The sequence below is a fragment of the Streptomyces sp. NPDC019224 genome, assembly GCF_040632605.1.
In the GTDB taxonomy this organism is placed as follows: Bacteria; Actinomycetota; Actinomycetes; order Streptomycetales; family Streptomycetaceae; genus Streptomyces.
The window spans coordinates 1-57,144 of sequence record NZ_JBEYCF010000042.1 but is presented as its reverse complement, the minus strand read 5'-3'; the positions used below and the strand labels follow the sequence as shown (position 1 = coordinate 57,144).

The following is a 57,144-nucleotide window of genomic DNA, read 5'->3' as shown; positions in this document are numbered from 1 at the left end:
GCTCGACGAGATCGACAAGGTCGGCTCCGACTTCCGGGGCGACCCGGCCGCAGCCCTCCTCGAAGTGCTCGACCCCGCGCAGAACCACACCTTCCGCGACCACTACCTGGAGGTCGAACTCGACCTCAGCGACGTGGTCTTCCTGGCCACCGCCAACGTCCTGGAGGCCATTCCGGAGGCGCTGCTCGACCGCATGGAGCTGGTCAGGCTCGACGGCTACACCGAGGACGAGAAGGTCGTCATCGCCCGCGACCACCTGCTCCCGCGCCAGCTGGAGCGGGCCGGCCTGGAGAAGGACGAGGTCACGCTCGACGAGCCGGCGCTGCGCAAGCTGGCCGGCGAGTACACCCGGGAGGCCGGTGTACGGAACCTGGAGCGGGCCGTCGCCCGGCTGCTGCGCAAGGTCGCGGCCCAGAGTGAACTGGGCGACCGCGAACTGCCGTTCACGGTGGGCGCGGACGACCTGCGCGGTCTCATCGGCCGCCCGCACCACGTGCCCGAGTCCGCCCAGGACCCGGCCGAGCGCCGTACCGCGGTGCCGGGAGTGGCCACCGGGCTCGCGGTGACGGGGGCCGGTGGGGACGTCCTCTTCGTGGAGGCGTCGCTGGCCGACCCGGAGACGGGGGCGTCCGGACTGACCCTCACCGGTCAGCTCGGTGACGTCATGAAGGAGTCGGCGCAGATCGCGCTGAGCTTCCTCAGGTCGCACGGCGCGGAACTGGAACTGCCGGTCGCGGACCTCAAGGACCGCGGCACGCACATCCACTTCCCGGCGGGCGCGGTCCCCAAGGACGGCCCGAGCGCGGGCATCACGATGACGACGGCGCTGGCCTCGCTGCTGTCCGGGCGGCTGGTCCGTACGGACGTGGCGATGACGGGTGAGGTCTCGCTGACCGGACGGGTGCTGCCGATCGGCGGGCTGAAGCAGAAGCTGCTGGCCGCCCACCGCGCGGGGATCACCACCGTGGTGATCCCCAAGCGGAACGAGGCCGACCTGGACGACGTGCCGGCCGAGGTGCTGGAGACCCTGGAGGTCCACCCGGTCACCGACGTCCGCCAGGTCCTGGAGATCGCCCTCGCCCCGGCCACGGCGGAGCACAGGATTCCGGCCGCGGCGTAGCGGCGTGGCGGAGGTCCCGTCCGCGGGCGGCCCGGCTCCCCCTCGGGGGGAGGCGGGCCGTTCCCCGTAACCCGGTCAGGGGCGGTAGACCGTGCCCGGCACCGGCTCGGCGGGCGCCATCAGCTGGGGGACCGTCACAAACGTGTAGCCCTGCTTCTTCAGCGCGTCGATGATGCCGGGCACCGCGGGCACCGTGCCCTTGTAGATGTCGTGCAGCAGGATGATGCCGTCCCTGCTCGCCTGGTCGAGTATCCGCTTCTCGATCAGCGCGGAGTCGGTCGTCGAGTAGTCCTTGGCGGTGGCGCTCCACAGGATCTGGGAGAGCCCGAGATCCTTGCTGATCTCCGAGACGGTGTCGTCGGTGCGGCCCTGGGGCGGGCGCATCAGCCGCGGCTTCCTGCCGGTGATCTCCGCGATCGCGTTCTGCGTCTTCTCCAGCTCGGCCCGTATCTCGGCGGGCTTCTTGTCCGTGAGGATCTCGTGCGACCAGGTGTGGTTGGCGATCTCGTGCCCCTCCGCCGCGAGGCGGCGGACGGTGTCGGGGTGCTTCCTGACGTGGTTCTTGCCGAGCAGGAAGAACGTCGCGTGGACCTTCTTCTCCTTGAGGATGTCCAGCAGGTGGGGCGTGTCATCGGCCGGGCCCGCGTCGAAGGTCAGGGCGATGCACTTGGCCTTGCGGCAGTCCACCGGGCCGAACGACCCCTTGGCGTCCGACGCGGCGTCGGCGCGGGCCGAGCCGGGCGCTGTGGTCTCCATCGAGCAGCCGCTCAGCGTCAGCGTGAGCGCTGTCACAAGGGTGACGGCCAACCCCGTGCCGATCGACTTCCTCTTACTGGGCACGGCGTGCCACTCCTTCAGGTGATGGGCCGCACTGGTGTTCGGCCTGGAGTGGCGACTGTACACGCGAGGTATACGCCCGTTGTATAGCGGGGTGGCGTTCCGGCCTGCGCGGGAAGTGCCTGGTCAGGGCCGTGGGCGCGAGGGAGCCCGGCGACGGGGTGCGTCACCGGGCTCCGCAGGGCGAAGGGCCGCCGCTATCCGTTGGCGAGTGCCTGTACGCGGTCGAGGGCGCCGTTGAAGTGGTTGTGGTCGCCCACCGTCGGGCCGGACGAGGTGTACTGCCAGATCGTGTAGAAGCCCCAGCCGGCCGGGAGCGTGCCGACCGTGCTGCTGTACCGGGCCACCCACAGGGGGTTGGTCGTGCCGAAGCTCGCGTTGTTGCCCGTGCAGGCCTGCCACCAGCTGGTCGCGGTGTAGATGACCGCGTCCCGTCCGGTGCGCGCCTTGTACGTGTTCACGAAGTCACGGATCCACGAGACCATCTGAGCCGCCGTCTTGCCGTAGCACTGCGCGCCGTACGGGTTCCACTCGATGTCGAGCACGCCCGGCAGGGTCTTGCCGTCCCTGGACCAGCCGCCCCCGTGGTCCACGAAGTAGTTGGCCTGGACGGCGCCGCTCGTGGTGTCGGGCGTGGCGAAGTGGTACGCGCCGCGGATCATCCCGACGTTGTACGAGCCGTTGTACTGCTGGGCGAAGTAGGGGTTCGTGTAGTACGTGCCCTCGGTGGCCTTGGTGTAGGCCCATTTGACGCCGCTGTTCCACAGCGTGGACCAGGCGACGTTGCCCTGGTGGCTGCTGACGTCCACGCCCTCGGTCTGGGCGGCGAGGGTGCCGGCCGGCGCCTCGCCCTTGCCGTTGCCGTCATGGGCGATGACGCCCATGCCCATGCTGGCGGTGCCGCGGGCGGGTGCGGTGGGTTTGCCGGCCGCCGCGTTCGACGTGCCGGGGAGGGCGATGAGGAGGGAGAGAGCTGCGAGCAGAGTGCCGGCCGCCGCGAAGCGCGAGCGGCGGGCCTTCTTGGAACCGGATCTGTGCACGGGCATTGCGTGCCTCCGAGGCCTCAGTGGGGGGATCTGCTGACCCGGGGGGCGCCCCGCGGCGACCCCGGCGGCACGCCATGGTATGAACATGCCACGCATGACGCTACGCACGTAGACCCGGGTGGCGGAAGAGGGCCTGGGCGGTGCCGTTGGTCTACGCCTACGAAATAATGACCGAGCTGCGGCGATGACCGGCGGCGAAGGAAACTTTCATCGGCGGGAAAGCTCATGAACGGTGTTGACGTGCACGGGAGCGAAAACGGGCGTGAACCCGGCGCAACCGGAGAAAGTGGTGTGGACCACGAATTTCTCGCCCTGGAGCTGGAGCTGGCCGTCTTCCTGCGCCGCGCGCGGGCCAACTCCGGTGAGATGGCGCGCGAGGTGCACCCCGAACTGGAAGCCGCCGCCTACGGCCTCTTCGTACGCCTGGAATCCGCCGGCCGGCAGCGGGCCACCGATCTCGCCGCGTACTTCGGGGTCGGCAAGGCCACCATGAGCCGTCAGCTCCGCGCCCTGGAAGCCCTCGGACTGGTGGCGCGCGAGCCCGACCCCGCCGACGGACGCGCCTTCCTCGTCCACCTCACCGAAGAGGGCCTCGCCCGCTTCCGGAGCGTCCGCGACGCCCGCCGCGACCGCTATGTCCGCAAGCTCGCCGACTGGGACCGCGCCGAGGTCGCCGAACTGGCCCGGCTGCTGCACCAGCTGAACGCCCGCGCCGAGGACTGAGAGCGGTGGCGGGCCACGTGGCGCCTCACAACCGGGCGTAGACCGCCGTCGCGTCGTCGTGGGTCTTGCCCCGCAGGCGCTCACGCTCCGTGTCCGCGTCCTCCAGGGCGCGGACCCGGTCGATCAGCCCCTGCGGGCCCTCCTTCTCCAGCACCCCGAGGCACGCCGCCCAGTCGCCCGCGCCGAACATCTCCGTCCAGCGGCTCGCCCCGTCCGTCAGCGCCGCCAGCGCCCGCACACCGGCGCGCGGCGTCCGCCCGGTGACCGCGCGCTCCGCCACGGCCGGATCGGCGGCGGCCGTGAAGAAGCCGCCCTCCTTGTTGCGCGCCCGGGCGTCGGCCACCGTGTCCGACACCAGCAGTTCCGGCGGCAGCCGGCCGAGCCGGTCGTCCAGCACCGCGCGGACCTCCCCGGCGGGCGACTCGAGCAGCAGTACCGAATCGGACAGCACCAGGTGCTCGACCTCGGCCTCGTCCCAACGCGCCACGACGACGGTCGCCTGCGGCGTACGTGCGTGAGAAAGGTCACACGTGGAGCGGTGGCTGTCCGCGGTGCGCCGGATGGACTCCGCGAGGATCTCCCGCAAGGTCAGATCGCGCCGCGAACCGGACAGTTCGACCAGCGCCCCGCCCAGCCTCGCCGTGAACCACGGAACCGAGTGCACACAACCGGCGTCGTCCCTCGGCGGGGTGACACCGTCGAGCAGCACCAGCCCTCCGCCCCGACCTGAAGCAGGGAGGACGGTGGCCGTCCAGTCCTCGTTCGGGCGCCCGGGGGCGCCGGCGGCGGTCGCGAGCTCGATACGCATGCGGCCAGTCTGCACGATGCCTTCACCGCGCCTGCACGGCACCGGGATTGGTGCGTACCGGCAGGTCAGGCCGTCCGCCGAGGCGGAAGGAGGCGCTCCGCCCGGGAGTGCGGGCGGGGATCCTGCCAAAGCCCGCCCGGAACTTCCAGCCGGTGTCCGCACCCGGCGCCGGAACCCGCTGGGGGAGACTTGTTCGCCAACTCGGGAGTGATGTTCACTCGTTCGAGTGGCGGAGCGGTTGATGCGCGTCTCCTTCCCAAAAGCACTGGAATGGTCGGAAGCCGTACCAGGGGGGCGGGACGCTCGTTCATGTGACCGTGCGTCACCTCTGCTTCAAGGGCGGACGAGTCAAGAATGCGAGCACCGGTGCAGAAGAAGCGGCCTCGGAGCAAGGGCGGCAGCAACAGCGGTTCCGGGGCGGCGCCGACGGCCCCGGCCGAGGGCGGTCGCACCGTACGCGTCCGCAGCCGGCTGGTCGCGGGTGTCGCCGTCGTCGGGATCACCGTCATAGCGGCGGGGACGCCGGCCATCCTCGCCGCCTCGTCCGACCTCACCGACTCGCAGAACCTGATCACCCTCGCCGAGCTGAACCAGCAGGCCATCTCCCTGGCCCACTCCCTCGCCGACGAACGCGACGAGGTCACCGCGTACATCGCGGGCGGCCGGGAGGGCGAGCCGGGCAGCCGGGAGACCCGCGTCGACCAGCAGGTGGACGAGATCCGGGAGGCGGCCCCGGCCGACCTGCTGCGCGACCTGTCCACCATCCCCTCCCTGCGCCGGGACGCCGTCAGCGGCAAGGGCACGGCGCTGGAGGCCCACCAGGCGTACTCCGAGGTCATCGCCAAACTCCACGGCCTCGCCGACGAGCTCGCCCGCGACACCCCGCCGCGCGCCGCCGAGGCGACCCGCACGCCGCAGGAGCTCGGCCGGGCCACCGAACAGGCCTCCGCCGCCCGCGGGCTGCTGCTCGCCGCGCTCGCCGTGCCCCGCCCGGAGCCGGCGCCCCCGCAGACCGACCCGTTCACGGGCCTCCCCCTCCAGCCCCGGGACGAGGGCGAGACCAAGGAGGACCGCACCCGCGACGCGCTGAGCGCCGCCGCCCAGCGGGCCCGGGTCGGTGAACTCTCCGCGCTCGCCGACTTCGACCAGTCCGCCGGCGCCACCGCCCGCGACAAGCTGGCCTCCACCGTCACCGGCCCCGAGGTCAACAGCGCCGAGAAGTACCTCGCCGAGCTGACCGACCGCCCCGAACTGTCCGACTCCGACCTGAAGATCAGCAGCAAGAAGGTCGCCGCGGCCCTCTCCGCCCGCGTCGACCGGATGCGCTCGGTGGAGTCCGCGCTCGGCACCACCCAGGTCCAGCGGCTGGAACAGCTGCGCGACGACGACGTCACCGCGCTCGAACTGCGGATCGCGCTCCTCGGCGGCTGCCTGCTCGTCGCCGTCGCGGTCTCCACCGCCGTCGCCCGCACCCTCACCCAGCCGCTCGCCGTGCTGCGGATCGGCGCCGCCCGGCTCGCCGCCGAACCCGCCACCGCCGAACCGGTCCGCTACACCGGCCGCAACGACGAGTTCGCCCAGGCCGTCCGCTCCGTCAACGCCCTGCACGGCCAGTTGCAGGGGCTGCTCCAGGAGTTCAACGGCCGCTTCGAGAGCCTGGAGACCGAGCGCGCCGAGCTGATCGCCGGCCGCGAGGCCCTCATGGTCCAGCGCGCCGAACTCCAGGTGCGGGCGGCCGACCTGACGGCCCAGCTGGAGAAGCTGAAGAACACCGTCCACCACACCTTCGTCAACCTCTCGCTGCGCACCCTCGGCCTGGTCGAACGGCAGCTCGGCGTCATCGAGTCCCTGGAGGAGCGCGAGCAGGACCCGGAACGGCTCGGCACCCTCTTCAAGCTCGACCACATGGCCACGGTCATGCGCCGCCACAGCGAGAACATGCTGGTCCTCGCCGGCGCGGAGCACGGCCACGGTCACCCCGGCCCGATCCCGCTGGTCGACGTCCTGCGCGCCGCCGTCAGCGAGATCGAGCGGTACGAGCGGGTCACCATCCAGTCCCTCCCGCCGCACGCCCAGGTCGCCGGATTCGCCGCCGACGACCTCAGCCACCTGGTCGCGGAACTCCTGGAGAACGCCACCTCGTTCTCCCCGCCCGACTCCCACGTCCAGCTCTCCGGCTGGCTCCTGGAGAGCGGCGAGGTGATGCTCTCCGTCCAGGACGAGGGCATCGGCATGTCCTCCGTACGGATGGGCGAGCTGAACACCCGCCTGGCCGACCCGACGCTCTTCGAGGCCGGCGAGCAGAACGCGGACGGGGCCGGGCTCGGCCTCCAGGTGACCTCGCTGCTCGCCGCCCGTCACGGCGTACGGGTGGAGCTGCGCGAGCAGAAGGGGAGCGGGGTGACCGCGGTCGTCGTGCTCCCCGAGGCCCTGCTGCCCAAGACGCTCCCGACCGCGACCCCGCCGCCGGTCACCGCACCCGGCGACGCGCCCACGCTCAATCTGCCGGGCTCGGTCGCCGAGGCCAACTCCAACACCCTGCCGGGACGCTCCGAGGCGACCTCCGAGGACCCGATGATCGCGGCGGCGGAACGGGCGCTCGCGGAGGCGGGGGCGGCGCAGCCGCCGGAGGAGGCGCGGGCGGCCGGAGCCGCGACGGAGGAGCAGGCCGGGGCACCTGCGGCCGACGAGCCCGCGAGGACGCTCGAAGCGAGTGCCGTGCCCGAGCCGGGGGCCGTACCCGAGGCGGACGCCGTGCCCGAGCCGGGGGCCGTACCCGAGCCGGGTGCTACCTCCGAGGCGGGTCCCACGCCCGAGCCCGGGGCGGCCCCCGAGCCCGGGGCGGCTGGAACCGGGGCGGCCGCCGGGACCGGAGCGGCCACCAGGCCGAAGCCCGCGCCGGAGACTGGCCCCGCCGACGAGACCGATCCCGAGGCCACCCTCCAGGTCCGCCTGCCCCGGCCGCCGAAGGCGGAGGACGCACCCGCGCCCGCCGTCGGCCCGTACGCCGTCGGCCCCGACCGCCATGAGCGCGCCGCCGACGAGGCGCCGCACGCGGACCCGGCCCCCGTGACACCCGAGGCCCCCGCGCCGGTGGAAGCCCCCGCCCCGGTGGAAGCCCCCGCCCCGGCGGACGCCCCCGCGCCGGCGTCCGCCCCCGCGCCGGTGGAAGCCGCGGGCGCCGTCCCCGGTCCCCGTAGGGCGGAGACCGGTTCCGTCACCGCCAAGGGGCTGCCCAAGCGGACCCCCAAGGTCGTCCGGCCCGCCGGGGCGCCCGCCGCCGAGCGCCGGGGGAGCGTCGACAGGGAGGCGCTGCGGCGCCGGCTCGGCGGCTTCCACCAGGGCGCCAAGGACGGCCGCCGGGACGTCGAGGCCGAGCTCGCCGAAGGCGCCGGGCCGGCCGGGAGCACCACACGTACCGAACACGCCGAGCCGGCAGGCCGTAGCGACGGCCGGACCGGAGAGACGGGGGACACAGTCGAGGAGGCACGCAGTTGACTGCGCCCAGCACATGCGGGCTGAGCACCGAGGCCCGGAACCTGCACTGGCTGCTGAGCAATCTGGTGGAGGAGGTGCCAGGGGTCCACTCGGTCACCGTCGTCTCGTCCGACGGGCTGATGCTGCTGTCCTCCGACCCCGGCCACCGCACCGCCGCCGAGCCGGGTCCGCAGAGCGGACCGCGCGGCTCCAGCGCCGACCTGGCGACCATCGTCTCCGGCATCGGCAGCCTCACCGCCGGCGCCGCGAAGCTGATGGAGGGCGGCGGCGTCAAGCAGACCATGGTCGCGATGGACGAGGGCAGCGTCTTCGTCATGTCGATCAGCGACGGATCACTGCTCGGGGTGCACGCCGCACCCGACTGCGACATGAGCGTCATCGCGTACCACATGGCGCTGTTCGTCGGCCGTGCCGGACACGTACTCACCCCCGAACTCCGCAGGGAACTGCGCACATCGATGGAGAGCACCCAGTGAGCGACACCGCTGCCGGACCCGCCCGCAGGCTTCCCGTACGAGGGGCCGGCAAACGGCCCGCGCGGGTCCGCCCGTACTCGCTCACCGGCGGCCGCACCCGCTTCGGGCACGTCCTGCTCGTCGAGACGTTCGTCGCCGCGCTGGAGGCTCCCGAGGAGCGCCGCGAACTCACCAACGGCAACCTGGCGTCCCGCCTGATGCCGGAGCTCAGGGCCATCGTCGAGCTCTGCCGCCGGATGCGCACGGTCGCGGAGATCTCGGCGCTGCTGAAGATGCCGCTCGGCGTGGTCCGGGTGCTGCTCAGCGACTTGGCCGACCAGGGAAAGATCCGCGTGTACGGGACCGGTCACGGCACCGGCCAGCCCGACCGCGCACTGCTCGAAAGGGTGCTCGATGGACTCCGTCGTCTCTGAGTCGCCGCTGTTCGCCCCGCGGCAGCCGGGCCCGGCGGACCGGCCCGAGGAGAAGCTCCAGCCCTGGGAACTGGACCGCACCCGGGCCCCCATCGCCACGAAGATCGTGGTTGCGGGCGGCTTCGGCGTCGGCAAGACCACGTTCGTGGGCTCGGTCTCCGAGATCACCCCGCTGCAGACCGAGGCCATGATGACCCGGGCGAGCGAGGACACCGACGACCTCGGCGCCACCCCGGACAAGGCCACCACGACCGTCGCCATGGACTTCGGCCGGCTCACGCTCGACGACGACCTCGTGCTGTACGTCTTCGGCACACCGGGCCAGCAGCGGTTCTGGTTCATGTGGGACGACCTGGTGCGCGGCGCGATCGGTGCCGTCGTCATGGCCGACACCCGCCGCCTCGCCGACTGCTTCCCCGCCCTCGACTACTTCGAGAGCTGCGGACTGCCGTACATCGTGGCCGTCAACCACTTCGAGGGAACGCCGGGCTTCGAGGCCGACGACGTCCGGGAGGCCCTGACCGTGCCCGCCCACGTCCCCGTCATGATCATGGACGCGCGCAACCGGATCACGGTCGTCGAGTCCCTGCTGGCCCTCGTCGGCCACGCCCTCGACGTCAGCCCCGCGTAGCCCCCCACCTCCCCCAGCACCACACAACGGAGAACCGCGATGCGGAAGATACTCATAGTCGGAGCCGGTCAGTCCGGGCTCCAGCTCGCCCTCGGACTGCAGTCCAAGGGGTACGAAGTCACCCTCATGTCCAACCGCACCGCCGACGAGATCCGCTCCGGCCGGGTCATGTCCACGCAGTGCATGTTCCACACCGCGCTCCAGCACGAGCGGGACCTCCGGCTCAACTTCTGGGAGTCGCAGGCCCCGCGCATCGAGGGGCTCGGCGTCTCGGTCGCCGCCCCCGACTCCTCGCGGGCCGTCGACTGGGTCGGCAGGCTCGACGGGTACGCCCAGTCCGTGGACCAGCGCGTCAAGATGGCCGGCTGGATGGAGACCTTCGCCCAGCGCGGCGGACAGCTCGTCATCCACGGCGCGGCCGTCTCGGACCTGGACTACTTCTCCCGCGCCTACGACCTGGTGCTGGTCGCGGCGGGCAAGGGCGAGCTGGTCTCGATGTTCGGCCGGGACGCGTCCCGTTCGCCGTACGACGCCCCGCAGCGCGCGCTGGCCGTCGCGTACGTCCACGGCATGGGCCCGCGCCCGGAGCACCCGGAGTTCGACGCGGTCCGCTGCAACCTGGTCCCGGGCGTCGGCGAGCTCTTCGTGATGCCGACCCTGACCACCTCGGGCCGCGCCGACATCCTGTTCTGGGAGGGCGTCCCGGGCGGGCCGCTCGACGCGTTCCAGGGCATCAAGGACCCCTCCGAGCACCTGGCGAAGACCCTGGAGCTGATGGAGCGGTTCACCCCCTGGGAATACGCCCGCGCCACCAAGGTCGAACTGACCGACGCCAACGGCACCCTCGCCGGCCGGTACGCCCCCACCGTCCGCAAGCCGGTCGGCCGGCTGCCCGGCGGCGGTCTGGTGCTCGGCGTGGCGGACGTGGTCGTCGCCAACGACCCGATCACCGGCCAGGGGTCCAACTCGGCCTCCAAGTGCGCCGCCGCCTATCTGGAGGCGATCGTCGAGCACGGCGACCGGGAGTTCGACGAGGCGTGGATGCAGGCCGCCTTCGACCGCTACTGGGACACCGCCCAGCACGTCACGAAGTGGACCAACGCGATGCTCGGCGTCCCGCCGGAGCACGTGCTGAACCTCATCGGGGCGGCCGGGCAGCTCCAGCCGGTCGCGGACCGCTTCGCCAACGGCTTCAACGACCCGGCGGACTTCGAGAACTTCTTCTTCGAGCCGGAGAAGGCGAACGCCTACCTCGCCTCGGTGGCGGGCCCGGCCGCCTGACGCCGCGGCCCCCTCCTCCGCCCCGGCCTCACGAGGCCGGGGCCGAGGAGGCCCCGTACCCCTCGTCGGAGCCGTCCGTCGCGCCGTCGGGCAGTTCGGGGCCCTTGTACGAGGCCAGCGGCGAGCCGTCCGGGTCGGGCCGCACCGCGCCGAGCACCGGGTTGGACGCCACCGGGGAGACCTTCACACTGGTGCCGGGCCGGGGCGCCTGCACCACCAGGCCGTTGCCGATGTACAGCGCCACATGGGTCGCCTTCGGGAAGTAGACCACCAGGTCGCCGGGGCGCAGCGCGTTCATCGGCACCCGGGTCAGCTGCCGCCACTGCTCCTGCGAGGTGCGCGGAATGGTGCGGCCGGCGTTCGCCCAGGCCTGCGAGGTGAGCCCGGAGCAGTCGAACGAACCCGGGCCCTCCGCCCCCCATACGTACGGCTTGCCGATCTGCCGGACCGCGTACCGGACGGCCTCCTCGCCCTGGGCGGACGGCCGCCGGGACGAGGAGAGCGCCCCGGAGGCGACCAGGGCGCTCTGGGCCTCGGCCGTGTTCTTCCGTGCGAGACCGGAGACTTCGGCGAGCTGGTCCGTGGAGAGCGTGGCGAGCATCGCCTCCACCTGCTTCAGCCGGGCCCGGACGGTGTCGCGTTCCTTCTTCTGCCGCGCGGCCAGGGTCCGCTGCTCGGCCAGCACCTTGCGGGACTCCCTGGCCAGCTCGTCGGCCCGCTTCTCGGCCGCGCCGAGCCGCCGCACGCTCGCCGCCCGCCCGGCGGCCAGCCGCTGGATGACCTGGCCCTGGACCAGGGCGGCCTCGGGGTCCCGCATCAGCAGCAGCCGCAGATACACGGAGAGGTCGGACCGGCCCTGGTACTGCTCGCGGGCCAGCCGCCCCGCGGCGTCGCGGCCGCGGGCCAGCGAGCGGCGGGCGGTGACGAGGGCCGCGTCGAGCTTCTTCGCCTTCGCGGCCCGCTTCTTCAGCTCCGCCGCCGTGCCGTTGTAGGTCTCGGTGGCCTCTTCGGCCTGCTGGTAGAGGTGCTGCAGCCGGCCCAGCAGCCCGGCGACACCGCCGGCCGGGGGGCCGGGGAGGGCGGGTGCGCCGGAGGACTCCCCGGGGCCGGGTGAGGGGGCCGCGACGGCGGTGGCCGGCGAGACCACGACGACGGCGGCCAGGGCCGCCGTACCGAAGGAACGCACCAGGGTGCCCGACGACACGACATCACCTCCAAAACCGGGGTGAATCGTGCGACTACCCCATGAGTGAGCGCAATTCGTCCATACGCTCACTCATGGCGGGGCGATGCAAGAACCCGCGGGCGTGGCGGCGGGCCACCGCCCCCGGATTCGCCCGGAAGGCGGTGGCCCGTCCGCCGGGCGGCCGCGGGTGCGGTCAGGCGACCGGGAACGCGTAGACGGTACGGCCGCGGCGGACGACCGCCGTCCTGTCGTAGGCAAGGACCTGGTAGCCGGCGGTGACCGTCTCACCCGCCGGTTCCTGGTTGCCGATGTCCTGGAACTTCCACAGCCGCTTGCCGTCGGCGGCGGAGAACGCGGTGACCTGGCCCGGGTCCGCGGCGAGCACCGTGTTGCCGGAGCCGCTGACGGAGACCACGGGAGCCTTCTCGCCCGCCGCCTCCGTGGACCGCCGCCACTTCGGCTTCCCGGTCTCCGGGTCGACCGCCCCCACTTCCTGGTTGCGGTTGGTGGTGTACAGAAGGTCGCCCGAGGGGAGGGAGGGCCCGAAGACGGAACCGCGGGTGCCCTTCAGTGTCCACTTCGCCTTGCCGGCGGGCGTCTCGAAGGCGCGCAGATTGGCGCCGTCCGCCGCGTAGATGGTGCCCTCCTCGTCACCGACGGCCGCTCCGTCGAGGGCGACGTTCCCGAACCTGCGGCTCCACTGCGCCTTGCCGGTCTCGCGGTCGAAGCTGCGGAAGACGCCCTTCTTCTTCGCGGCCTTCAGGGCGGCCGGGGCGAGCGTCCGGGAGTCCTGCCGCACCACGATGGCGTCCGGCCGGATCGCGATCAGGCGGAAGACGGGCGCGATCGGGCCTCGGCCGCTGGGTACCGGGGTCCGCCACAGCTCCTTGCGCTGCACGATGTCGTACCCGAACAGGTACGACTTGACGACCTGCCTGTCCTTGCCGGGCTTCTCGCCCTTCTTGGGCTTGGGGGCCTTCACGGTGGCCTTGTGCGACCCGGTGAACCAGATGGCCGATCCGGCCGAACCGACCAGCGTGCGCACCGACAGGTCCGGTGCGCCCTCGAAGCCGTCGGCGTACGCGACACGGTGAGTGACCTTGCCGTCCTTCGACGAGAACCACAGGAACTCCGACGGACCCGCGACGAAGCACAGGTCGTCGCCCGCGGCCAGGGCGGCCTGCCCCTTGGCGCCGTCCGCGTTCTCCCAGACCCGGCGGCCGGTGCGCAGGTCGACGGCGCTGACATGGCTGTCGTCGGTGAGGACCAGCAGCCGGTCCTTCACGAGTGCGGCGGTCAGGGGCACCGGTTCGGAGGCCGGGTGGTTGTAGATCCAGCGCGGCGTCGGGGCCACCCCGGCGACGCTGGGCCCGGCGGAGCTGGGAGGCGCGGGCTCGGGGGCGGGCCCGGGCTTGTCGTCGTCGCCGGAGGTGACCGCGTACAGCGTCCCGCCGCCGACCAGCAGCCCGGCCACGCCGCCCACCACCCCGAACAGCAGTCCGCGGCGGCTGACCCCGGTCCGCCGGGGTTCGGCGGGCGGGGCGGCGTTCGGGACGGGCGCCGGAGGCAGCGGCACGGGAAGGGGCTGCGGGGGCTGGACCGCCTGGTGCGGGTAAGAGGGCTGCGGTTGCGGCTGCGGGTACCCGTACGCGGACTGGTCCGGCCAAGGAGCCTGCGGGCTCTGCTGCGCCCGCTGCCCCTGGTGGCCGATGGCCCCGAGCTGTGTGGTGCGGGTGTCCGGGATCGGGGCGGACGCGTCCGGGACTGTGCCGCCGGCGACGGCCGGCTGCTGCCACTCCGGTACCGGAGCCGGTGCGTGATGCGGCGGCACCGCGTCCTGTATGCCGGGCTCGGGCGCCGGCGGCCGAGGTGCGGGCGCGACGGCGTCCCAGACGTCCCCGTACGACTTCGGGGCGTGCGCGCCCCGGGCGTCCGAGGGGTTCTCGTCGGACACCGGATACTGATCGGACACGGGGTTCTCCACAGACGCTTTCTCGACGGACAGGGATTTCTCGGGGGGAGCGGCACCGGCTGCCGCCTGCCCGGCCCGGACGCCCTGCGCGGCCACCGCCGCCGACAGCCGGTCCGGGAGCCAGCCGCCCGCGGCGAGGGCGGCCGCGCCCTCCAGGGCGAGTTCGGCGGCCACCGTCCCCGCGCTGGGGCGGTCGGCCGGGTCCTTCGCCAGGCAGCGGGCGACCAGGTCGCGCAACTCCGCGGGCACGCCGCCGAGTTCCGGGGCGGCCTGGGCGATGCGCTCGGCGGCCTCGGCCGGGGGGCCGTCCGCCAGCGGGGTGGTCCCGGTCGCCGCGTAGGCGAGCAGCAGCCCGAGGACGAAGAGGTCCGAGGCCGGGCCCGCCTTCTCGCCCGCGAGCTGTTCGGGGGTCAGATAGCCGAGCCGTACGGACAGCCCTCCACCCGGACCCCGTTCCGCCTCGGCCGCCGCACCCAGCGGGCCGAACGCGGTGAGCCGGGGGCCGTCCTCGGCGAGCAGGACCGTCCCGGGCGTGAGGCCGTGCAGCACGGCGCCGGTGGCGTGGACGCGGGAGAGGACCTCGGCGATGCCGGCGCCCAGTATCCGCACGGCACGCTCGGGCAGCGGCCCGACGGCCTCTATGGCCTCGGCCAGGGTCAGCGCGGGCACGTACGCCGACGCGGTCCACGGCACCTCGTCCGTGCCGGAGCCGTCCGTGCCGGAGCCGGTCAGCTCCTCGACCCAGCCCCCGGCCAGCCGGTCCGCGATGCGGGCCTCCGCCTCGAAGCGGTGCCGGAAGGCGGGCAGCGCGGCGAGCGCGGGCCTGGCGGCCGTGACCACGACGAGGTCCCGCCCGTCCGCCCCGTGCGCGAGGTACTGCACGGCGGCGGCCGTCTCACGCACCCGCGCCAGCACGGTGTACGGGCCGAAGCGGCGTGGCTCGTCCTGACGCGGCGCCTCCATGGCGCATCCCCCCTTGTGACCGTCCCCCAGGGACCAGACGGTCGATCCTAGTGCGGCGGTTCCTGGCCTCCGCCCCCCGGCTTCGACCATGGCCACCGGGGCCGTCGGCGTTCGCGGCCCCCGGGGGCGTACTCGTAGATCCATCCCCGCTGGATGCCGAGCCGCTTCGTGTGACCGGCGGGCACCCTGCGGTACGCGTACACGGTGGGCGGCCCGCCGGCGGCGTCCGGGACCGGCACCTCGTACCACTGGGGCGGATGGCCGGTCGCGCCGGTGAGGACGGGCAGTACCCGGCCGTCCAGCGGGCCGCCGACGAAGGCGGTGTTCTCGCTTCTCACCGGGCCAGTCTGACCGATCGGGCGGGCCGGACCGGCCGGTCAGTCCGGCGGCAGCAGATGCGCGGCGACGCCGACCAGCGGGGCCAGCCGGTCCGCCAGCCGGCCGGCCGGGCCCTCCGCGGTCTCCAGCGGAAGCAGCGCGGCCACGGCGGACGCGGTCCGCGGGTCCGAGGCAGAGGTGACGGCGAGGAGGCCGATGAACTGGTCGACCAGCCAGTCCCGCAGCTCGGAGGCGTCCGGCCGCTTGCCCTCGTCGAGCCAGATCAGCGAGGCCGCCTCGACCGCCGCGATCCAGGTGCGCACCATCATGCCCATCCGGGGCGCGGGTTCGCTGTTCCCGTCGTGGCCCAGGTGCAGCAGGATCTGCTCGGCCGCCGCCCGCCGCACCTCGTCGACGATGGTGTCCGTCCGGGACGTCTCGGCGACGCTGCCGCCCCGCAGCAGGGCGCTGAAGCCGGTGTCGTGCTCGTCGACGAACGCCAGGTAGCGGTCGAGGACGCGCGTCACGCGCTCGGTCGGCGGGCCCTCGGCGGGTTCGGCGAAGCACAGCTTCAGCTGCTCGGCGGCCGACCTCAGGGCCGCCTCGTACAACTGCTGCCGCCCGCCGGGGAAGTAGCGGTAGACCAGCGGGCGCGACACCCCGGCCACCGTCGCGACCTCGTCGAGCGAGACCTCGTCGGGGGGCCGGTGGGCGAAGAGCGTGAGCGCCGCCCCGATCAGCTGGGCACGCCGTTCCTCGACGCTGAGCCTTCGGTACGCGCGGCTGGGCGGCGCGGTCGCGGCAGGGGTCATACCGGCCAGCGTAAGCGCATCCACCCTCAGGCCAGCAGGCCCGAGCTCTTCCACAGCCTGCGTCCCACCCCGTTCAGGACACCGATGTCCTCGAAGAAGTCCGTCAGCCGCCCGGCCCCCGTCCGCATGACCTCGGTGCGGTGTCCGCTGGCCTTCACCTGGGCGACGGCCTCGTGGCGGTCGAGCCCCACGTTCTCGTACACCTGGGGATTGACGAAGCAGACGGAGAAGACGCGGGCCGCCTGTCCGCAGCTGAGCCGGGCCAGTTCGCGTTCCCAGCGGGGCGCGGTCACCATCTGGCGGCGCAGCTCCTCGCGGGCGTAACGGACGTGCCTGGCCTCCTCGATGACGTGGATGCGGGTGACGCCGCGAACCAGGGGCTGGACGCGCTCGTCGGGGAAGGTCAGCCGCTGCATCCAGTCGAGGATCTCCTCGCCCAGCAGCGTCCCGGCGAACGAACCGGGCGTCGTGGAGACGCTTTTGAGGACGCGCGCCATGTTGTGGTACCTGCGCGGTACGGCGTAGGCGGGGCCGTTGCCCCAGGTGATCATGCGGCCGAACATCATCGAGTGCCGGCACTCGTCGGCGATCTCGGTGAGCGCGTAGCGGACGTGGTTGCTGGTCGGGGGCTTGTCGTAGATGTGCCGCACCAGCAGCTGCATGAGGATGATCTCGAACCAGATGCCGAGCGAGGCGAGCGAGGCGGCCTCGTGCCGGGCCAGCTCCTGCCGCTGGTCGTGCGACATCCGCTTCCACAGCGGGGTGTCGTAGAGGGAGACCAGCTCGGGCGGCCAGAACCACTTGCCGTCCTCGGGCGGCGAGTCCCAGTCGAGTTCCCGGTCCGGGTCGAAGGAGTGCTTGGCCGAGGCCTCCAGCAGCCGCTCGGCGATCTGTTCGCGGCCGCGCAGCGGGCCGAGCGCGTCGCGGAGCGGCTGCGGGTCGCCTTCGGTGGCGGTCGTCATGGCTGGAGGCACCTCACCCATAGGTTACCGACGGTCACCCATTATGAGACTGCTTGTCAGCAAGGCCGTCAATCCCTTGCGCACGACTTGTTGACCCCGCGTCTACCAACGTGTGAACCTGCCGACCGGGCCGGGAATCGGCCGACTTACCGGCATGCGCGAGGCGAAGGAGCCGTCCGTGTCGACCCACGACCTGTACACCACCGCCCCCGAAGAGCCGCTGTGGACGGTGCCCGCCTCGGGCGCCGCCCGCTTCAGCTGGGACTACGACGACGGCCGCGAGCGCCTTCTCGCCCTGTACCAGAAGGGCAAGGACAAGCAGTGGGACGCCGGCAAGCGCATCGACTGGAGCCTGGAGGTCGATCCGTCCGACCCGCTCGGCACCCCCGACGAGGCGCTCACCCTGTACGGCACCCCGCACTGGGCGAAGATGACCGAGAAGGACCGGGGCGAACTGCGCAAGCACTACACCGCCTGGCAGTTCAGCCAGTTCCTGCACGGCGAGCAGGGCGCGATGATCTGCGCCTCCCGCATCGTGGAGTCCGTCCCCGACCTGGACGCCAAGTTCTACTCCGCGACCCAGGCCATGGACGAGGCCCGGCACGCCGAGATCTACGGCCGGTTCCTGCACGAGAAGGTCGGGATGCTCTACCCGGTCAACGACAGCCTCCAGGGCCTGCTCGGCGACACCCTGCGTGACGCGCGCTGGGACATGCCCTACCTCGGCATGCAGGTCCTCATCGAGGGCCTGGCCCTGGCCGCCTTCGGCATGATCCGCGACACCACGACCCGGCCGCTGCCCAAGCAGATCCTGGCGTACGTGATGCAGGACGAGGCCCGCCACGTCGCCTTCGGGCGGATGGCGCTGCGCGACTACTACAAGCAGCTCAGCGACGCGGAACGGCGCGAACGCGAGGAGTTCGTCATCGAGGGCTGCTACCTGATGCGCGACCGGCTCAGCGGGGTCGAGGTCCTGGAGAACTTCGGCATCGGCAGGCAGGAGGCCAAGGACCTCTCCGAGCACTCCGAAGTCCTCCGGCTCTTCCGCAAGCTGCTGTTCAGCCGGATCGTCCCGTGCGTCAAGGACATCGGCCTGTGGGGCGAACGGCTCCAAAGGGCGTACGTCGACATGGGCGTCCTCGAACTCGGCGACTCCAGCCTGGACCTCCTCATGGCCCAGGACGAGGAGATCGCCGAACAGCTCGACAAGGACCGCTTCGAGGCGGAGGAGCGGGAACGGGTGGCCGAGGTGGCCGAGGCGATCGCGCAGGGCGGTACGGCGGGAACCTGACGGGCACCGCGAGCGCGCGGCGGAAACGGCGCACCCTTGCCCCGGCCGCTCCATCCATGAGAGGGCCGGGAACCACACGGCGCCACCCCCGACCCGACCCGGGCGGGCCCCGGAAATGGTGTCGTGCGCATGCCGTAGCTTGGGCGCCATGACCACGCCCCCGCCCCAGCCGCCGCAGGGCTCGTACGGTGCGCCCCAGGGCCCCTACGGGCCCCCGCGGCCCCAGCAGAATCCGTACGCCCAGCAGCCGGGGCCCGGACAGCAGCAGCCCTACGGGTACCCCCAGGCCCAGCAGCCGGGGCCCGGACAGCAGCCCTACGGGTACCCGCAGGGGCCGGCGCCCCAGCCGTGGGGCGCGCTGCCCGGCGGGCCGGGGTTCCCGCCGCCGCGGCGGACCCGGCCGGGCCTGATCGCGGCGATCGTCGCCGGGGCGCTCGTGGTGGCGGGCGGGATCACCTTCGGCGCCGCGCGGCTGACGGACGCCGCGGCCGACGGCAAGCTGCCGGTGTCCGGGGGGTTCCCGGCGGCCGAGTACCGGCTGACCGTGCCGAAGACGCTGCTGAACGGCGAGTACACCCTCCACGCGGACACCTCGGCGACGGACGGCAAGGACATCGAGGAGACGTACGACCCGTCCATCCGCGACGCGAAGGCGGTGGTCACGCAGTACACCTCGAACAGCGGCGGGACGGTGGTCGTCTCCGGCATGTGGGGCCGCATCAGGTCCCCGGAGTTCTCCCGCGACAAGATCCTGGAGGGGGCCGCCGAGGCCGACGGGATGACCGTGGCCGTCCCCGCCCGGGAGTTCACCCCCGAGGGCTACGGGATCACCATCGCCTGCGAGATCGTCCGGTCGAAGGACGACGGGATCGGCGGCAACACCCTGCCCATGTGCGCGTGGGGCGACGACAACACCGCCTCCCTGGTCGCCGTCGTCACCGCCGGGACCGCCCTCCAGGACCCGGACGAGGTCGACCTCGACAAGGCGGCGCGCCAGGCCGCCCAGGTCCGCAAGGAGATGCGCAGGCCGCTCGGGGCCGGGACGGCCGGCTGACCGGCCGTCACTCCGAGACCTCGACGATCTTCCCGTCCTTGTCGAGCGTGTGCTCGTTCCAGTACGTCCACCACTTGTCGTCCACGTGCTCCGGGACCTTCCCCTCGGGGTAGCGGGCGTATCCCTCGGGCGGCTCCTCGCCGTCCTTCACGCACGCGCTGCCCGTGCTGCCCACGTACAGCACCGGGTACTCACCGCCGGAGCAGACCGCGTCCGCCGTCGAGCAGGCCGAGGTGAGCAGCGCGCACACCGCGCCGCCGACGGCGAGGGCGGCGGTGGTCCGCAGGGGACGGGGACGACGGGGCGTACGCATCGTGGCACTCCTTCAGGTGGCGGCTGTCGGAGTCCAGGCTGCCCTCCCGGGCGTCACCTCGCCCTGAGTACACGTACTCATCCACGAGGTTCGCGTACGCGTGCGAACGGCTCGCCCGCCCCCGACAGGACACGCTCCACCGCCCCCGCCGCGCTCAGTAGCTCCGCCTCCGGCGGTGGTACGTCCCCGCCCCGCACCGCCGTCCGGGACGCCGCCGGGAGCCGGGCGAGCGCGTCCTCCGGCCGGCCGTCGAGGAAGGCGCACAGCCCCGGGTCCTCGCGGTCGATCGAGGCCAGCACCTGACGCAGCTCCCCGTCCGTTGCCCCGTAAGCCGTCACCCGGTCAGTCTCCCAGGGCCGCCTCCATCACGGCACGGGCGATCGGGGCCGCGCTGCCGCCGCCGCTGATGTCGGCGCGGTCGGCCTCGGCGTCCTCGACGACCACCGCGACCGCCACCGCAGGACGGGCCGCCCCGTCCGCCTGCGCCCAGGAGATGAACCAGGCGTAGGGCAGGTCCGAGTTGTCGACCCCGTGCTGGGCGGTGCCGGTCTTGCCGCCGACCGTCGCCCCGTCGATCGCCGCGTTCGTGCCCGTACCGTCCTGCACGACGTCGATCATCATCTGCCGCAACTGCGTCGCCGTCGTCGGGTTCATCGCCCGGTGGTACGAGCGCGACCCCGTGGTGCGGACCGTGGACCCGTCGTGCTTGGTCGTCCGCTCCACCAGATGCGGGTACATCAGCTCCCCGCCGTTGGCGACGGCCGCCGCGACCATCGCCATCTGGAGCGGGGTCGCCGTGGTGTCGAACTGGCCGATCGAGGACTGCGCCAGCTGGTCGTCGCTCATGTCCGTGTCGAAGTTGCTCCTCGCCACCCCGGACGGGACCTTCAGATCCGGGTCGTTGAAGCCGAACCGCTCGGCCGCCGCCACCATGCCGTCGAGCCCGACCTCCACCCCCAGGTGCGCCATGACGGTGTTGCAGGAGACCCGGATCGCGTCGGCCAGCGACGCCTTCTCGCAGCCGCGCGACTCGTCGGGCAGCACCGTCGAGGTGCCCGGCAGCACGTACGGGGACGGGGTGTCGGTCTCCGCGTCCGGATCGGTGACGACCTCCGCGTCCAGTGCGGCCGCCGCCGTCACGATCTTGAACGTGGAGCCGGGCGGGTAGGTCTGCCGGATCGCCCGGTTGAGCATGGGCCGGCTGCTCGCGTCGTTCAGCTCCCGCCAGGCGTCGGTGACGGACGAGCCGGTGCCGGACAGCCGCTCGGGGTCGTACGAGGGGGTGGAGACCAGCGCCAGGACGCGCCCGGTGGCCGGCTCGACGGCCGCGACCGCGCCGCGCCGGTTGCCGAGCCCCTCGTACGCGGCGCGCTGCATCGCGTCCCGGACCGTGGTGACGACGTCCCCGCCCGGCTGCCGGCTCCGGCTGACCTCGCCCCACAGGGGGAGCGGGGCGAGCAGCGGGTCGGTGCCGGAGAGGACCGCGTCCTCGGCGTTCTCGATGAGCGTGGTGCCGTACGTCTGCGAGGCGTATCCGGTCACCGGCGCGTACAGGGGCCCGTGGCGGTAGGTCCGTTCGTACGCGAGCTGCTCGCCGGTGTCCTTGGAGCCGGTGACGGGCCGGCCGTCGACCAGGATGCTGCCGCGCGGCTGGTCGTAACGGGCGATGGTGTTGCGCCGGTTGGCCGGGTTGTCGTCCAGCTCGTCGGCCTCGAAGACCTGGACCCGGGCGGCGTTCGCCAGCAGCGCCACGAGCAGCAGCAGACAGAACGCGGCGGCGTGCCGGATGTAGCGGATCACCGTTCGTCCTCCGGGGCCGAAGTGGACGACGGGCCCGCCGCGACCGAGGCCACGGCCCCGGTGTCCGCCCCGTCGGGCGCCGGTCTGCGGGCGAGATCGCTGACCCGGATCAGCAGCGCCACGATGATCCAGTTGGTGACCACGGACGAACCGCCCTGCGCCAGGAACGGCATCGCCATCCCGGTCAGCGGGATCAGCCCCATCACCCCGCCCGCGATCACGAACACCTGGAGCGCCAGGATGGAGGCCAGGCCGATCGCCAGCAGCCGCCCGAACGCGTCGCGCAGGGCGAGCCCGGCCCGGTAACCGCGCGCCACCAGCAGCGCGTACAGCAGGAAGACCGCGGTCAGACCGGTGAGCCCCAGCTCCTCGCCCGCCGTCGCCAGGATGAAGTCGGACTTGGCGGCGAAACCGATCAGGATGGAGTGGCCGAGCCCGAGACCGGTGCCGAGCATGCCGCCTGCGGCGAAGGCGAAGAGCGACTGGGCGAGCTGTCCGGGCCCGCGTCCGGCGTCGATCGAGGCGAACGGATCGAGCCAGTCCTGCACCCGGCTGTGCACATGCGGTTCGAACGAGCCGACGACGAACGCGCCGACCGCCGCGAGCAGCAGCCCCACCGCGATCCAGCCGGTCCGCCCGGTCGCCACGTACAGCAGGATCACGAACAGCCCGAAGAACAGCAGCGAGGTGCCCAGATCGCGTTCCAGGACCAGCACGCCGACGCTGAGCAGCCAGATCGTCACGATCGGTCCGAGCACCCGCCCGGTGGGCAGCTGGAGCTTCCAGATCCTGCGGCCGGTGTACGCGAGGGCGTTGCTGTTCGCCGCGAGGTAGGCGGCGAAGAACACCGCGAGCAGGATCTTGGCGAACTCGCCGGGCTGGAAGGAGAATCCGCCGATCCGGATCCAGATCTTCGCCCCGTTCACCGCCGGGAAGAAGATCGGCACGATCATCAGGACGAGGGCGGCGGCGACCGAGAGGTACGCGTAGCGCTGGAGCACCCGGTGGTCGCGCAGGAACACCACGACCGCGATGAAGAACGCGACGCCGATCGTGGACCAGATCAGCTGGGTCGTCGCCGCCCGGTCGCTCGGCGTCTCCAGGTCCAGCCGGTAGATCAGCACCAGGCCGAGACCGTTGAGCAGGACGGCGATGGGCAGCAGCAGCGGATCGGCGTACGGGGCGCGCAGCCGGACCGCGAGATGGGCCAGCAGCGCGAGCAGCCCCAGTCCGCCGCCGTACCCCGCGACATCGGGCGGGACGGCGTCGTCGTGGGCCAGGCCGACCGCGGCGTAGCCGTAGACGGAGATGAGGACGGCCCCGATCAGGAGCGAGAGTTCCACGCCGCGCCGCCTGGGCAGGCGCAGCTCGGGCGGGGGTGCGTCCGCCGTCGATGCGGTCATGCCCCGCAACGTAGCAAGACGCGGGGGTTATGTCGGTTATGTCGCGATGTGGAGGTGCGGCGGGGCCGCCGTGGGTCCGGGCCGGGCGGCAGCCGCGGCCGGCGCCGCGTCCGCGCGGCACCGCCCTGCCGGCCCTGTGCGGAAGAAGGCCCCTCACGCGTGTTTCGGTGCCGGCGCGCGGTCAGCGCTGGTACGGGTTCTGCCCCGTCTGCCCCGGCCCCGACGCGCCCGGCGCGTACCCCTGCTGGGGGCCCTGGCCGAACGGGTTGCCGCCCTGCGAGGCCATGTGCTGGGCCAGCAGCTGGTCGGCCTGTTCCCTGGGTATCCGCTGCTCGCCGCCGCAGAACGTGCACTGCGTGGCGAACTTCGTCGAGATCGGGAACAGCGGAACGAAGAACAGCGTGAACTTCGTGACCCGCTTGCGCAGCGTGTGCGCCGCCGGATTCCCGCACCAGCCGCAGACCAGCGTCAGGACCGCCAGCTGGTACAGATAACCTCGCGTGCCGAAAATGATCATTGGAATTCCTTCCCCGTGTTCCCCGGGAACGCCCGGCGGCAGAGTGCCGGCGGGCTTTTCGTCGGTATACGTATTGTGGCTGCCGCGGCCGCCGTCCGGCGCGTTGTGACGAAGTGCGGCGAGCGGCACGCGCACCTCGCCGACCCGGAGCCGGGCCGCCGGTGAGATGAGAGGGGCCGCCCGTCGCTGCCGCCGGTCCGTGTCGGCTCAGGCGGTGGTGATCAAGACCGCCACCGCGAACGGTGCCGCCGCCGTGCCGGCCGGCGCAGCGAGCGCGCCGATGCAGCGGAAGAGCGCCGCGGGCCAGGCGAAACGCGACGTGGTGAGCACTCCCTCGGCCGGCGCCTGCCGCGCGAGGGCCTCTCCGTGGTGCCGTGCCATCGCGGTGGCGGCACCGCGCACGTTCAGGGCCACCCGCAGGCCCCGAGCCGCGAAGAAGAGCGCGATGAGCAACCCCGCGACGATGCCGAACATGTTCCCCCCTGACGCGCACGCCACGGATGGCGCGGCTCGGCCGCACACGCATACGCGAAGACCCCGACCTCAACGTTTCCGTTGACGGCGGGGTCTTTGGCACCTTCATGAGGTGCCCCCGGCAGGATTCGAACCTGCGCACCCGGCTCCGGAGGCCGATGCTCTATCCCCTGAGCTACGGGGGCGTATCGCCGTGTTGCTCGGCGACGGGTGAAACACTACCAGCTTCCACGGGGTGCCCGTGAACAGGTATTCCGCGTCATCGCGCGGGGCGGACGCCCCTGCGCACGCGCATCCGGCCGCCTCCCCGTCCCCGTCCGGGGGCGGAAGTGGGCAAAACCCGGACGCAGCCCCTCCGGCCCGCCTACTCTCGAAGCGTGTCAGGGGCATGCGGCCGCGTGCTTGTTGTCGACGACAACGAGGTCATCCGGCAGTTGATCAGGGTCAATCTCGAGCTGGAGGGCTTCGAGGTCGTGACCGCGGGCGACGGTGCCGAGTGCCTGGACCTGGTGCACCGGGCCCGCCCCGACGTGATCACGCTCGACGTCGTCATGCCCCGCCTGGACGGCCTGCAGACCGCCACCCGGCTGCGCTCCGACCCGCGCACCCGGCACCTGCCCCTCGCGATCATCAGCGCCTGCACACCGTACGAGGTGGACCACGGGGTCGCCGCCGGGGTCGACGCGTTCCTCGCCAAGCCCTTCGAGCCGAGCGAGCTGGTACGGCTCGTGCGCCGGCTGAGGGAGCGCGGCCGGCCGCCCGCGCCGGCCGGCGGGCCGGGTGCCGGGCGGGCGGAGAGCGCCACCGGCTGACCGCATGGCGAAACCGGTTCGCGAAGGGCCCCCCTCCCTCCCATACGCTTGTCCCGTGACCCCCGTCGATCTCTCCACGACCGTGCTGCACGCCGTGCGCCGCGCGGTCCGCGAGGACGCCCTGCGCGCACCCGTACCCGCGCGCGTCCGGGTGGAGAGGACCCGGCCCGGCGGCCGCGGGGAGTACGCCAGCGCCGTCGCGCTCCAGCTCGCCGGACCCGCCGGCCTGGGCGCCCGGGAGGTCGCCGAGATCCTCCGCGACAGGCTCGCCGGAGCGCCCGGCGTCGCCGGCGTCGAGATCACCGGACCCGGCTTCCTGAACTTCACGCTCGACGCCTCCGCCGGCGCCGCCGCCCACCGAGACCTCGTGCACCGGGTGCGGGAGCAGGGGGAGCGGTACGGACACGGGGACGCCCTCGACGGGCACCGGCTGCTCCTCGTCCACGCCCGCGAGGTCCGGGCCGCCGTCACCGCCGACGCGGTCCGCCGGCTGCTGACCGCCCAGGGGGCCGCCGTACGGCTCAGCTGCGAGGGGGAGCCGGACGCGGACTGGACACGGCTCGGGGTGAGTGCGCGGGCGTACGGAAAGCCGCAGCCGGAGGCGCCCGGCGCCGGTGCCGGGGGCGCCCCCCGGGAGGCGGACGGGAAGCCCTCGACGCAGGCGCCTGCCGTGAGCCTCGACAGCACGGACCCGCGCGCCCACGGCGGACCGCCCACCCCCGTACGCACCGTCCCCGCCGGGGAGACCGCCGCCGCCCTGCTGGCCCGGCTCGGCCCCGACGCCGCCCGCTGGGGCCTGCTCCGGCCCGCCGGCCACGACCGGGCCGCCCTGGGGCCCGGGCTGATCGCGCAGACCGAGGCCAACGCCCTCTTCCGGGTCCGCTACGCACACGCCCGCGCCCGTGCCGCGGTCCGGGGCGCGGCCGCCCTCGGCATCACCGTCGCGGGGCCCGGCGAGGACATCGACGCCACCGGGGCCACCGCCCTGCTCGCGCTCCTCGACGAGCACCCCGCCGTGCTCGCCGCCGCCGCCCGGCACCGCGCCCCCGACCGGCTCGCCCGGCACCTCGAAGCGGTCGCGGGCGCCTTCTTCGACTTCCACGACGCCGCCCCCCCGCTTCCCGTCGGGGACGAGAAACCCTCGGCCGCCCACCGCACCCGGACGGCCGTCGCCGAAGCCGCCGGGACGGTGCTGGCCGGCGGCCTGTCCCTGCTCGGCGTCAGCGCGCCCGAACACCTCTGAAGACCCGAGAGAGCAGAGCCACACGATGAGCCGATCCGCACACCCCGCCGGACCCCGTCACGCCGACGTCATGTCCGACGGCCACTACCGCGCCCCCGCCGACGACCTCAACACCCTCGACGAGAAGGTGTGGTCCCGCACCGTCACCCGCGACGAGCACGGCGCCCTGACCGTCGGCGGGCTCACGGTCTCCCGCCTCGCCGAGGAGTTCGGCACCCCCGCCTACTTCCTGGACGAGACCGACTTCCGGGCCCGCTGCCGCGCCTGGTCCGAGGCCTTCGGCCCCGGGGCCGACGTCTTCTACGCCGGCAAGGCGTTCCTCTCCCGGGCCGTCGTGCGCTGGCTCGAGGAGGAGGGGCTCAACCTCGACGTCTGCTCGGGCGGCGAGCTGGCCACCGCGCTCGACGCCGGGATGCCCGCCGAGCGCATCGCCTTCCACGGCAACAACAAGAGCGTCGGCGAGATCGAGCGGGCCGTCGCGGCCGGCGTCGGGCGCATCGTCCTCGACTCCTTCCAGGAGATCGTCCGCGTCGCGCACGTCGCGCAGGGCCTCGGCAAGCGCCAGCGCGTCCAGATCCGGGTCACCGTCGGCGTCGAGGCGCACACCCACGAGTTCATCGCCACCGCCCACGAGGACCAGAAGTTCGGCATCGCGCTGGCCGGGGGACAGGCCGCCGAGGCCGTGCGCCGGGCACTCACCCTGGACGGGCTCGAACTCGTCGGCATCCACTCCCACATCGGCTCGCAGATCTTCGACATGGCCGGCTTCGAGGTCTCCGCCCGCCGCGTCGTGCAGCTGCTCGCCGAGGTGCGCGACGAGCACGGCGTCGAACTGCCCGAGATCGACCTCGGCGGCGGGCTCGGCATCGCGTACACCTCCGAGGACGACCCGCGCGAACCGCACGAGATCGCCAAGTCGCTCGGCGACATCGTGACCCGCGAGTGCGAGGCCGCCGGGCTCACCACCCCCCGCATCTCCGTGGAGCCCGGCCGCGCCATCGTCGGCCCGACCGCCTTCACGCTGTACGAGGTCGGCACGGTCAAGCCGCTGGAGGGCCTGCGCACCTACGTGAGCGTCGACGGCGGCATGTCGGACAACATCCGCACCGCGCTGTACGACGCCGAGTACAGCGTCGCGCTCGCCTCGCGCACCTCGGACGCCGAGCCGATGCTCGTCCGGGTCGTCGGCAAGCACTGCGAGAGCGGCGACATCGTGGTCAAGGACGCCTTCCTGCCGGCCGACCTGGCCCCCGGCGACCTGATCGCCGTGCCCGCCACCGGCGCGTACTGCCGCTCCATGGCGAGCAACTACAACCACGCCCTGCGCCCGCCGGTCGTCGCCGTGCGGGACGGGGAGGCGCGGGTGATCGTCCGGCGCGAGACGGAGGAAGATCTCCTGCGCCTCGACGTCGGCTGAAGCCGTATTTCCCGGGGCGTACCACGGGACACCCGTAAACATCTCAGGATCCGGACGGGTGGCAGGAACACCCGTCCGGTGAGTGAGACTGGTCCGTACAACAGAGGTAAAGGAAACGAGGTCGGATGATGCGTACGCGTCCGCTGAAGGTGGCGCTGCTGGGCTGTGGAGTGGTCGGCTCAGAGGTGGCGCGCATCATGACGACGCACGCCGACGACCTCGCCGCGCGCATCGGCGCGCCGGTGGAGCTCGCCGGTGTCGCCGTGCGCCGGCCCTCCAAGGTGCGCGAGGGCATCGACCCCGCGCTGATCACCACGGACGCGACCGCCCTGGTCAAACGGGGCGACATCGACGTCGTCGTCGAGGTCATCGGGGGCATCGAGCCCGCCCGCACGCTCATCAGGACCGCCTTCGAGCACGGCGCGAGCGTCGTCTCCGCCAACAAGGCGCTGCTCGCCGAGGACGGCGCCGCCCTGCACGCCGCCGCCGAGCAGCACGGCCGGGACCTCTACTACGAGGCCGCCGTGGCCGGCGCGATCCCGCTCGTCCGGCCGCTGCGCGAGTCCCTCGCGGGCGACAAGGTCAACCGGGTGCTCGGCATCGTCAACGGCACGACCAACTTCATCCTCGACAAGATGGACACCAGCGGCGCCGGCTACTCCGAGGCGCTCGACGAGGCCACCGCCCTCGGTTACGCGGAGGCCGACCCCACCGCCGACGTGGAGGGCTTCGACGCCGCCGCCAAGGCCGCGATCCTGGCCGGCATCGCCTTCCACACCCGGGTCCGCATCGGTGACGTGCACCGCGAGGGCATCACCGAGGTCACCGCCGCCGACATCGCCTCCGCCCGCCGCATGGGCTGCACGGTCAAGCTCCTCGCCATCTGCGAGCGCGCCGCCGACGGGCGGTCCGTCACGGCCCGGGTGCACCCCGCGATGATCCCGCTGAGCCACCCGCTCGCCTCCGTGCGCGAGGCGTACAACGCGGTGTTCGTCGAGGCGGAGGCCGCCGGGCAGCTGATGTTCTACGGTCCCGGCGCGGGCGGGGCGCCCACCGCGTCCGCGGTCCTCGGCGACCTGGTGGCCGTCTGCCGCAACAAGCTCAACGAGGCCCCCGGGCCCGGCGAGTCCGCGTACACGCGCCTGCCGGTGAGCCCCATGGGCGACGTCGTCACGCGCTACCACATCAGCCTCGACGTGGCCGACAAGCCCGGCGTGCTCGCCCAGGTCGCGACGGTCTTCGCCGACCAGGGCGTATCCATCGATACGGTCCGCCAGCAGAGCCGGCCGGACAGTCAGGAAACCGACGGCGAGGCATCCCTCGTCGTCGTCACCCACCGCGCGCCCGACTCGGCCCTCTCCGGGACCGTCGAGGCGCTGCGCAAGCTCGACACCGTCCGCGGTGTCGCCAGCATCATGCGTGTTGAAGGGGAGTAAGGACCCATGACCACCAAGGGCACCCACCAGTGGCGCGGCATCATCGAGGAGTACCGGGACCGTCTCCCGGTCACGAGCACGACGCCGGTCGTCACGCTCCGTGAGGGCGGTACGCCGCTCGTCCCCGCTCAGGTCCTCTCCGAGCGCACGGGCTGCGAGGTGCACCTCAAGGTCGAGGGCGCCAACCCCACCGGGTCCTTCAAGGACCGCGGCATGACCATGGCCATCACCCGGGCCAAGGAGGAGGGCGCGCAGGCCGTCATCTGCGCCTCCACCGGCAACACCTCCGCCTCGGCCGCCGCCTACGCGGTCCGGGCCGGCATGGTCTGCGCGGTCCTCGTGCCGCAGGGCAAGATCGCGCTCGGCAAGATGGGCCAGGCGCTCGTGCACGGCGCCAGGATCCTCCAGGTCGACGGCAACTTCGACGACTGCCTGACACTGGCCCGCTCGCTCTCGGACAACTACCCGGTCGCACTGGTCAATTCGGTCAATCCGGTCCGTATCGAGGGTCAGAAGACCGCCGCGTTCGAGATCGTCGACGCCCTCGGCGACGCCCCGGACATCCACGTCCTCCCGGTCGGCAACGCGGGCAACATCACCGCGTACTGGAAGGGTTACACCGAGTACGCCGGTGACGCCATGGCCTCGCACAAGCCGCGGATGTGGGGCTTCCAGGCGTCCGGATCGGCGCCCATCGTGCGCGGCGAGGTCGTCAAGGACCCGTCGACCATCGCCACCGCGATCCGGATCGGCAACCCGGCCTCCTGGGACTACGCGCTCGCGGCGCGCGACGAGTCGGGCGGCTTCATCGACGAGGTCACGGACCGTCAGATCCTCTCCGCCTACCGGCTGTTGGCCTCTCAGGAGGGCGTCTTCGTGGAGCCCGCCTCGGCCGCGTCCGTGGCCGGTCTGCTCAAGGCCGCCGAGGAGGGCAAGGTCGACCCCGGCCAGCGGATCGTCTGCACCGTGACCGGGAACGGCCTCAAGGACCCCGACTGGGCCGTCGCAGGCGCCCCGCAGCCGGTCACCGTCCCGGTCGACGCGGCCGCCGCCGCCGAGAAGCTGGGCCTGGCGTAACGGCGTACGGCGAGGTCGCCCCGGGGCCGGTCCGTACGACGGCCCCGGGGCGACCCGCGCGACGCCCCGTCAGGAAGGGCGCCCGACCGGCCCTTTCCGGTACGGAGAGCGCACCGCGGGCGTGCGACACGCATCGTGCGCCTCCTGTGCGCCCTATGTCGCCGCAGAACCTTCCTTCGATAAGCTGTACCCAACCCGCCCCGCCGCATCTGCCGGGGTGCCCGGGCCGTTGCGGCTCCCCCGAAGAATCCCCGCCCGCAGCTCCTCGGATTCCCCGCCGCCTCACAAGGAGAGTCGTCACAGCGATGGCCGGTCCCGCCTTCCGAGCCGCCGCCGTCCGGGTGCGCGTCCCCGCGACCAGCGCCAACCTGGGCCCCGGTTTCGACGCCCTCGGCCTGTCGCTCGGCCTGTACGACGACGTCGTCGTCCGCGTCGCCGACTCCGGACTGCACATCGACATCGCCGGCGAGGGCGCGGACACCCTGCCCCGCGACGAGAAGCACCTGCTCGTACGGTCCCTGCGCACCGCCTTCGACCTCCTCGGCGGGCAGCCCCGCGGCCTGGAGATCGTCTGCGCCAACCGCATCCCGCACGGCCGCGGTCTCGGCTCCTCCTCCGCCGCCGTCTGCGCCGGGATCGTCGCCGCCCGCGCCGTGACGACCGGCGGTGACGCCCGGCTCGACGACGCGGCCCTGCTGGAGCTCGCCACCGAGATCGAGGGTCACCCCGACAACGTCGCGGCCTGCCTGCTCGGCGGATTCACGCTCGCCTGGATGGACGGCGCGTCCGCCCGCGCGATCAGGATGGATCCCGCTGACTCCATCGTTCCGGTGGTTTTCGTCCCCGGCAAGCCGGTGCTCACCGAGACCGCCCGCGGCCTCCTGCCGCGCACCGTCCCGCACGTCGACGCCGCCTTCAACGCCGGCCGCGCGGCCCTCCTCGTCGAGGCCCTGACCAGGCGCCCCGAGCTGCTGCTCACGGCCACCGAGGACCGGCTGCACCAGGACTACCGGGCGCCCGCCATGGCCGAGAGCGTCGAACTCGTGGGCCGGCTGCGCGCCGAGGGCGTCCCCGCCGTCATCTCCGGCGCGGGACCGACGGTGCTGGCCCTGGCCGAGGACGGCGAGGCCGACAAGGTCGCCCGGTTGGCGGGTGAGGGATGGGCGGCCAACCGGCTCGCTCTCGACGCCCGGGGCGCGAGCGTCCTGCCCCTCGCGCCGTAGCACGCGAGGCTGCTGGCCGAGAAGTGATTGCCGGTGAAGGAGAGGGGGAATGTTTGTTGGAGCCGGTAGTGTTAATCTCAAGTCTGCAATCGACGTCCATGAGGCGCGTTGCTTCGTGTCCCCTTCGGGACCACCATTTCTTCCGGGAGCCTCCCCAACTGCCTGAGCAGCCTGCCTGAGTAGTTGCGAGCACGCTCCGGAACCGGCACGACACCCTTCGTTCGTCCAGGAGTGGGCCGAGCAGGGGGATGCTCGCGCCGGGCCCATGCACACCTTCATCTCTCCGCCGTTCCATCCGGCGGACCACCGCCCCGGCACGGGCCGCACCACAGAGGACCGCAGCCGGACAGCACAACCGGTCGCCGAGCCAGAAGGCCGACGTCCGCTCCAGGGAAGGACCCTTCGTGAGCGACACCACCGATCTGATGGGCGTGACTGCCGACAAGAGCGTCGACAGCGCCGCGCCCGCCGAAGGTGCTGCCACTGGCACCACCGCACGGCGCCGCCGCTCCGGCACCGGCCTTGAGGGCATGGTCCTGGCCGAGCTGCAGCAGGTCGCGTCCGGCCTCGGTATCAAGGGCACCGCGCGGATGCGCAAGGGCCAGCTGATCGAGGTCATCAAGGAGGCCCAGGCCGGCGGCGGCTCCTCCGCCCCCAAGGCCAAGGCCACCGCGGCCCCCGCCGAAGCGGCGGAGACCAAGCCGAAGCGCCGCGCCACCTCCAAGGCACGCACCGGCGCGGCCGAGGAGACCCCGGCCGCCGCGCCCGCCGACAAGGCCGCGGCCCAGCAGCAGATCGACATCCCGGGCCAGCCGGCCAGCGACGACCAGCCCGCGGGCGAGCGTCGTCGCCGCCGTGCCACCGCCCAGGCGGGCAGCCCGGAGAGCAAGCCGGACGTCAAGGCGCAGACCAAGGACCGCGCCCAGGACGAGCCGAAGCACGAGGCGCCCGCCGAGGACCGCTCCGAGGCCAAGGCCGAGGCCGGTGCCGACAACGCCGAGGGGCGTCGCGGCGACCGCCAGGACCGTGGCCAGCGCGGTGAGCGGGGCGACCGCGGCGAGCAGCGCCGCGACCGCCAGCGCGACCGCCGGGGGAAGGGCGACGACCAGGGCGGCAGGCGCCAGGGCGGCAGCCAGAACCAGGGCGGCGGCGGCCAGAACCAGGGCGGCGGCGGTCCGCAGGACGACGGCTTCGACGACGAGGGCGGCCGTCGCGGCCGGCGCGGGCGCTACCGCGACCGCCGCGGCCGTCGCGGACGCGACGACTTCGCGAGCGACGCCCCGCCCGTCAGCGACGACGACGTCCTGATCCCCGTCGCGGGCATCCTGGACATCCTCGACAACTACGCGTTCATCCGGACCTCCGGCTACCTGCCCGGTCCGAACGACGTGTACGTCTCCCTCGCCCAGGTCCGCAAGAACGGCCTGCGCAAGGGCGACCACGTCACCGGTGCCGTGCGCCAGCCCAAGGACGGCGAGCGCCGCGAGAAGTTCAACGCGCTGGTCCGGCTCGACTCGGTCAACGGCATGGCGCCCGAATCCGGCCGCGGCCGCCCCGAGTTCCAGAAGCTGACGCCGCTCTACCCGCAGGACCGGCTCCGTCTGGAGACCGACTCCAACGTCCTGACGACGCGGATCATCGACCTGGTCGCCCCCATCGGCAAGGGCCAGCGCGGTCTGATCGTGGCCCCGCCGAAGACCGGTAAGACCATGATCCTCCAGGCCATCGCCAACGCGATCACGGTCAACAGCCCCGAGTGCCACCTGATGGTCGTCCTCGTCGACGAGCGTCCGGAAGAGGTCACCGACATGCAGCGGTCGGTGAAGGGCGAGGTCATCTCCTCGACCTTCGACCGCCCCGCCGAGGACCACACCACCGTCGCCGAGCTGGCCATCGAGCGCGCCAAGCGCCTCGTCGAGCTGGGTCACGACGTGGTCGTCCTGCTGGACTCGATCACCCGTCTGGGACGCGCGTACAACCTCGCCGCCCCGGCCTCCGGCCGCATCCTGTCCGGTGGTGTCGACTCGACCGCGCTCTACCCGCCGAAGCGCTTCTTCGGTGCCGCGCGCAACATCGAGGACGGCGGCTCGCTGACCATCCTGGCCACCGCGCTCGTCGAGACCGGCTCGCGCATGGACGAGGTGATCTTCGAGGAGTTCAAGGGCACCGGCAACATGGAGCTCAAGCTCGACCGCAAGCTCTCCGACAAGCGCATCTTCCCGGCGGTGGACGTCGACGCGTCCTCCACCCGCAAGGAGGAAATCCTGCTGGGCGGCGAGGAGTTGGGGATCGTCTGGAAGCTGCGCCGGGTGCTCCACGCCCTCGACCAGCAGCAGGCCATCGAGCTCCTGCTGGACCGGATGAAGAAGACCCAGTCCAACGCGGAGTTCCTGCTCCAGATCCAGAAGACCACGCCGGCCCCGGGCAACAACGACTGATCGTCGCCCCTCCGGCAGCAGCACACAGGGCCGCCCCCGCACTCCGGTGCGGGGGCGGCCCTGTTCGCGTACACCGTTGCCGTTCCGAGACCTTCGCCACACGTCCGCCTCCGCGCGGTGCCGTCGTACGACCGCCGCGCGAGCCGTGAAACCGCAGGTGAACGCCGGAACGCGGGCCGTCCGCGCGGCCGCGCGAGGCGTTTTGCGGCCGCGCGGGGGCCACAGCTCCCTGTGCGACCCTTTCTGTCGCCGCCGCGTCGTACCCATGAGTGACGAACAAGCGCGACAAAGCGGCATACGGACCCGCTCACCACTGCAGGGGGTAGCCGGGAGCAGTCGACGCGACGAGGAGAGCATGAGCGAGCGAAGCGGGAGCAGCCGAATACGGGCCACCGGCAAACGCCGGAGGAAGCCGTCCCGCCGCCGCAGGGCGACGCGCGCAGCCGTCTGGAGCCTGGCCGGCGCGGTCGTCGTCGGCGGAGCGGGGCTCGGATACGCGTACGTGCACCTCAACGGCAACCTCAAGGCCGTCGACATCGACACCGCGCTCGGCGAGGACCGCCCCGACGACGTCGACAACGGCTCCCAGGACATCCTCGTCCTCGGTTCGGACTCCCGTTCCGGCGCGAACGGGGAGTACGGCGCCGACGAGGGCGCGGCCCGCTCGGACACCGCGATGGTCGTCCACGTCGACAAGGGCCACAAGTCCGCGAGCGTGGTCTCCATCCCGCGCGACACCCTCGTCACCCGCCCCGACTGCACCGGCGACGTCAGCGGCAGGACCGTGGCGGGGCAGCAGCGGGCGATGTTCAACACGGCGTACGAGGTCGGCGGGCCGGCCTGCGCGGTCAAGACCGTCGAATCGATGTCCGGGATCCGCATGGACCACTACATCGAGGTCGACTTCACCGGCTTCAAGAAGCTGATCGACAAGCTCGGCGGCGTCGAGATCACCACCACCAGGGCGATCGACGACCCCAAGAGCCATCTGGACCTCGCGCCCGGCACCCACACCCTGGACGGCGAGCAGTCCCTCGGCCTCGTCCGCACCCGCAAGAGCGTCGGCGACGGCAGCGACCTCGGCCGCATCCAGCTCCAGCAGGCGTTCATCAAGGCGCTGATGCAGCAGGTCAAGAGCGTGGGCGTGCTGGGCGGCAGCAAGCTCTACGGCATCGCGGACACCGCCACCAAGGCCATCACCACCGACTCCGATCTGGGCTCGGTCACCGATCTCGCGGGCTTCGCCAAGGGCCTCAGGGGGCTCGGCGCCGACGACGTCCGCATGGTGACCCTGCCCGTCCGGTACGACCCCGCCGACCCCAACCGGGTCGTCCCGCTGGAGGAGGCCGACCGGCAGGTGTGGGACGCGCTGGGCGCCGACCGGCCGATCCCCGCATCCGCGACGAAGCAGTCGGCGGGCGACAAGGGCGACGCGGGGACGATCGTCGAGTGACCCGGTCCGCCCGGGAATACCCGGCCGTCCACCCTGGTTTTGGGAGATACGGCCGGTCCTGGCAGACTGGTACGTCGGCCCCGGTTCACGGACGCGCAATCCGTGCGTACGACCCGGTGCCCTCCCGAACCTAGGAGACACCCTTGAAGCGCGAAATCCACCCCCAGTACGTCGAGACGCAGGTCAGCTGCACCTGTGGCGCGTCGTTCACCACCCGCTCCACGCTGGACAGCGGCACCATCCGTGCCGAGGTCTGCTCCGAGTGCCACCCGTTCTACACGGGCAAGCAGAAGATCCTCGACACCGGTGGCCGTGTGGCCCGCTTCGAGGCCCGCTTCGGCAAGGGCGCCAAGGCCGCCGGCAAGTAGCGAGCCGTCCGCGCCGGTCCGCGGCGTCCTCTTCCCGGGGGCGCCGCGACCGGCGTTTTTTTCCGGGCCGGGCACGGGGTCTCCGTACCCCGGCCCCGGCAGGCAACCACCGGCCGGCAGGCACGACGAGCGAAGGAACCAGGAGCCCGAGATGTTCGAGGCGGTCGAGGAACTGATCGGCGAGCACGCCGATCTCGAGAAGCAGCTCGCCGACCCCGCGGTCCACGCCGACCAGGGCAACGCGCGCAAGCTCAACAAGCGCTACGCGGAGCTGACCCCGATCGTCGCGACGTACCGCTCCTGGAAGCAGGCCGGTGACGACATCGAGACCGCCCGCGAGTTCGCCGCCGACGATCCCGACTTCGCCGCCGAGGTCAAGGACCTGGAGCAGCAGCGCGAGGAGCTCACCGAGAAGCTGCGCCTCCTGCTCGTCCCCCGGGACCCCAGCGACGACAAGGACGTGCTCCTGGAGATCAAGGCCGGCGCGGGCGGCGACGAGTCCGCCCTGTTCGCCGGCGATCTGCTGCGCATGTACCTGCGCTACGCCGAGCGCGTCGGCTGGAAGGCCGAGATCATCGACTCCACCGAGTCCGAGCTCGGCGGCTACAAGGACGTCCAGGTCGCCGTGAAGACCAAGGGCGGCAACGGGGCCACCGAACCCGGTCAGGGCGTCTGGGCCCGCCTCAAGTACGAGGGCGGGGTGCACCGCGTGCAGCGCGTGCCCTCCACCGAGTCCCAGGGCCGCATCCACACCTCCGCCGCCGGCGTGCTCGTGACGCCCGAGGCCGAGGAGGTCGAGGTCGAGATCCACGCCAACGACCTGCGCATCGACGTCTACCGCTCCTCGGGCCCCGGCGGCCAGTCCGTCAACACGACCGACTCCGCCGTCCGCATCACCCACCTGCCCACCGGCGTCGTCGCCTCCTGCCAGAACGAGAAGAGCCAGCTCCAGAACAAGGAGCAGGCCATGCGCATCCTGCGCTCCCGGCTCCTCGCCGCCGCCCAGGAGGCCGCCGAGCAGGAGGCTTCGGACGTACGTCGCAGCCAGGTGCGTACGGTCGACCGGTCCGAGAAGATCCGGACCTACAACTTCCCGGAAAACCGGATCTCGGACCACCGCGTCGGCTTCAAGGCGTACAACTTGGACCAGGTGCTCGACGGCGACCTGGACGCGGTGATCCAGGCGTGCGTCGACGCCGACTCCGCGGCCAAGCTCGCCGCAGCCTGAGCCCACCGCCCGCCCCGCCCGTGAACCCGTACGGAGAACCGCGATGAACCTGCTGCTCGCCGAGGTGGCCCAGGCCACCCAGCGGCTGGCCGACGCCGGTGTTCCCTCACCGAGATTCGATGCCGAGGAACTCGCCGCGTTCGTGCACGGCGTCAAGCGGGGCGAGCTGTACAACGTGCCGGACGCCGACTTCGACGCCCGCTACTGGGAGACGATCGCCCGCCGCGAGGCCCGCGAACCGCTCCAGCACATCACCGGACGCGCCTTCTTCCGCTACCTGGAGCTCCAGGTCGGACCCGGCGTCTTCGTGCCCCGCCCCGAGACCGAGTCGGTCGTCGGCTGGGCCATAGACGCCGTCCGCGCGATGGACGTCGTCGAGCCGCTGATCGTCGACCTGTGCACCGGGTCCGGCGCCATCGCCCTCGCCATGGCCCAGGAGGTGCCGCGCTCCCGCGTGCACGCCGTGGAGCTGTCCGAGGACGCCCTGAAGTGGACCCGGAAGAACGCCGAGAACTCCCGGGTCACCGTGCACCGCGGCGACGCGCTCACCGCCCTGCCCGAGCTGGACGGCCAGGTCGACCTGGTCATCTCCAACCCCCCGTACATCCCGCTCACCGAGTGGGAGTACGTGGCGCCCGAGGCCCGCGACCACGACCCCGAGATGGCGCTGTTCTCCGGAGAGGACGGCCTCGACACCATCCGCGGCATCGAGCGCACCGCCCACCGCCTGCTGCGCCCCGGCGGCCTCGTCGTCATCGAGCACGCCGACACCCAGGGCGGCCAGGTGCCCTGGATCTTCACCGAGGAGCGGGGCTGGGCCGACGCGGCCGACCACCCCGACCTCAACCGGCGTCCCCGGTTCGCCACGGCCCGCAAGGCGATGCCGTGACCCGGGCCCGCCGCACCCCGGACCCGCACCAGCCCTACCCGTACATGCTTGAGGAGGCCGGCTGATGGCACGGCGATACGACTGCAACGACGCGACCGACCGCACGACGGGGCTGCGCGAAGCCGCCTCGGCCGTCCGCCGCGGCGAACTCGTCGTGCTGCCCACCGACACCGTGTACGGGATCGGCGCGGACGCCTTCAGCTCCGAGGCCGTCGGCGACCTGCTGGAGGCCAAGGGCCGGGGCCGCAACATGCCCTCGCCGGTCCTCATCGGCTCCCCGAACACCCTGCACGGCCTGGTCACCGACTTCTCCGAGCAGGCCTGGGAGCTCGTCGACGCCTTCTGGCCGGGCGCCCTGACCCTCGTCGCCAAGCACCAGCCCTCGCTCCAGTGGGACCTCGGCGACACCCGGGGCACCGTCGCCGTCCGGATGCCGCTGCACCCGGTCGCCATCGAGCTGCTCACCGAGGTCGGCCCGATGGCCGTCTCCAGCGCCAACCTCACCGGCCACCCCTCGCCGGAGACCTGCGACGCCGCCCAGGAGATGCTCGGCGACTCCGTCTCCGTCTACCTCGACGGTGGTCCGACCCCCGGCATCGTGCCGTCCTCGATCGTCGACGTCACCGGCAAGGTGCCCGTCCTGCTGCGCGCCGGGGCACTCTCGGCGGAGGAGCTGCGCAAGGTGGTACCCGACCTCGAGGTGGCCAATTGACCGCCCCCGAGGGGCGTGGCATAGCGGGGCGGTCCGACACTTTCCGTATCCTCCACGTCAGCACCGGCAACGTCTGCCGCTCGCCGATCACCGAGCGGCTGACCCGGCATGCCCTGGTGCACCGGCTCGGCGACCCGCTCCAGGGCGGGCTGATCGTGGAGAGCGCCGGTACCTGGGGCCACGAGGGCGCCCCGATGGAGGCCAACGCCGAGGTGGTGCTCGCCGACTTCGGGGCCGACGCCACCGGGTTCACCGGCCGTGAGCTGCTGGACGAGCACGTCATCCGCGCCGACCTCGTGCTCACGGCCACCCGCGACCACCGCGCCCAGGTCATCTCCATGGGCCACTCCGCCGGGCTGCGGACCTTCACGCTCAAGGAGTTCACCAGGCTGGTCCGGGCCATAGACCCGGCCACCCTGCCCGACGCCCGGGAGGAGGGCGTCGTCGAGCGCGCCCGCGCCCTGGTGCGGGCCGCCGCCGCGCTGCGCGGCTGGCTGCTGGCCCCGACCGCGGACGCCGACGAGGTCCACGACCCGTACGGCGCCCCGATCACCTTCTTCCGTTCCGTCGGCGACGAGATCAGCCAGGCCCTGGACCCGGTCGTCACCGCGCTGACCGGCGTCTCCGCGTCCCGCTGACCCGGTGGCGGCGGACAGTGGGCCCGTCACGGGTCCGGGCGGAGGCCCGCCGTCCTTCCCGGGGCCCGGAGCCCGCGATGCCGGCCGGCCGCGCCGCCGCCGCGCCCTCCGGAGACCTCGGCGGGAGCGGCCGTGCAACCATCGCGAACAGCTCTGTGTCCTCAACCATGAGGCCGACGTAGTTAAGGTGTGGGCTGAGATGGCCGGCGATTTCTGTGGGGCAGCCCGTGCGTGATTACTTGCTGACACTCTGTGTCACGGCCGCTGTGACCTACCTGCTCACCGGTCCGGTGCGCAAGTTCGCCATCGCGGTCGGGGCGATGCCCGCGATCCGCGCGCGCGACGTCCACCGCGAACCGACCCCGAGGCTCGGCGGCATCGCCATGTTCGGCGGGCTGTGCGCGGGACTGATCGTCGCCAGCCACCTCGCCAACCTCGACGGCGTCTTCGAGCTGTCCAGCGAACCACGGGCGCTGCTCTCCGGAGCGGCGCTGATCTGGCTGATCGGCGTCCTGGACGACAAGTTCGAGATCGACGCCCTGATCAAGCTCGGCGGGCAGATGCTCGCCGCCGCCGTCATGGTCCTCCAGGGCCTGACGATCCTGTGGCTGCCCATCCCGGGCGTCGGCACCGTGGCCCTCACCCCGTGGCAGGGCACGCTGCTCACCGTCGCGCTGGTCGTCATCACGATCAACGCGGTCAACTTCGTCGACGGTCTGGACGGGCTCGCGGCGGGCATGGTCCTCATCGCCGCCGCCGCGTTCTTCCTGTACACCTACCGGCTCTGGTACGGGCACACCATCGAGGCCGCCGCCCCGGCGACGCTCTTCGCCGCGATCCTGATGGGCATGTGCCTCGGCTTCCTGCCGCACAACATGCACCCGGCGCGGATCTTCATGGGCGACTCGGGTTCGATGCTGATCGGGCTGGTGCTGGCGGCCGGTGCGATCTCGGTGACCGGGCAGGTCGACCCGGACAACATGAGGCTCTTCGCGGGCAGCGAGCGCGAGGCGACCCACGCGATGCTCCCGGTCTTCATCCCGCTGCTGCTGCCGCTGACCATCATCGCGATCCCGGCGGCCGACCTGGTGCTGGCGATCGTGCGGCGCACCTGGAACGGCCAGTCGCCGTTCGCGGCGGACCGCGGCCACCTGCACCACCGGCTGCTGAACATCGGCCACTCGCACAGCCGGTCGGTGCTGATCATGTACTTCTGGTCGGCGCTGATCGCCTTCGGCGCGGTGGGGTACTCGGTGCACTCGACGTCGCTGTGGATCGTGCTGGTGATCGTGGGCCTGAGCGCGCTGGGCCTGATCCTGCTGCTGATGCCGCGCTTCACCCCGCGCGCCCCGCGCTGGGCGGAACGCTTCGTGCCGCCGCGCTACCGCCGCCGCGGGGAGGGGCCGGGGGCCGCCGCGCGGGACGAGGCCGTGGAGAGCCAACAGGGGCCCGCGGAGGGGCGGATGGGGCTGGAGAGGCCGGACGGGCCCGAGGGGCCCGGGGACGGCCCGCAGGAGCGCGAGGAGGCCGCGGCGGCCCCGGTCGCCGCAGGCGTCTCGGGCGTCAACGGAGCGACCGCGATCAGTCACCGTTCGCGTATCGCGGACCGGCGCGCGGCCGGTTCCACCCGTCGCTGAACCGGTCACGGACGCCCATTACCAGACAAACCGAAGGCCCGCAGCGCTCACGCGTGCTCGTTAGTCCTCACGTGTGACAGCAAGCACACTTTCTTGGTAAAGACCTCATCAAATAGTTTGTGATACCGTTCACGAAGCCCGGTGACGGAGCCGAAAGACCTGATGGAGCGACGGCCCGACGGCCCGAGGCATCGACTCGGACCGGGCCTACGCTCGTCCATGACGACACACTGCCCACCCCCTGCAAGCGGAGCTGCCGCCATGCCGTCCAACGACGTCCGGACTCTCCTCCAGACCGCCGTACCCACCGCTGTCGCCGGCGCCGTAGCCGCCGCGATCAGCGCTGGCGTCGCCGGCGGCAAGGGAGCCCTGGGCGCGATCGTGGGGACGATCGTGGTCATCCTCTTCATGGGGATCGGGCTTCTGGTCCTGCAGCGGACCGCCAGGTCCATGCCCCACCTCTTCCAGGCGATGGGGCTCGCGCTCTACACGGCGCAGCTCCTGCTGCTGTTCATCTTCGTCGCCGTGTTCAAGAACACCTCGCTGTTCAACCCGAAGGCGTTCGCGATCACTCTGGTCGCGACGACCCTCGTGTGGATCGGCGCACAGGCGCGTGCGCACATGAAGGCCAAGATCCTTTACGTGGAACCCGAATCCGACAAGGCCGACAAGGCCGGGAAACCGGGGTCCGACGCGTGAAAGGTAGGGGCGGAATAAGTGCGGGCTCAGGACCCTGCTATCGTCCGGTTCCAACTGCGGCACTGCGGGCGCGTGCATGTGAGCTGACGCCTGCTCGATCGCGAGGCTCACATGCCTGACTGCCGCTCACACATCCGAAACACCAGTCCAGTGCCGAACCGCGGCTGCGCGCCGCGCCGACACAACGAGGTTGCCGTACCTATGCGCCACGCTGAAGGAGCCCGCGGTGAGTGCTGACCCGACACAGGTGCTCGCCTTCGAGACCGATTGCCACCTCTTCGACGGTTGTGGCTTTCCGGCACCCGGCCTGCACTCGTTCCTGTTCGAGCCCCTCTGGGGCGACGCGGACAGCAACTTGTACTTCAACAAGCCGATGCTGCTGGCCCTGCTCGGCTCGATCATCATCGTCGGTTTCTTCTGGGCCGCCTTCCGCAAGCCGAAGGTCGTCCCGGGCAAGCTGCAGATGGTTGCCGAGACCGGATACGACTTCATCCGCCGCGGGGTGGTCCACGAGACGATCGGCAAGCGCGAGGGCGAGAAGTACGTCCCCCTCGTCGTCTCGCTGTTCTTCTTCGTCTGGATGATGAACCTCTGGTCGATCATCCCGGTCGCTCAGTTCCCCGTGACGTCGATCATCGCCTACCCGGCAGTGCTGGCGGCGATCGTCTACATCACCTGGGTGTCGCTCACGTTCAAGCGGCACGGTTTCGTCGGCGCCTTCAAGAACTTCACCGGCTTCGACAAGTCGCTCGGTGCGGTCGCTTACCTTGCCGCGGTCATCGAGCTGTTCTCCAACCTGCTGGTGCGGCCGTTCACCCACGCCGTGCGACTCTTCGCGAACATGTTCGCGGGCCACACGCTGCTGCTGCTGTTCACGATCGCCAGCTGGTACATGCTCAACGGCATCGGAATCGTGTACTCCGGAGTCTCGTTCATCATGGTCATCGTGATGACCGCCTTCGAGCTCTTCATCCAGGCGGTCCAGGCGTACGTCTTCGTCCTGCTGACCTGCACCTACATCCAGGGCGCGCTCGCCGAGCACCACTGAGCACCGCGCTCGATCCCAATCGTCCGGTGGCCAACCCCCACCGGTCCGTAAAGAGAAGGAAGAACTGGCATGTCCCAGACCCTTGCTGCTGTCACCGGTGACCTCGGCTCCGTCGGTTACGGCCTCGCCGCCATCGGTCCCGGCGTCGGCGTCGGCATCATCTTCGGTAACGGCACCCAGGCTCTCGCCCGTCAGCCCGAGGCTGCCGGTCTCATCCGCGCCAACCAGATCCTCGGCTTCGCCTTCTGTGAGGCGCTCGCCCTCATCGGTCTGGTCATGCCCTTCGTCTACTAAGACGAGCTGCGACTAGTCCGTACCGACGAAAGGCACTGACGTGAACCCCCTGGTTCAGCTCGCGGCCGAGGAAGCGGAAAACCCGCTCATTCCGCCAATCCCTGAGCTCGTCATCGGCCTCATCGCTTTCGTCATCGTCTTCGGCTTCCTCGCCAAGAAGCTCCTCCCGAACATCAACAAGGTTCTGGAAGAGCGCCGCGAGGCCATCGAAGGCGGTATCGAGAAGGCCGATGCGGCCCAGACCGAGGCCCAGAGCGTTCTTGAGCAGTACAAGGCTCAGCTCGCCGAGGCCCGCCACGAAGCCGCTCGTATGCGCCAGGAGGCGCAGGAGCAGGGCGCCGTGATCCTGCAGGAGATGCGCGCCGAGGGCCAGCGCCAGCGCGACGAGATCGTCGCCGCCGGCCACGCCCAGATCGAGGCCGACCGCAAGGCGGCCGCCGCCGCGCTGCGCCAGGACGTGGGCAAGCTCGCCACCGACCTGGCCGGCAAGCTCGTCGGCGAGTCCCTGGAGGACCACGCCCGGCAGAGTGGCACCGTCGACCGCTTCCTCGACGAGCTCGAGGCGAAGGCCGAGGCAGTCCGATGAACAGCGCGAGCCGCGAGGCACTGGCTGCCGCACGCGAGCGCCTCGACGCGCTGACCGACTCCACGTCGGTCGACGCGGCGAAGCTCGCCGAGGACCTGGCCGGCGTCACGGCGCTGCTGCACCGCGAGGTGTCGCTGCGCCGGGTCCTGACCGACCCGGCGCAGCCGGGCGAGGCCAGGGCCGAGCTGGCAGGCCGCCTGTTCGGCGGCCAGGTGGGCGGCGAAGCCGTCGACCTGGTCTCGGGCATGGTCCGCTCGCGCTGGTCGCAGTCGCGCGACCTGGTCGACGCGGTCGAGGAACTGGCGAACACCGCCGACCTCACCGCCGCCCAGCGCAACGGCGACCTGGACGACGTCGAGGACGAGCTCTTCCGGTTCGGCCGCATCGTCGCCTCGGACACCGGCCTGCGCGCCGCGCTCACCAGCCGGACCGCGACCCCCGCCGCCAAGGGCCAGCTGCTCCGCAGCCTGCTCGGCGGCAAGGCGCGGCCCACCACCGAGCGCGTCATCGTGCGGCTTGTCACCCAGCCGCGTGGACGTAGCCTGGAAGCGGGACTCGACTCCCTCTCCAAGCTCGCCGCGGAGCGCCGGGAGCGCATGGTCGCGATCGTCACCTCGGCGGTGCCGCTCAGCGACCGGCAGAAGCAGCGCCTGGGCGCGGTCCTGGCGAAGATCTACGGCCGGCAGATGCACCTGAACCTCGACGTGGACCCCGCGGTCCTCGGCGGGATCGCGGTGCGGGTCGGCGACGAGGTCATCAACGGCACCGTCGCGGAGCGCCTCGACGAGGCGACCCGCCGCATGGCCGGCTGACACAAGCGCAGCGCAACAGATACAGAGCAAGACCAGCGGCCCGGTTGGGCCGTGCAGAAACTGCAGAAGATTCCTGGGGGTCGGCCCCCAGACCCCCTTAAGAAACTTCGGGCCCAACAAGGAGAGCAGGGAACCCAGATGGCGGAGCTCACGATCCGGCCGGAGGAGATCCGGGACGCGCTGGAGAACTTTGTCCAGTCGTACAAGCCGGACGCGGCCTCGCGCGAGGAGGTCGGTACGGTCAGCGTTGCCGGCGACGGCATCGCGAAGGTGGAGGGCCTGCCCTCCGCCATGGCGAACGAGCTGCTGAAGTTCGAGGACGGCACCCTCGGTCTCGCCCTCAACCTCGAGGAGCGCGAGATCGGTGCGATCGTCCTCGGCGAGTTCAGCGGCATCGAGGAGGGCCAGCCGGTGCAGCGCACCGGTGAGGTGCTCTCCGTCGGCGTCGGCGAGGGTTACCTCGGCCGCGTCGTCGACCCGCTCGGCAACCCGATCGACGGTCTCGGCGAGATCGCGACCGACGGCCGCCGCGCCCTCGAGCTGCAGGCCCCTGGCGTCATGGTCCGCAAGTCGGTGCACGAGCCGATGCAGACCGGCTACAAGGCCGTCGACGCGATGGTGCCGATCGGCCGCGGCCAGCGTCAGCTGATCATCGGCGACCGTCAGACGGGTAAGACCGCTCTGGCCGTCGACACGATCATCAACCAGCGCGACAACTGGCGCTCGGGCGACGTGAACAAGCAGGTGCGCTGCATCTACGTCGCCATCGGTCAGAAGGGCTCCACCATCGCCTCCGTGCGCGGTGCCCTCGAAGAGGCCGGCGCGCTCGAGTACACGACCATCGTCGCCGCCCCGGCGTCCGACCCGGCCGGCTTCAAGTACCTGGCGCCGTACACCGGTTCGGCCATCGGCCAGCACTGGATGTACCAGGGCAAGCACGTCCTGATCATCTTCGACGACCTCTCGAAGCAGGCCGACGCCTACCGCGCCGTGTCCCTGCTGCTGCGCCGTCCGCCGGGCCGCGAGGCCTACCCGGGCGACGTCTTCTACCTCCACTCGCGTCTGCTGGAGCGCTGCGCCAAGCTCTCCGACGACATGGGTGCCGGTTCGATGACGGGCCTCCCGATCGTCGAGACCAAGGCGAACGACGTGTCGGCGTTCATCCCGACCAACGTCATCTCCATCACCGACGGCCAGTGCTTCCTGGAGTCCGACCTGTTCAACGCCGGCCAGCGCCCGGCCCTGAACGTCGGTATCTCGGTCTCCCGCGTCGGTGGCTCCGCCCAGCACAAGGCCATGCGCCAGGTGTCCGGCCGGCTCCGCGTGGACCTCGCCCAGTACCGCGAGCTGGAGGCGTTCGCCGCCTTCGGTTCCGACCTGGACGCGGCCTCCAAGGCGTCGCTGGAGCGCGGTAAGCGCATGGTCGAGCTGCTGAAGCAGCCGCAGTACGCCCCGTTCCCGGTCGAGGAGCAGGTCGTCTCCGTCTGGGCCGGTACCAACGGCAAGATGGACGACGTCCCGGTCGAGGACATCCGCCGCTTCGAGTCGGAGCTGCTGGAGTACCTGCGCCGCGAGCGCAAGGACCTCCTCACCAGCATCCGCGAGGGCGCCAAGATGTCCGACGACACGCTGCAGGCGATCGCCGACGCCGTCGCCGCCTTCAAGCAGCAGTTCGAGACCTCGGACGGCAAGCTGCTGGGCGAGGGCTGATCGATGGGCGCTCAGCTTCGCGTTTACAAGCGCCGCATCCGCTCCGTCACCGCCACGAAGAAGATCACCAAGGCGATGGAGATGATCGCCGCCTCGCGCATCGTCAAGGCGCAGCGCCAGGTGGCGGCGTCGACGCCGTACGCGACCGAGCTCACCCGCGCGGTGACCGCGGTGGCGACCGGCTCCACCACCAAGCACCCGCTGACCACCGAGGCCGAGTCCCCGGCCCGGGCCGCGATCCTGCTCGTCACGAGCGACCGCGGCCTGGCCGGCGGTTACTCCTCCAACGCCATCAAGGCCGCGGAGAAGCTGACCGAGCGGCTGCGCGGTGAGGGCAAGGAGGTCGACACGTACGTGATCGGCCGCAAGGGTGTCGCCTACTACGGGTTCCGCGAGCGCAAGATCGCGGACTCGTGGACCGGCTTCACCGACAGCCCGACGTACGCGGATGCCAAGCGGGCGGCTGCCCCGCTGATCGAGGCGGTGTCCAAGGAGACCGCCGAGGGCGGTGTCGACGAGCTGCACATCGTCTTCACGGAGTTCGTGTCGATGATGACGCAGAACCCGGTCGACGACCGGATGCTGCCGCTCAGTCTCGGTGCCACGGAGCAGGAGGACGGCAAGGGCGAGATCCTGCCGCTCTTCGACTTCGAGCCGTCGGCGGAGGACGTCCTCGACGCCCTGCTTCCGCGGTACGTCGAGAGCCGCATCTACAACGCGCTGCTGCAGGCCGCTGCTTCCGAGCACGCCGCCCGCCGCCGCGCGATGAAGTCGGCCACCGACAACGCCGGTGAGCTCATCAAGACGCTCTCCCGGCTTGCCAACGCGGCCCGCCAGGCCGAAATCACCCAGGAAATCAGCGAGATCGTCGGTGGTGCCAGTGCGCTGGCCGACGCGACCGCGGGGAGTGACAAGTAATGACGACCACAGTTGAGACGGCCGTTGCCACGGGCCGCGTCGCCCGGGTCATCGGCCCGGTCGTCGACGTGGAGTTCCCCGTCGACGCGATGCCGGAGATCTACAACGCGCTGACCGTCCAGGTGGCCGACCCGGCCGAGGACGGCAAGCTGAAGACGCTGACGCTCGAGGTCGCCCAGCACCTCGGTGACGGCGTGATCCGCGCGATCTCGATGCAGCCCACCGACGGTCTGGTCCGCCAGGCCCCGGTGACCGACACGGGCACCGGCATCACGGTCCCCGTCGGTGACATCACCAAGGGCAAGGTGTTCAACACCCTCGGCCAGATCCTGAACAAGCCCGAGGCCGAGGCCGAGGTCACCGAGCGCTGGCCGATCCACCGCAAGGCGCCCAACTTCGACCAGCTCGAGTCCAAGACCGAGATGTTCGAGACCGGCGTCAAGGTCATCGACCTCCTCACCCCGTACGTCAAGGGTGGAAAGATCGGTCTGTTCGGTGGTGCCGGTGTCGGCAAGACCGTGCTGATCCAGGAGATGATCTACCGCGTCGCCAACAACCACGACGGTGTGTCGGTGTTCGCGGGCGTCGGTGAGCGCACCCGTGAGGGCAACGACCTCATCGAGGAGATGGCCGACTCCGGCGTCATCGACAAGACGGCGCTCGTCTTCGGCCAGATGGACGAGCCGCCGGGGACCCGTCTCCGCGTCGCCCTGGCCGGTCTGACCATGGCGGAGTACTTCCGCGATGTGCAGAAGCAGGACGTGCTCTTCTTCATCGACAACATCTTCCGGTACACCCAGGCCGGCTCCGAGGTGTCCACCCTGCTCGGCCGTATGCCGTCCGCGGTGGGTTACCAGCCGAACCTGGCCGACGAGATGGGTCTGCTGCAGGAGCGCATCACGTCGACCCGCGGTCACTCGATCACCTCGATGCAGGCGATCTACGTCCCCGCGGACGACCTGACCGACCCGGCGCCGGCGACCACCTTCGCCCACCTCGACGCGACGACGGTTCTCTCCCGTCCGATCTCCGAGAAGGGCATCTACCCGGCCGTGGACCCGCTGGACTCGACGTCCCGCATCCTCGACCCGCGGTACATCGCCGAGGACCACTACGCGGCGGCCATGCGTGTCAAGGGGATCCTGCAGAAGTACAAGGACCTCCAGGACATCATCGCGATCCTCGGTATCGACGAGCTGGGCGAGGAGGACAAGCTCGTCGTCCACCGTGCCCGTCGCGTCGAGCGCTTCCTGTCGCAGAACACCCACGTCGCCAAGCAGTTCACCGGCGTGGACGGTTCGGACGTTCCGCTCGACGAGTCGATCGCCGCGTTCAACTCGATCTGCGACGGTGAGTACGACCACTTCCCCGAGCAGGCGTTCTTCATGTGCGGTGGCATCGAGGACCTGAAGGCCAACGCCAAGGAGCTCGGCGTCTCCTGAGCCCCCGGCTCACCGAGGGGGGCGGGTGCGTCCCGTCCCCCTCACCACGCCCCGTAGAATTGACCCAACACCCGGCACGACCGCCGGGTGGTGACCCGAGGAGCCACCCTTGGCTGCTGAGCTGCACGTCGAGCTGGTCGCCGCGGACCGCAGTGTCTGGTCCGGCGAGGCCACCCTGGTCGTCGCGCGCACCACGTCCGGCGACATCGGCGTCATGCCCGGTCACCAGCCGCTTCTGGGTGTGCTGGAATCGGGCCCGGTGACGATCCGTACGAGCGACGGCGGCACCGTCGTCGCCGCGGTGCACGGCGGTTTCATCTCGTTCGCGGACGACAAGCTCTCGCTTCTCGCCGAGATCGCCGAGCTCGCCGACGAGATCGACGTCCAGCGCGCCGAGCGTGCGCTGGAGCGTGCGAAGTCGGACACGGACGCCGCTTCCGAGCGGCGCGCCGAAGTGCGACTGCGTGCGGTGGCGGCACACTAGCCACCCCACGACATGGCTTTACCCTCAGCCGCGGCCCGTGCCGGAGACCCCTCCGGCCCGTGTCGCGGCTGAGGCGATGCAGATGCAGGTGAAGTTCCGGGCGGTATCCGTTTACTCGACGACGCGAGGAGGTCGGTGGAGATGTTCCTCGCGCTGTGGGTGGGCGGGCTGGTCGTCGCACTGGTCGTGCTGGGACTCTTCGTCTTCGGTCTGCGCCGGCGGCTGATTCAGCGCTCCGGCGGGACCTTCGACTGCAGCCTGCGGTGGAACGTACCCGAGGAGCCCGATCCGTCGGGCAAGGGCTGGGTGTACGGCGTCGCCCGGTACAGCGGCGACAAGGTGAACTGGTTCCGGGTCTTCAGCTACTCGCCGCGTCCGCGACGCGTGCTCGAGCGCTCGGCGATCGAGGTCGTGGCCCGCCGGATGCCGGAGGGCGAGGAGGAGCTGGCGCTGCTCTCCGACGCCATCGTGCTCGGCTGTCTCCACCGGGAGACCCGCCTGGAGCTGGCGATGAGCGAGGACGCGCTGACCGGTTTCCTGGCCTGGCTGGAGGCGGCCCCGCCCGGCCAGAGGGTGAACGTGGCCTAGCCTCGGGCTTTCAGCTGGGGCCCGTCGGATCATGGGCGGTAACGCGAAAGTGCCTTCTGCACTGGGACGATGAACCTTGTCGAGGGGTTCTGTCGGTCCAGGTGGAAGGTACTTTCTGCGTGCAGGGTATCGGTTCGCGTCCCAGGCTTCATGTCTCCGCCGATGGTGCGGGGGCGGTCGGGCATGCAGGAGCACGGTTGTTGGCTGATCTCGCCGATGCAACCGGACTGACCCACCGCGTACTCCACCGCGTTGAGACCGCTCCGGCCGCGCGGTACTGGTCATGACCCGGGCAGGGTCGCTACCGACCTCGCGGTGATGCTCTCTGATGGCGGCGGGAGACCGTAGGTCTGGGAGTACTGCGGGACCAGGACGAGGTGTTCGGTCCGGTCGCCTCGACGCCGACGACCTGGCGGTTGCTGGCCGCCGTCGATGAACGCCTACTGCACCGCCTGCGCTCGGCCCGCGCCCAGGCCCGGGAAGTGGCCTGGCTGCAGGCATCAGAGACTCGCGGGGGCATACCGGCGGCGAAGGCCGGCGGACAGGCACTGCCCGGCCTGGTCCTGGACATCGACGCCACACTGATCACCTGCCACTCCGAGTAAGAAGCGGCCGCACCCACCTACATAGGCGGGTTCGGGTTCTACCCCTGCTGTGTTTCCTGGCCAACACCACGAACCATCGGCACTGACATGGGCCTTGGGACGCAACCCGACAGCCTGCACGTAGAAAGTGCCCTCCGCCTGGACCGAAAGAACCCCTCATTAAGGTTCATCGTTCCAGGCCAGGAAGGCACTTTCGCTTTTCCGCCCCAGTCAGCCGTACCCGAGTGAAACGGCGAGCCTCGGTGGCGTCTGCCCAGTTGGTAAACTTGCAGAGATCAACGGCCACGGCCGATGCGGAGCAAGCGAGTCCAGTGACTCGGATCACCCCAAAACTCCTATAGGGAGCCCTGGTTAGCCTTGACTCTCCACCTCGGCCGGTTCAGCTCTTATCGTGGCCTGTTGGAAACCTGATCGTCATTGCATGAAATTACTCAACGCTCACAGTTCGCCGTTATTCTGAGATCACCGCGTGCCGCTACATCAGATGTAGAGGTAGGCGGGAGAATTGGTTACTCGTTGAACCAGTCGCCCTCGTAGTAACCCCCGCCGCCATTCCACTTGATCCCCATTTGGTACTCAGTCGGGAAGTTGCCGATGTTGTAAGGATGCTTGTCGCAACCGGCGTCACCGCCATCCTCCTCATACCACACCATCTTGTTGATCCCACCAATGCGACTCTCCAGCCTGCCTGTGACGCCGTAACCGTCAGCCTTGGTGTCGCAGATCTGGAAGACGTCACCGTCATCGATGAACTTTATGTAGCCGCGACCGTCCGGGAGGTAGACAATCTTGTTGGTATCGGCCATGGCTGGAGAGGTCGAACCAGCCACTATTGCTACTGCGGCTGCGCCGGCCATGGCGAACTGAGTGAACCTTGACTTGATCATTTGCGTCTCATTTCGTACGGGCGGCGAAGTCGCCCCCACTGTGCGGTGCGGTGTAGTGCGTCGCCGCTTGGCAATTGGTGATGCGTGACTGGAAGTTAGCCTGGCGCGGAGCCGTGTGTCCATGACCCCGTGGAGAAAGGCTGATTATGGCCGATGGGCGGGCGGGCGTGGCGGAGTAGACGTCATCGCCTACGGCTCCAAGGCGGGCGGAGTGGGGCAAGTTGTCTTGACCTACGTTGCAGCCTCTGGTGAATGCGATGGCGTCGTGGCGCGCTGTGTGAGCGATTGCCCGGCGTGCCGTAAGGCGGCTGCTGACGGCTCAATTCCCTCCGCCCTCTACAGGTCCTCAAAGCATTCCGGTTACGCGCGCCATCAGGGCAGGGTCACCCGTCGGCTACACCCTTGGCGGCTCTGATAAACGCTAAAAGCAACATGCCCGCAAGGGTGTTGCCCTCACGTGTCATCCAGCCTGGGGTTGGCGTCTACCTTGCAGGGGTTCGGACTTAGCATTCCGGTTAAAGGTCGTGATCTGCATGTCTGGGATGCGGCTTGTCGGTGATAGTGAGCCTTCCGGCTGGCTCAGGTGGCGGGTTCGAGGGCGACGACGGCTGTGGTCCGGGTGGTGCTGCAGCGGAGCTTCGCAGGAGCCGCCAAGACTTGGTTGTGGCCATGGCACGTTTACTCAGCTGAGGGTGCGGATCTTCGCGTGTTTCGGTTGTGCCGTCGACGTCGGCTGTGCAGGTGCTGCCTCAGGCCGGGCCGCAGGGGGCAGGGTCGGCGCCCTGGTGCACCGTGTCGGCCCAGCGCGTGCTGTCGTCTGCGGCGAGGGCGGCGGGGATGCCGTGGGCCCGCGCCGCGGTCAGGTCATGAGTGCCTCCGGCGGCGCCTCCGAGACCCGGATCAGGCGTCTGGCGGGATCGGCGAGTACCTGCAACGTGCATTCCATGGTGTTTTGTCCCCCGAGTGCTACGGCCAGTCGACGGCCCCGCGTGCGTAGGAGGTAGGCCTTGAGGATCGCGACGCGGAGCACGCCCGGGAATGGGGCCGGCTGACCGGCGTGCTCCTGGAACGGCACGCCCGACCGGTTCCCCGCGCTCACCCGGGCCATCGCGGCCGGGGCGTTTGAGTCGAGTGGCATCGAGTCGCTGGACTTCGGCCTGGACTGCATCCTCGACGGCGTCCAGGTGCTGATCAGTGAGGTGTCCTCGTAACAGCGGAAAGACCGGGGAGACAGGGGGCGGACCTGTCTCCCCGGCGTTTTCGGGGGTGAGCCTCTGCTGCTACTTGAGGCCGTTGTTCATCGCGCTCACGAGTTCACCGTTGCTGGTGTCCCCGCTGAACTCCCAGAAGAACGCGCCTCCCAGGCCCTGGTTCTTGGCCCAGGTCATCTTGTCGGTGATGGTGGCGGGGGTGTCGTAGCTCCACCAGTTGGTGCCGCAGTGGGCGTACGCGGTGCCGGCGATCGTGCCGGTGGCGGGGCAGGTGTTCTTGAGGACCTTGTAGTCCTCGATGCCCGCCTCGTACGTGCCCGGTGCGGCGCCGGTGGCGGTGCCGCCGGGCGCGTCCTGGGTGACGCCGGTCCAGCCGCGGCCGTAGAAGCCGATGCCGAGCAGCAGCTTGGAGGCGGGGACGCCCTTGGCCTTCAGCTTGGCGATCGCGGCGGCGGAGTTGAAGCCGTCGATCGGGATGCCCTGGTAGGAGGTGAGCGGGGAGTGCGGGGCCGTCGGGCCCTTCGCGTCCCAGGCGCCGAAGAAGTCGTACGTCATCACGTTGTACCAGTCGAGCGACTGCGCGGCGCCGGCGTAGTCCGCCAGATCGATCTTGCCGCCGGCGGAGCCGTCGGCCGTGATGGCCGCGGTGACCAGGTTGTTGCCGCCGAACTTCGTGCGCAGCGCGGAGGTGAGCTTCTTCAGCGCGTCCGGGCCGCTGGAGTCACAGGTCAGACCGCAGGCGTTGGGGTACTCCCAGTCGATGTCGATGCCGTCGAAGACATCGGCCCACCGCGGGTCCTCGACCAGGTTGTAGCAGGACTCGGCGAACGCGGCCGGGTTCTGGGCCGCCTGGCCGAAGCCGCCGGACCAGGTCCAGCCGCCGAAGGACCACAGGACCTTGATGTGGGGGTACTTCGCCTTCAGCTTGCGCAGCTGGTTGAAGCTGCCGCGCAGCGGCTGGTCCCAGGTGTCGGCGACGCCGTCGACGGACTTGTCGGCGGTGTACGCCATGTCGTAGTCGGCGTAGGAGTCGCCGATGGTGCACTTGCCGCCCTGGACGTTGCCGAAGGCGTAGTTGATGTGTGTGATCTTCGCGGCCGAACCGGAGGTGTCCAGGTTCTTGACGTGGTAGTTCCGGCCGTAGACGCCCCAGTCGGTGAAGTAACCGAGGTTGATCCTGTCGCCGGTCTCGTTGCCGCCGTCGTCGCCGCCACCGGTGGTGTGGACCTTGACCGCGCCGCTGACCGGGCCGGTCTGGTCGGCGGTGTCACGCGCCTGCACGGTGTAGGAGTAGTCGGTGCCCGCGGTCAGGCCGGTGTTGGTGTACGTGGTGCCGGTGACCGTGGCGACGACCGCGCCGTCCCGTAGGACGTCGTAGTTCTTGACGCCCTTGTCGTCGGTGGCCGCGGTCCAGCTGAGCTTCGCCGAGGTGTCGGTGACGCCGCTCGCGGTGGGGGTGCCCGGCGCCGAAGGGGGGTTGTCGCCGGGGACGGTGGGGCCGCCGTCGCAGGAGGCGCCGTTCAGCTTGCAGTTGGTGGCGGCGCCGCTGCCGGAGCCGGTGCCGTTGAAGCCGAAGGAGACGCTGGCGCCGGGGGCGATCGTGCCGTTCCAGCCGACGTTCTTGGCGGTCCAGTGGTTGCCCGTGTGGGTGACGGTGGCGTCCCAGGCGGAGCCGACGCCGGTTCCGGTGGGGAAGTCCCACTCGATGGTCCAGGAGCTGAGGGACGTGGTGCCGGTGTTCTTCACCGTCCACTGGCCCTCGAAGCCGGTGCCCCAGTCGGACTTCTTGAGGTACGTGGCGGTGGCGGAGGTCGCCGCCTCGGCGGGGGAGGCCAGGCCGATCATGGCGGCGAGGGGAAGGAGCAGTGCGGTGAGGCCCGCGACGGCTCTGGTTCTGGTGGCTCGACCGGACCCGAGTCTGAATCGGATCCGGCGGGGGGTCTCAGTGCTCAACGGTGCTCCTCGGGTGAGGTCCGGACATAGGGGGTGGTCCGTGGACTGCAAACCCTGCGCCGCCCTGAGCCCGCTTTTGTCATGGCAGGCTCACCGCAGTGTGTTCGGTGACCTTAGGAAGGTCTGGACCAATCGTCAAGAGGTCTGGACCAAAGATCGTGGCCGGCCGCGGATAAACCTCAGACGCCCAACTCCTGTGCCAGCACCGCCGCCTGGACCCGGCTCCGCAGTTCCAGCTTCCCCAGCAACCGGCTGACGTGCGTCTTCGCCGTGGCCTCGGCCATGGAGAGCCGCACCGCGATCTCGGCGTTCGACAGCCCCTCGCCCAGGCACCCCAGCACCTCGCGCTCGCGCCGGGTCAGCGTCTCCAGCACCGACGCGTCCGGAGCGTCCGACGGCCGTACGGGGGCGGCCCCCGCGAACTCCGCGATCAGCCGGCGCGTCACGGCCGGCGCGATCAGCCCCTCGCCGCGCGCCACCGTACGCACCGCGTCGAGCAGCCCGGCCGCCTCGGTGTCCTTCAGCAGGAAGCCCGACGCGCCCGCCCGCAGCGCGCCGAACACGTACGCGTCCAGGTCGAACGTCGTCAGCACCAGCACGTCCGCCAGCCCCTCGTCCGTCACCCGGCGGGTGGCCGAAACCCCGTCCAGCCGCGGCATCTGCACATCCATCAGCACCAGGTCCGGCCGCAGCTCCCGGGCCAGCCGCACCGCCTCCTCCCCGTCACCGGCCTCGCCGACCACCTCGATGTCCGGCGCGCTGCCCAGGATGAGCACCAGCCCCGCCCGTACCGCCGCCTGGTCCTCCGCGACCAGCACCCGGATCGTCATGTCCCCGCTTCTCCTTCCTCCGCGGGCAGTTCCGCCCGCACCCGCCAGATCCCGTCCACCGGCCCCGCCTCGAACTCCCCGCCGAGCAGCGCCACCCGTTCCCGCATCCCCACCAGGCCCGCCCCCGACCCCGGCGCGCGCGGCCCCGCCCGGTCACCGAGCGCGCTGCTCACCTCCACCGTCAGCCGCCGCCCCGCCTGCCCGAGCCGCACCGTGACCGCCCCCGGCGCCGCATGCTTGAGCGCGTTGGTCAGGGACTCCTGCACGATGCGGTACGCGGCCAGTTCGACCGGCGCCGGCAGCGGCTCGCCGCCGGGCCTGGTGTCCTCCAGGACGCAGGTGAGCCCGCCGGCCGCGGCGTTCGCGCGCTGCTGCTCCACCAGCGCGTCCAGCGAGCCGAGCGTCGGCGAGCTGCTGGGCTCGGGATCGGCCGCCCCGGTCCGCAACAGCCCGATCAGACGGCGCATTTCAGCCAGACCTTCGACGCTGTTCTCGCGGATCACCCCGAGGGCCTCGCGCGAGGTCTCCGGGTCGTCGATGGAGAGCGCGGCGGTGGAGTGGATGGCGATCGCGGACAGGTGGTTGGCCACCAGGTCGTGCAGCTCGCGCGCCATCCGGGCCCGCTCGGCGGTCACCGCCTGGGCGCGGTCCATCTCGGCGAGCAGGGCGGTCTGGTCGGCGCGCAGCCGGGCGGTCTCGGCGGCGTCCCGGTGGTTGCGCACGCCGGCCCCGGTGAGGGCGGGCCCGAAGACGACGAGGGCGATGAGGATGCCGGCCAGGAGCGCCTGGGCGTCCCGGTAGTGGGCCACGAGGGCCACCGTGCCGGCCACGGCGACCAGGAAGGCGGCCACCGGGATGCGGCGGGCGGCGGCCGGGGTGCCGTACAGGACGGCCGCGTACATCACGTCGGTGTACATCAGCACCGTCGCCAGGTTCCCCGGCGTGAACTGGTCGGCGGCCAGCGCGAGGGTCCCGGCGAGCAGCGCCGTACGCGGGGCGCCGCGTCGCAGCAGCTCGGCCCCGGCCATCACCGCGAGCGGGACCAGGGCGGTCCAGGGCGCGTCCAGGAGGCGGCCGGTCTGCATGCGCAGCCCGAGCAGCGACAGGAGCACCCCGCCGAGCAGTCCGACGGCCGCGATGAGGACGTCGTGGCGGTGGGGACGGGCCAGTGAGAACACCCGCCCATCCAACACGTACGGCGTGACGGTACATCGAAGGATGCAGTCGGGTCTCGTCACCGGGGCCGATGATCCGGGCCGGGGCGGCGGTCAGGCTGGAGGGGAGCGAAAGGAGCTGACCGTGATCGTCACCCTGATCATCGCCTGCGAGATCGCCTTCTGGGTGCTGCTGGCCGCCGGTCTGGCGCTGCGCTACGGGGCACGCAAGCCGCGCCTGGGCGCCGCCGTGCTGCTGTGCGAACCGGTGCTGGAGCTGGTCCTGCTCGCGGTGACCGCCATCGACCTGAAGAACGGCGCGGCACCCGACTGGAAGCACGGACTCGCCGCGGTGTACATCGGCTTCACGGTCGGCCTCGGGCACTCCACCATCAAGTGGGCGGACGCGCGGGTCGCCCACCACTTCGCCGGCGGCCCGCCCCCGGTGAGGCCGCCGAAGTACGGGAAGGCGCGGGCCGTGCACGAGTGGAAGGTCGCCGCCCGGTGGACGGTCGCCGCGGTGACGGCCCTCGCCCTGCTCCAGGCGGCCGTCTGGTACGTCGGGGGAGACGGGGAGGTGACCTCGCTGCGGTCCTGGCAGCGCACGATGCTCCTGGTGATCGGGATCAACCTGGTGATCGCGGCGAGCTACACGGTGTCCCCGAAGCGGGTGCCGGGACCGCCCGGCTGAGGCTTTGTCCTCAATCGCCGGACGGGCTGGAATGTGCCGGGCCCGCTTCCTCTACCGCTCGCCGCCCGGCACCCACAGCACGTCGCCGACCTCCTTGTTCGCCACCCGGGCCAGGATGAACAGGAGGTCGGAGAGGCGGTTGAGGTAGGTCGCCGTCAGCGCGTTCATCGCCTCGCCGTGCACCTCCAGGGCGGCCCAGGTGGAGCGCTCGGCGCGCCGGACCACCGTGCACGCCTGGTGCAGCAGCGCCGCGCCCGGCGTGCCGCCCGGAAGGATGAAGCTGCGGAGCTTCTCCACCTGCTCCAGGTAGTGGTCGCAGTCCGCCTCCAGCTTGTCGACGTAACTCTGCTCCACCCGCAGCGGCGGGTACTTGGGGTCCTCGACGACCGGCGTCGAGAGGTCCGCGCCCACGTCGAACAGGTCGTTCTGCACGCGGACGAGGACCTTCACGATGTCCTCGTCCAGCCGCCCGAGGGCGATCGCGGTGCCGATGACCGCGTTGGCCTCGTTGGCGTCGGCGTACGCGGAGATCCGCAGATCGGTCTTGGCGGTGCGGCTCATGTCACCGAGTGCGGTGGTGCCGGTGTCGCCGGTGCGGGTGTAGATGCGCGTCAGATTGACCATGCGGCCAGACTAGTGCCGCGGTAGCCGGGGCGAACCCCGGCTGCCGCGGCTTCACGAGGACGCCTCCCTGGCCGAAGGCGTCGCATGGCTGATCGAACAGCACCTGCGTGCACTCGAAGGCCGAGAGGGTGCCGCGGGC

54 protein-coding genes and 1 tRNA gene (1 of these 55 only partly in view) are annotated in these 57,144 nt (G+C 71.4%); 35 read left to right on the top strand and 20 right to left on the bottom strand.

The window, feature by feature from the left end; genetic code table 11:
• Nucleotides 1-1,120, top strand: the 3' end of a protein-coding gene (lon, locus tag ABZ564_RS24115) for an endopeptidase La (protein WP_360860129.1). 1,295 nt of this gene lie to the left of the window's left edge; 1,120 of the gene's 2,415 nt are visible here — the last part of the coding sequence; its start codon lies beyond the left edge, outside the window; the stop codon is at nt 1,118-1,120.
• A gap of 75 nt (nt 1,121-1,195) precedes the next feature.
• Here lon and ABZ564_RS24110 read toward each other — a convergent pair whose 3' ends face one another.
• On the bottom strand, nt 1,196-1,876 hold the full coding sequence (locus ABZ564_RS24110) for a polysaccharide deacetylase family protein (protein WP_360860164.1): 681 nt from the start codon (nt 1,874-1,876) through the stop codon (nt 1,196-1,198).
• Nucleotides 1,877-2,154: 278 nt separating this feature from the next.
• Nucleotides 2,155-3,003, bottom strand: coding sequence for a lysozyme (locus ABZ564_RS24105; protein ID WP_360860126.1), 849 nt, complete (start codon nt 3,001-3,003; stop codon nt 2,155-2,157).
• Between the two features lie 240 nt (nt 3,004-3,243).
• Here ABZ564_RS24105 and ABZ564_RS24100 point away from each other — a divergent pair, with 240 nt between their 5' ends.
• Nucleotides 3,244-3,726, top strand: a complete 483-nt coding sequence (locus ABZ564_RS24100; RefSeq protein WP_360860123.1) for a MarR family transcriptional regulator — start codon at nt 3,244-3,246, stop codon at nt 3,724-3,726.
• A gap of 25 nt (nt 3,727-3,751) precedes the next feature.
• Here the strand turns inward: ABZ564_RS24100 and ABZ564_RS24095 are convergent, their stop codons facing one another.
• Nucleotides 3,752-4,534 carry a hypothetical protein gene (locus ABZ564_RS24095; protein WP_360860120.1) on the bottom strand — a complete coding sequence of 261 codons (783 nt, stop codon included), beginning with the start codon at nt 4,532-4,534 and terminating at the stop codon, nt 3,752-3,754.
• A gap of 366 nt (nt 4,535-4,900) precedes the next feature.
• On the opposite strand from ABZ564_RS24095, the gene ABZ564_RS24090 reads away from it, so the two are divergent.
• The 5 genes from ABZ564_RS24090 to ABZ564_RS24070 are packed head-to-tail and all read left to right on the top strand — an operon-like array spanning nt 4,901 to nt 10,833.
• Entirely contained in the window at nt 4,901-8,032 is a 3,132-nt protein-coding gene (locus ABZ564_RS24090) for a nitrate- and nitrite sensing domain-containing protein (RefSeq protein ID WP_360860117.1), read from the top strand.
• A complete protein-coding gene (locus ABZ564_RS24085; protein ID WP_360860114.1) occupies nt 8,029-8,508 on the top strand; it encodes a roadblock/LC7 domain-containing protein in 480 nt (159 codons plus the stop codon). The genes ABZ564_RS24090 and ABZ564_RS24085 overlap by 4 nt, the downstream gene beginning before the upstream one ends.
• A complete protein-coding gene (locus ABZ564_RS24080; protein ID WP_360860111.1) occupies nt 8,505-8,921 on the top strand; it encodes a DUF742 domain-containing protein in 417 nt (138 codons plus the stop codon). Before ABZ564_RS24085 ends, ABZ564_RS24080 begins: the two co-directional genes overlap by 4 nt.
• Entirely contained in the window at nt 8,902-9,552 is a 651-nt protein-coding gene (locus ABZ564_RS24075) for an ATP/GTP-binding protein (RefSeq protein WP_360860108.1), read from the top strand. Before ABZ564_RS24080 ends, ABZ564_RS24075 begins: the two co-directional genes overlap by 20 nt.
• Nucleotides 9,553-9,591: 39 nt before the next feature.
• The gene (locus ABZ564_RS24070) at nt 9,592-10,833 is read left to right on the top strand and encodes a styrene monooxygenase/indole monooxygenase family protein (RefSeq protein WP_360860105.1); all 1,242 of its coding nucleotides are present in this window, start codon (nt 9,592-9,594) and stop codon (nt 10,831-10,833) included.
• Between the two features lie 28 nt (nt 10,834-10,861).
• Here ABZ564_RS24070 and ABZ564_RS24065 read toward each other — a convergent pair whose 3' ends face one another.
• The 5 genes from ABZ564_RS24065 to ABZ564_RS24045 form a co-directional block, all read right to left on the bottom strand.
• A complete protein-coding gene (locus tag ABZ564_RS24065) occupies nt 10,862-12,037 on the bottom strand; it encodes an NlpC/P60 family protein (protein ID WP_360860102.1) in 1,176 nt (391 codons plus the stop codon).
• 175 nt (nt 12,038-12,212) lie between these two features.
• The gene (locus tag ABZ564_RS24060; protein WP_360860100.1) at nt 12,213-14,954 is read right to left on the bottom strand and encodes a PQQ-binding-like beta-propeller repeat protein; all 2,742 of its coding nucleotides are present in this window, start codon (nt 14,952-14,954) and stop codon (nt 12,213-12,215) included.
• Nucleotides 14,955-15,001: 47 nt separating this feature from the next.
• Nucleotides 15,002-15,292, bottom strand: a complete 291-nt coding sequence (locus ABZ564_RS24055; RefSeq protein ID WP_360860097.1) for a hypothetical protein — start codon at nt 15,290-15,292, stop codon at nt 15,002-15,004.
• Nucleotides 15,293-15,331: 39 nt separating this feature from the next.
• Nucleotides 15,332-16,084 carry a TetR/AcrR family transcriptional regulator gene (locus ABZ564_RS24050; RefSeq protein WP_360860095.1) on the bottom strand — a complete coding sequence of 251 codons (753 nt, stop codon included), beginning with the start codon at nt 16,082-16,084 and terminating at the stop codon, nt 15,332-15,334.
• A gap of 26 nt (nt 16,085-16,110) precedes the next feature.
• Nucleotides 16,111-17,046, bottom strand: coding sequence for a diiron oxygenase (locus ABZ564_RS24045; protein ID WP_360860092.1), 936 nt, complete (start codon nt 17,044-17,046; stop codon nt 16,111-16,113).
• 178 nt (nt 17,047-17,224) lie between these two features.
• Between ABZ564_RS24045 and ABZ564_RS24040 the strand changes: the two genes are divergently transcribed.
• Entirely contained in the window at nt 17,225-18,337 is a 1,113-nt protein-coding gene (locus ABZ564_RS24040; protein ID WP_360860089.1) for a ferritin-like domain-containing protein, read from the top strand.
• 148 nt (nt 18,338-18,485) lie between these two features.
• The gene (locus ABZ564_RS24035) at nt 18,486-19,391 is read left to right on the top strand and encodes a hypothetical protein (RefSeq protein ID WP_360860086.1); all 906 of its coding nucleotides are present in this window, start codon (nt 18,486-18,488) and stop codon (nt 19,389-19,391) included.
• Between the two features lie 7 nt (nt 19,392-19,398).
• Here the strand turns inward: ABZ564_RS24035 and ABZ564_RS24030 are convergent, their stop codons facing one another.
• The 7 genes from ABZ564_RS24030 to ABZ564_RS24000 all read right to left on the bottom strand — a co-directional run bounded on the left by ABZ564_RS24030 (nt 19,399) and on the right by ABZ564_RS24000 (nt 24,083).
• On the bottom strand, nt 19,399-19,704 hold the full coding sequence (locus tag ABZ564_RS24030; RefSeq protein ID WP_360860083.1) for a hypothetical protein: 306 nt from the start codon (nt 19,702-19,704) through the stop codon (nt 19,399-19,401).
• A 77-nt stretch (nt 19,705-19,781) separates the two neighbouring features.
• Nucleotides 19,782-20,042 (bottom strand): hypothetical protein, encoded by a 261-nt coding sequence (locus ABZ564_RS24025; protein ID WP_360860080.1) that lies wholly within the window; start codon nt 20,040-20,042, stop codon nt 19,782-19,784.
• Nucleotides 20,043-20,046: 4 nt separating this feature from the next.
• Nucleotides 20,047-21,504 (bottom strand): penicillin-binding transpeptidase domain-containing protein, encoded by a 1,458-nt coding sequence (locus ABZ564_RS24020; protein WP_360860077.1) that lies wholly within the window; start codon nt 21,502-21,504, stop codon nt 20,047-20,049.
• Complete coding sequence (locus ABZ564_RS24015; RefSeq protein WP_360860074.1) at nt 21,501-22,907, bottom strand: FtsW/RodA/SpoVE family cell cycle protein; 1,407 nt, start codon at nt 22,905-22,907, stop codon at nt 21,501-21,503. The genes ABZ564_RS24020 and ABZ564_RS24015 overlap by 4 nt, the downstream gene beginning before the upstream one ends.
• 181 nt (nt 22,908-23,088) lie before the next feature.
• Nucleotides 23,089-23,424, bottom strand: a complete 336-nt coding sequence (locus tag ABZ564_RS24010) for a zinc-ribbon domain-containing protein (protein ID WP_360860071.1) — start codon at nt 23,422-23,424, stop codon at nt 23,089-23,091.
• Nucleotides 23,425-23,631: 207 nt separating this feature from the next.
• Complete coding sequence (locus tag ABZ564_RS24005; protein WP_360860068.1) at nt 23,632-23,898, bottom strand: hypothetical protein; 267 nt, start codon at nt 23,896-23,898, stop codon at nt 23,632-23,634.
• Nucleotides 23,899-24,011: 113 nt separating this feature from the next.
• Nucleotides 24,012-24,083, bottom strand: a tRNA-Arg gene (locus tag ABZ564_RS24000).
• 213 nt (nt 24,084-24,296) lie between these two features.
• Here ABZ564_RS24000 and ABZ564_RS23995 point away from each other — a divergent pair.
• The 25 genes from ABZ564_RS23995 to ABZ564_RS23875 all read left to right on the top strand — a co-directional run bounded on the left by ABZ564_RS23995 (nt 24,297) and on the right by ABZ564_RS23875 (nt 49,655).
• Nucleotides 24,297-24,710: a response regulator gene (locus ABZ564_RS23995; RefSeq protein ID WP_360860065.1), complete on the top strand. Its 414-nt coding sequence runs from the start codon at nt 24,297-24,299 to the stop codon at nt 24,708-24,710.
• Between the two features lie 55 nt (nt 24,711-24,765).
• Nucleotides 24,766-25,953 carry an ArgS-related anticodon-binding protein NrtL gene (gene nrtL / locus ABZ564_RS23990; protein ID WP_360860062.1) on the top strand — a complete coding sequence of 396 codons (1,188 nt, stop codon included), beginning with the start codon at nt 24,766-24,768 and terminating at the stop codon, nt 25,951-25,953.
• A 25-nt stretch (nt 25,954-25,978) separates the two neighbouring features.
• Entirely contained in the window at nt 25,979-27,370 is a 1,392-nt protein-coding gene (gene lysA, locus ABZ564_RS23985; RefSeq protein WP_360860059.1) for a diaminopimelate decarboxylase, read from the top strand.
• A 125-nt stretch (nt 27,371-27,495) separates the two neighbouring features.
• Nucleotides 27,496-28,806, top strand: a complete 1,311-nt coding sequence (locus ABZ564_RS23980; RefSeq protein ID WP_360860056.1) for a homoserine dehydrogenase — start codon at nt 27,496-27,498, stop codon at nt 28,804-28,806.
• 6 nt (nt 28,807-28,812) lie between these two features.
• Nucleotides 28,813-29,883 carry a threonine synthase gene (thrC, locus tag ABZ564_RS23975; RefSeq protein ID WP_360860053.1) on the top strand — a complete coding sequence of 357 codons (1,071 nt, stop codon included), beginning with the start codon at nt 28,813-28,815 and terminating at the stop codon, nt 29,881-29,883.
• A gap of 305 nt (nt 29,884-30,188) precedes the next feature.
• On the top strand, nt 30,189-31,106 hold the full coding sequence (gene thrB, locus ABZ564_RS23970; RefSeq protein WP_360860051.1) for a homoserine kinase: 918 nt from the start codon (nt 30,189-30,191) through the stop codon (nt 31,104-31,106).
• A 404-nt stretch (nt 31,107-31,510) separates the two neighbouring features.
• Entirely contained in the window at nt 31,511-33,544 is a 2,034-nt protein-coding gene (rho, locus tag ABZ564_RS23965; protein ID WP_360860048.1) for a transcription termination factor Rho, read from the top strand.
• A 355-nt stretch (nt 33,545-33,899) separates the two neighbouring features.
• Nucleotides 33,900-34,997, top strand: a complete 1,098-nt coding sequence (locus ABZ564_RS23960; RefSeq protein WP_360860045.1) for an LCP family protein — start codon at nt 33,900-33,902, stop codon at nt 34,995-34,997.
• 143 nt (nt 34,998-35,140) lie between these two features.
• Nucleotides 35,141-35,365: a 50S ribosomal protein L31 gene (gene rpmE / locus ABZ564_RS23955; protein ID WP_360860042.1), complete on the top strand. Its 225-nt coding sequence runs from the start codon at nt 35,141-35,143 to the stop codon at nt 35,363-35,365.
• Nucleotides 35,366-35,516: 151 nt separating this feature from the next.
• On the top strand, nt 35,517-36,593 hold the full coding sequence (gene prfA / locus ABZ564_RS23950) for a peptide chain release factor 1 (protein WP_360860040.1): 1,077 nt from the start codon (nt 35,517-35,519) through the stop codon (nt 36,591-36,593).
• Between the two features lie 43 nt (nt 36,594-36,636).
• Nucleotides 36,637-37,482, top strand: coding sequence for a peptide chain release factor N(5)-glutamine methyltransferase (gene prmC, locus ABZ564_RS23945; protein WP_360860037.1), 846 nt, complete (start codon nt 36,637-36,639; stop codon nt 37,480-37,482).
• A gap of 64 nt (nt 37,483-37,546) precedes the next feature.
• Nucleotides 37,547-38,194, top strand: a complete 648-nt coding sequence (locus tag ABZ564_RS23940) for an L-threonylcarbamoyladenylate synthase (RefSeq protein ID WP_143619757.1) — start codon at nt 37,547-37,549, stop codon at nt 38,192-38,194.
• Nucleotides 38,191-38,832 (top strand): protein-tyrosine-phosphatase, encoded by a 642-nt coding sequence (locus ABZ564_RS23935; RefSeq protein WP_360860033.1) that lies wholly within the window; start codon nt 38,191-38,193, stop codon nt 38,830-38,832. Before ABZ564_RS23940 ends, ABZ564_RS23935 begins: the two co-directional genes overlap by 4 nt.
• A 215-nt stretch (nt 38,833-39,047) precedes the next feature.
• A complete protein-coding gene (locus ABZ564_RS23930; protein ID WP_360860030.1) occupies nt 39,048-40,469 on the top strand; it encodes an MraY family glycosyltransferase in 1,422 nt (473 codons plus the stop codon).
• A 261-nt stretch (nt 40,470-40,730) separates the two neighbouring features.
• Complete coding sequence (locus ABZ564_RS23925) at nt 40,731-41,168, top strand: hypothetical protein (protein ID WP_360860027.1); 438 nt, start codon at nt 40,731-40,733, stop codon at nt 41,166-41,168.
• Between the two features lie 211 nt (nt 41,169-41,379).
• Nucleotides 41,380-42,216 (top strand): F0F1 ATP synthase subunit A, encoded by an 837-nt coding sequence (gene atpB, locus ABZ564_RS23920; protein ID WP_360860161.1) that lies wholly within the window; start codon nt 41,380-41,382, stop codon nt 42,214-42,216.
• A gap of 69 nt (nt 42,217-42,285) precedes the next feature.
• Nucleotides 42,286-42,510, top strand: a complete 225-nt coding sequence (gene atpE, locus ABZ564_RS23915; RefSeq protein ID WP_018521144.1) for an ATP synthase F0 subunit C — start codon at nt 42,286-42,288, stop codon at nt 42,508-42,510.
• Nucleotides 42,511-42,550: 40 nt separating this feature from the next.
• Nucleotides 42,551-43,096, top strand: coding sequence for a F0F1 ATP synthase subunit B (locus tag ABZ564_RS23910; protein ID WP_018102635.1), 546 nt, complete (start codon nt 42,551-42,553; stop codon nt 43,094-43,096).
• Nucleotides 43,093-43,908: a F0F1 ATP synthase subunit delta gene (locus tag ABZ564_RS23905; protein ID WP_360860024.1), complete on the top strand. Its 816-nt coding sequence runs from the start codon at nt 43,093-43,095 to the stop codon at nt 43,906-43,908. Before ABZ564_RS23910 ends, ABZ564_RS23905 begins: the two co-directional genes overlap by 4 nt.
• Nucleotides 43,909-44,046: 138 nt before the next feature.
• Nucleotides 44,047-45,618 carry a F0F1 ATP synthase subunit alpha gene (atpA, locus tag ABZ564_RS23900; protein ID WP_093706149.1) on the top strand — a complete coding sequence of 524 codons (1,572 nt, stop codon included), beginning with the start codon at nt 44,047-44,049 and terminating at the stop codon, nt 45,616-45,618.
• Between the two features lie 3 nt (nt 45,619-45,621).
• Nucleotides 45,622-46,536, top strand: a complete 915-nt coding sequence (locus tag ABZ564_RS23895; RefSeq protein ID WP_360860021.1) for a F0F1 ATP synthase subunit gamma — start codon at nt 45,622-45,624, stop codon at nt 46,534-46,536.
• Entirely contained in the window at nt 46,536-47,978 is a 1,443-nt protein-coding gene (atpD, locus tag ABZ564_RS23890; RefSeq protein ID WP_360860018.1) for a F0F1 ATP synthase subunit beta, read from the top strand. Before ABZ564_RS23895 ends, atpD begins: the two co-directional genes overlap by 1 nt.
• 109 nt (nt 47,979-48,087) lie before the next feature.
• Nucleotides 48,088-48,462 (top strand): F0F1 ATP synthase subunit epsilon, encoded by a 375-nt coding sequence (locus ABZ564_RS23885; RefSeq protein ID WP_018521150.1) that lies wholly within the window; start codon nt 48,088-48,090, stop codon nt 48,460-48,462.
• Between the two features lie 141 nt (nt 48,463-48,603).
• Entirely contained in the window at nt 48,604-49,050 is a 447-nt protein-coding gene (locus tag ABZ564_RS23880; RefSeq protein WP_360860158.1) for a DUF2550 domain-containing protein, read from the top strand.
• Nucleotides 49,051-49,427: 377 nt separating this feature from the next.
• Entirely contained in the window at nt 49,428-49,655 is a 228-nt protein-coding gene (locus ABZ564_RS23875; RefSeq protein ID WP_360860015.1) for a hypothetical protein, read from the top strand.
• Nucleotides 49,656-50,164: 509 nt separating this feature from the next.
• On the opposite strand, the gene ABZ564_RS23870 is transcribed toward ABZ564_RS23875, so the two are convergent.
• The 4 genes from ABZ564_RS23870 to ABZ564_RS23855 form a co-directional block, all read right to left on the bottom strand.
• Complete coding sequence (locus ABZ564_RS23870) at nt 50,165-50,542, bottom strand: hypothetical protein (protein ID WP_360860012.1); 378 nt, start codon at nt 50,540-50,542, stop codon at nt 50,165-50,167.
• Between the two features lie 1,280 nt (nt 50,543-51,822).
• Complete coding sequence (locus ABZ564_RS23865; protein WP_360860009.1) at nt 51,823-53,706, bottom strand: glycoside hydrolase family 18 chitinase; 1,884 nt, start codon at nt 53,704-53,706, stop codon at nt 51,823-51,825.
• A gap of 179 nt (nt 53,707-53,885) precedes the next feature.
• Nucleotides 53,886-54,536 (bottom strand): response regulator transcription factor, encoded by a 651-nt coding sequence (locus ABZ564_RS23860; protein ID WP_360860007.1) that lies wholly within the window; start codon nt 54,534-54,536, stop codon nt 53,886-53,888.
• Entirely contained in the window at nt 54,533-55,714 is a 1,182-nt protein-coding gene (locus tag ABZ564_RS23855) for a histidine kinase (RefSeq protein WP_360860004.1), read from the bottom strand. The genes ABZ564_RS23860 and ABZ564_RS23855 overlap by 4 nt, the downstream gene beginning before the upstream one ends.
• A gap of 121 nt (nt 55,715-55,835) precedes the next feature.
• On the opposite strand from ABZ564_RS23855, the gene ABZ564_RS23850 reads away from it, so the two are divergent.
• Nucleotides 55,836-56,381 carry a hypothetical protein gene (locus tag ABZ564_RS23850; protein WP_360860001.1) on the top strand — a complete coding sequence of 182 codons (546 nt, stop codon included), beginning with the start codon at nt 55,836-55,838 and terminating at the stop codon, nt 56,379-56,381.
• A gap of 51 nt (nt 56,382-56,432) precedes the next feature.
• Here the strand turns inward: ABZ564_RS23850 and ABZ564_RS23845 are convergent, their stop codons facing one another.
• Complete coding sequence (locus ABZ564_RS23845) at nt 56,433-57,005, bottom strand: cob(I)yrinic acid a,c-diamide adenosyltransferase (protein WP_360859998.1); 573 nt, start codon at nt 57,003-57,005, stop codon at nt 56,433-56,435.
• Nucleotides 57,006-57,144: the final 139 nt, after the last annotated feature.

What these genes read in the sequence shown, in the direction of transcription:
- lysA (WP_360860059.1), top strand. Translation starts at nt 25,979, where the DNA reads ATGAGCCGATCCGCACACCCCGCCGGACCCCGTCACGCCGACGTCATG.
- ABZ564_RS23980 (WP_360860056.1), top strand. Translation starts at nt 27,496, where the DNA reads ATGATGCGTACGCGTCCGCTGAAGGTGGCGCTGCTGGGCTGTGGAGTG.
- ABZ564_RS24035 (WP_360860086.1), top strand. Translation starts at nt 18,486, where the DNA reads ATGACCACGCCCCCGCCCCAGCCGCCGCAGGGCTCGTACGGTGCGCCC.
- ABZ564_RS24070 (WP_360860105.1), top strand. Translation starts at nt 9,592, where the DNA reads ATGCGGAAGATACTCATAGTCGGAGCCGGTCAGTCCGGGCTCCAGCTC.
- atpE (WP_018521144.1), top strand. Translation starts at nt 42,286, where the DNA reads ATGTCCCAGACCCTTGCTGCTGTCACCGGTGACCTCGGCTCCGTCGGT.
- ABZ564_RS23925 (WP_360860027.1), top strand. Translation starts at nt 40,731, where the DNA reads ATGCCGTCCAACGACGTCCGGACTCTCCTCCAGACCGCCGTACCCACC.
- ABZ564_RS24015 (WP_360860074.1), bottom strand. Translation starts at nt 22,907, where the DNA reads ATGACCGCATCGACGGCGGACGCACCCCCGCCCGAGCTGCGCCTGCCC.
- ABZ564_RS24075 (WP_360860108.1), top strand. Translation starts at nt 8,902, where the DNA reads ATGGACTCCGTCGTCTCTGAGTCGCCGCTGTTCGCCCCGCGGCAGCCG.
- ABZ564_RS24005 (WP_360860068.1), bottom strand. Translation starts at nt 23,898, where the DNA reads ATGTTCGGCATCGTCGCGGGGTTGCTCATCGCGCTCTTCTTCGCGGCT.
- thrC (WP_360860053.1), top strand. Translation starts at nt 28,813, where the DNA reads ATGACCACCAAGGGCACCCACCAGTGGCGCGGCATCATCGAGGAGTAC.
- ABZ564_RS24010 (WP_360860071.1), bottom strand. Translation starts at nt 23,424, where the DNA reads ATGATCATTTTCGGCACGCGAGGTTATCTGTACCAGCTGGCGGTCCTG.
- atpA (WP_093706149.1), top strand. Translation starts at nt 44,047, where the DNA reads ATGGCGGAGCTCACGATCCGGCCGGAGGAGATCCGGGACGCGCTGGAG.
- ABZ564_RS23845 (WP_360859998.1), bottom strand. Translation starts at nt 57,005, where the DNA reads ATGGTCAATCTGACGCGCATCTACACCCGCACCGGCGACACCGGCACC.
- atpD (WP_360860018.1), top strand. Translation starts at nt 46,536, where the DNA reads ATGACGACCACAGTTGAGACGGCCGTTGCCACGGGCCGCGTCGCCCGG.
- ABZ564_RS23905 (WP_360860024.1), top strand. Translation starts at nt 43,093, where the DNA reads ATGAACAGCGCGAGCCGCGAGGCACTGGCTGCCGCACGCGAGCGCCTC.
- prfA (WP_360860040.1), top strand. Translation starts at nt 35,517, where the DNA reads ATGTTCGAGGCGGTCGAGGAACTGATCGGCGAGCACGCCGATCTCGAG.
- ABZ564_RS23870 (WP_360860012.1), bottom strand. Translation starts at nt 50,542, where the DNA reads ATGATCAAGTCAAGGTTCACTCAGTTCGCCATGGCCGGCGCAGCCGCA.
- ABZ564_RS23860 (WP_360860007.1), bottom strand. Translation starts at nt 54,536, where the DNA reads ATGACGATCCGGGTGCTGGTCGCGGAGGACCAGGCGGCGGTACGGGCG.
- thrB (WP_360860051.1), top strand. Translation starts at nt 30,189, where the DNA reads ATGGCCGGTCCCGCCTTCCGAGCCGCCGCCGTCCGGGTGCGCGTCCCC.
- ABZ564_RS24095 (WP_360860120.1), bottom strand. Translation starts at nt 4,534, where the DNA reads ATGCGTATCGAGCTCGCGACCGCCGCCGGCGCCCCCGGGCGCCCGAAC.
- ABZ564_RS24110 (WP_360860164.1), bottom strand. Translation starts at nt 1,876, where the DNA reads ATGGAGACCACAGCGCCCGGCTCGGCCCGCGCCGACGCCGCGTCGGAC.
- ABZ564_RS24045 (WP_360860092.1), bottom strand. Translation starts at nt 17,046, where the DNA reads ATGACGACCGCCACCGAAGGCGACCCGCAGCCGCTCCGCGACGCGCTC.
- ABZ564_RS24030 (WP_360860083.1), bottom strand. Translation starts at nt 19,704, where the DNA reads ATGCGTACGCCCCGTCGTCCCCGTCCCCTGCGGACCACCGCCGCCCTC.
- ABZ564_RS24060 (WP_360860100.1), bottom strand. Translation starts at nt 14,954, where the DNA reads ATGGAGGCGCCGCGTCAGGACGAGCCACGCCGCTTCGGCCCGTACACC.
- prmC (WP_360860037.1), top strand. Translation starts at nt 36,637, where the DNA reads ATGAACCTGCTGCTCGCCGAGGTGGCCCAGGCCACCCAGCGGCTGGCC.
- ABZ564_RS24105 (WP_360860126.1), bottom strand. Translation starts at nt 3,003, where the DNA reads ATGCCCGTGCACAGATCCGGTTCCAAGAAGGCCCGCCGCTCGCGCTTC.
- ABZ564_RS23960 (WP_360860045.1), top strand. Translation starts at nt 33,900, where the DNA reads ATGAGCGAGCGAAGCGGGAGCAGCCGAATACGGGCCACCGGCAAACGC.
- ABZ564_RS23940 (WP_143619757.1), top strand. Translation starts at nt 37,547, where the DNA reads ATGGCACGGCGATACGACTGCAACGACGCGACCGACCGCACGACGGGG.
- ABZ564_RS23880 (WP_360860158.1), top strand. Translation starts at nt 48,604, where the DNA reads ATGTTCCTCGCGCTGTGGGTGGGCGGGCTGGTCGTCGCACTGGTCGTG.
- ABZ564_RS24050 (WP_360860095.1), bottom strand. Translation starts at nt 16,084, where the DNA reads ATGACCCCTGCCGCGACCGCGCCGCCCAGCCGCGCGTACCGAAGGCTC.
- ABZ564_RS23895 (WP_360860021.1), top strand. Translation starts at nt 45,622, where the DNA reads ATGGGCGCTCAGCTTCGCGTTTACAAGCGCCGCATCCGCTCCGTCACC.